Below are 56665 nucleotides of genomic sequence, written 5' to 3'. Positions count from 1 at the left end.
GCAGCGACGACATCCGCGGCAGGCTCGTGCTGCTGCACGGCGAGCCTGGCACCGGGAAGACCACCGCCCTGCGGGCGCTCGCGCGGGCATGGGCGCCGTGGTGCCAGGTCGACTGCGTGGTCGACCCGGAGGAACTGTTCAGCAATCCCGGCTATCTGATGGAGGTGGCCGCGGGTGCCGACGGTGACGACGAGGACGGCCGCTGGCGCTTGCTGGTGCTTGAGGACTGCGACGAGCTGATTCGCGGCGAAGCCAAAGAAGCGGCGGGACAGAAGCTTTCGCGGCTGCTGAACCTCACCGACGGCATGCTCGGTTCGGGACGCAAGGTGCTCTTCGCGATCACGACCAACGAGGACCTGTCCCGCTTGCACCCGGCCGTCGTGCGGCCCGGGCGGTGTCTCGCGCAGCTCGAGGTGGGCAGGCTCTCGCCCGAGGAGGCGACGCGGTGGCTCGTCCGCCAGGACCATGCCGCCACCCACTTCCCCGACGGCGCCACGCTCGCGGAACTGGTGGCCCATCGTGACGGTGGAATTCAGATCCGCTCGACGGTCGAGCGAACGACCGAGGTCGGTATGTACCTGTAGGGCTCGCCCTCAGCGATGGACGACGGAGGCGGCCGCCGCGCAGGCGAGGGTGAGGACGAGGGGGACGATCAGCGCTACGGTGAGCGGGATGATCGCGGTGAGCCAGCCGATCACCGCCGGGCCCGCGAGCAAGCCGAGGTAGCCGATGGTGAAGACACGCGACATCTCGGTGGCCGCCTTCGGCCCGCCCAGATTTCCGGCCGCCGTGAAGATCTGAGGTACGCCACCCGCGAGCCCGAGACCGCACATCGCCCAGCCGACCAGCGACAACGGCAGCCAGGGTGAGACGATCACGACCGCGAAACCGGCAGCGCACAACAAGCTTCCGTAGCGCAGCAGCGCCACCGGCCCGATCGCCCCGCTCACCCGGTCGGCCAGGAAACGGCCGATCGTCATGGTCGCGGAGAACGCGCCGAACGCCAGCGCCGCGTCGCCCTCGGACACGTCGAGGTGTTCGCGGACCTGCAGTGCGCTCCAATCGGCGGCCACACCTTCGGCCAGCAGCAGTACGAATGCGATCAGCCCGAGCCACAACACTTTCCGGTTCCGGTGCGATTGCCGCTCTGCGTCGTCCTCGTCTCGGGCCCGCTGCTCCCGGACTTCCGGGTTGATGCGCGATCCGGGAGCGCCGGTGAGATGCTCGGACGATGACGGTGGGAGGTCTTCGGCGGGAAGTGTCTCGTAGTGCTCGGGGTGGGAAGCGGGCTCGAGGTTGTGGGAGATGAGATGGGGGACAAGGGCCGCGGTGGTGACCAAGCCGAGAAGGCTCGCGGCGGTGAGCGTTACCTCGGGGGCGATGCCCGCGCGTTGGGTGGCGGCGCCGATGAGGGAGCCGACGAAACCGCCCGCCGAGAACATGGCGTGGAAGGCCGACATGATCGGGCGGCCGTACGCCCGTTCGACCAGCACCGCCTGCGCGTTCATCGACACATCGAGCGCTCCGTTGCCGAAACCGAAGCAGGCCAACGCGATCGCCAAGGTAACCGGCCCGGTCGCCAGACCCGGCCCGACGATCGTCACCGAGATCGCCGACGCGGCCAGCGCCACCAGCGTCCGGCTGCCGAGCCGGTCGGCGGCGGGGCCCGCCAGCCGCATCCCGATCAGCGCCGTCCCGGCGAGCAACAACACGAACATCCCGAGCGTCGAGGCCGACACCTCGGTCCGGTCGGTGATCGCCGGAATATGCACCACCCACATCGCGAGCAGCGCCCCGTTCAGCGTGAAAGCGCCGAACACCGCCCCCCTGGCCGACCGCAGCCGACGATCAATCGCTGGCGTCACCCCATCGACGCTACCGGCCACCCGTCGGACCCTTCCCGGATTCAAGATCACCACGCTCTGGTTGCGGCGTTTCGCGGGAGGGACGCGCCACCAGAGCGTGGTGATCAATCGTCCAGGATTTACCGCGGGGTCCAGACCCCGGTGGCGGCGGCCTCCTCGGCGTATTCGGTGAAGTCGCGGGGTGCGCGGCCGAGGGCGCGCTGGACTCCGTCGGCGGTGGCGGAGTTGCGGCCGTCGAGGATGGTCCCGAACAGGTAGTCGAGCAGCGCGACCTCGGGTTCGGGGAGGCCGAGTTCACCGAGGGCGGTGACGAATTCGGGCCGGGTGAGCGGCACGAAGGCGATCTCACGGCCGGTCGCCTCGGCCACCTCGGCGACGCCTTCGGCGAAGGTGAGCGCCCGGGGCCCGGTGAGTTCGTAGACCTCGCCCGCGTGGCGAGCATCGGTGAGGGCGGCGACGGCCGCCTCGGCGATGTCGTCGGCGTGCACGAACGGCTCGGGCACATCGCCGTTGGGCAGTGCGACCACACCGGCGAGGACATCGCCGACGAAGGCGCTCTCACTGAAGTTCTGGGCGAAGAAACTGCAGCGCACCACGGTCCAGGCGAGCCCGGACTCACGCACTGCCGCTTCGCATTCCAGGGCTTCGGGCTCGCCGCGGCCGGACAGCAACACCACCGAGCCGACGCCGGCCGCGCGCGCGGCGGCGGTGAACGCGCGAATGGTGTCCGGTGCGCCGGGGACGGCGAGGTCGGGCTGGAAGGCGAGGTAGATCGCGGTGACTCCGGCCAGGGCGGGGCCCCAGGTGTCGCGGTCGGTCCAGTCGAAGGGGATCTCGGCGGTGCGCGAACCGCGTCGCACCGAATGACCCGCCGCGTCCAGGAGGGCGGCGACGCGGCCGCCGGTCTTGCCGTTGGCGCCAGTGACGAGGAAAAGAGGCTGGTGAGCAGCGGTTTTTGTCATGAGATAAGTACACCGTCCACAGCTGTGCGTCACCATCGTCGGAACGCTCGCCGACATGCGCCGTCGTCTACTGTGAAAGATGTGGATGCGTTAGCCGGTCTGCTCGAGGGCCCACGTGCACGCGGTGCGTTTCTGATGTGCTCGCTGCTCGACCCGCCGTGGTCGCTGCGGGTCCAGGATCAGGCACCGTTGACGGTGCTCGCCATGATTCGCGGAAAGGGCTGGGTGAGTACGGAATCCGGTTCGCCGCAGCAGGTCGGCGCCGGTGATGTGGTGATCTTCCGTGGGCCGCAACCGTATACGGTGTCCGACGATCCGGCGACCGAGCCGCAGATCATCGTCCAGCCGAAGCAGGTGACGACTACGCCAGACGGTGAAATCCTCTGCGAGACACTGACTCTCGGTGTCCGGCAGTGGGGGACCGACCCCGACGGCGAGACGCTGATGGTCACCGGGACCTACGAGTCCGCCGGTGCCGTGAGCACCCGGTTGCTGCGCGCCCTGCCGCAGGTCGCGGTCCTACCGCGTGGCGACCTGGATTCCCGGCTGCTCGACCTGCTCGTCGACGAGGCGACCAGGGACCGCCCCGCCCAGGGCGCCGTCCTCGACCGCCTCCTCGACCTGCTGCTCATCGCCGCCCTGCGGGCCTGGTTCGCCCGCGACGACGCGCCCGCCTGGTACCACGCCTACAGCGACCCGCTGGTCGGCAAGGCGCTGCGGCTGCTGCAACACAACCCGGCGCACCCGTGGACCGTGGTCGCGCTGGCCGACGCGGTCGGCATGTCGCGGGCCGCGCTCGCGCGCCGGTTCACCGAACTGGTCGGCGAACCGCCCATGACCTTCCTGACCGAATGGCGGTTGTCGCTGGCCGCCGACCTGCTCGCCGAAACCGATTCGACCGTGGAATCCATCGCCCGCCAGGTCGGCTACGGCAGTGCGTTCGCCCTGAGTACCGCCTTCAAGCGGCACTTCGGGGTGAGTCCGCGTGACCACCGGCAGGGTGGGGGAGCGGCTTTGTCGTCGTCGGCCTGAACCGGGCTGGCATCATGACGGCATGGATTACCCCGTGCTGTGGCCGATGCCGACCCGCTGGGCCGACAACGACCAGTACGGTCACGTCAACAACGTGACCTACTACTCCTACTTCGACACCGCGGTCAATGCCTGGCTCATGCGGGCCACCGGCACCGACATCACGGCGCTGCCCGCGCTCGGTGTGGTCGCCCAGACCTCGTGCCGGTTCCACGGCTCGGTCAGCTTCCCCGACCAGCTCCAGGTGGGGTTGCGCATCTCCCGGCTCGGCAAGTCGAGCATCACCTACGACCTGGCGATCTTCCGGGAAACCGACGGTGGTCTCGAGCTGGCGGCCACCGGCGATTTCGTGCACGTCTACGTCGACACCGAGACACGCAAGCCGGTGCCGATCCCCGAAGTGGTGCGGGCGGCCGCCGCGGAACTCGTGACCGAGTAAGAGTCCTACCCGCGCAATGCTTCCTGGAAGCGGCGCATGCCCGCGATCCATCGGTCGTAGTCGGCGCCCTTGTTGCGATACATCTGCAGTACCTCGGGGTGCGGCAGGATCAGGAAGTGTTCGGCGGCCATCGCCTCGATGACGGTGTCGGCGACCTCCTCGGCCGACAGCACCGCGCCCGCGGTCTTCACCGCCTTGATCGCGAAGGCCGCCGCGTCGGGGTTCTCCGGGATGAGGTCGCCGCTGAGCAGCCGCGTGTCCACGCCCATCGGGCACAGGCAGCTCACGCGAACGCCCTTGTCGCCGTAGGTGATCGACAGCCACTCGGCGAACGCGACCGCCGCGTGCTTGGTCACCGAGTACGGTGCCGAACCCAGCTGGGTGAGCAGGCCCGCCGCCGACGCGGTGGAGACGAAGTACCCTTCGCCACGTTCGACCCAGCCCGGCACGAGCAGCTTCGCGGCCCGCACATGCGCCATCACATTCACATCGATCGCGGCGGCCCACTGGTCCTCGGTGCTGTCGAGGCCGGGTCCACCGCCGATTCCGGCATTCGCGAAATACAGGTCCACCGGGCCGAATTCGCGTTCGGCGGTGGCGATGAGCTGCGCGACCACCTGTTCGTCGGCCACGTCGCCACCGACTGCTGTCGCCTTGTCGCCGAGATCGGCGGCCACCTTCGCCGCGCTGTCACCGTCGAGATCGGCGACGACGACCCGTGCGTCACCGGCGACCAGACGGGCGGCGAGCGCGGCACCGATGCCCGCACCCGCGCCGGTGACGATCGCGACCTTGCCTGCTGTCTCCATGCTCGCACCCTAACGGCGGTGCCGCCGGTCCCGCATCGGATCGCGGACGGTTCAGGTGGCGGCCACCGGCTCGCGGACCGGTTCGACGGGTGCCTTCGCGCTGCGGGCGAGGGTGCCGAGGACGGTGTGGTTGAAGGCCAGGTTCAGCAGGAAGGCGGTGGCCGCGCCGAGGGTGACACCGCTGTCCAGCAGGATCTGCGCCGAGGTGGGGAACTTGTCGAACATGTCCTTGGTGAAGACCGGCAGCAGACCGATGCCGATGGCGGTGGCCGCGATGGTCGCGTTCACCCGGTCGGTGAGGTCGGCTTGCAGCAACGTCCGCACACCGACCACGGCGACCGTCGCGAACAGGACCAGCCCCACGCCGCCGACCACCGGTTTCGGGATCACCGCCACCACTTCACCGATGCGGGGGACGAGGCCGAGCAGCACCAGGATCGCCCCGCTCACCGCGGTCACGTACCGGCTGTAGATCCTTGTCGTCGATACCGCGCCGACGTTCTGGTTGAAGATGGTGTCGATGAATGCGGTGAAGATGCCGCCGAGTACACCGGAGAGGCCGTCGCCGACCAGGCCGCGTGCGAGATCGCCTCTGCCGAGCGGTTTTCCGGTGATCTCGCTGATCGCCAGCATGCTCGCGGTCGACTCGGCGAACACCACCGCCATCACGATGCTCATCGCCACCACGGCGGTCACCGGGAACTGCGGTGACCCGAAGTGGAACGGTTGCGGAATGCCGATCCAGTCGGCGGCACCGACGCCCGTCGTCGAAATCAGCCCCATCGGCAGCGCGATCACGATGCCCGCGACCAGCGCGATGAGCACGCCCAGCTGCGACCACACGCCACGACCGAGGCACACGAACCCGACCGCGATCAGCACCACCGCCGCCGCCAACCCGATCGTGGACGGGGCCGCGAAGCTCGGCGCCTTCGGATCGCTGCCGATGATCAGGCCACCGGCCACCCCGATCAGTGACACACCGACCACCGTCAGCACGGTCCCGGTGACCAGCGGCGGAAAGAACCGCACCACCCGCGCGAACGGCCACGCCAGCGCCACACCGACCACGCCACCGATCAGCATCGACCCGTACACCGCGTCGAGCCCGTACTCCTTCGCGATCAGAATCATCGGATTGAGCCCGACGAACGTGGCCCCACACACGATCGGCAGTCTCGCCCCGGCCAGCTTCCCGACCCCGAGACTCTGCACCAGCGTGATGATGCCCGCCACCAGCAGATCAGCACTGATCAACAACCCGATCGTCGCTCTGTCCAGCCCCGCCGCCGCCCCGAAGACCAGGGGCACGGTGATACATCCGGTGTACATGATCAGGACGTGCTGCAGGCCGAAGGCCAGTTGCCGACCCAACGGCAACCGGGCGTCGACAGGATGTGCCTCGCTCATACACAGGTTGTAACCCCCGATTTTTACAGCGGGAGCGCACCGTGTTTCGCCTGCGTTGCGGGACTCGTATATTCCCCGATCCGGTCAGGACGGGGCGGTCTGGCCAGGTCAGACGCGGCTGAGGAGGGTGAGGGGGTCCTCGAGGAAGGTTGCGGTGGTGGCGAGGAAGCGGGCGCCCAGTTCGCCGTCGATCATGCGGTGGTCGAAGCTGAGGCCGAGGGTGGTTGTCCAGCGGACGGCTAGTTCGTCGCGGAATACCCAGGGGCGCTTGCGGATCGAGCCGAGGCAGAGGATGGCGGCTTCGCCGGGGTTGACCAGGGGGACGCCGGTGTCGACGCCGAAGACGCCGACGTTGGTGATGGTGAAGGTGCCGCCGAGGAGGTCGGCGGGGGTGGCGTTGCCGGAGCGGGCGGTGTCGGCGGCCCAGCTGATCTCGCGGCACAGTTCGCGCAGGCTCAGGGTTTGCGCGTCTTTGAGGTTCGGGACGAGCAGCCCACGGTCGGAGGCGACCGCGATGCCCAGGTTCACGTAGTGCTTGGTGACGATCTGCTGATTCTGCTCGTCCCAGGCGGCATTGACGCCGGGGTGTTCGGCGATGGCGGCCAGGGCGGCGCGCGCCACCAGGGCCAACGGGGTGAGCGTGAGTCCTTCGAACGACTTCGTGGTGCGCAGGTGGTCGAGCAGTTCCATCGAGGCCGTGCAGTCGACGGTGACGAAGGTGCTCGCCTGCGGAATGGTGCGGGCGCTGGCCAGCATCGCGGCGGCGGTGCGCTTGCGGATTCCGGTGACGGGCGTGCGTTCCTCGCGGGCCCTCGACTCGATGAGACCCGCGTCGTGACCGTTCTGCTGGGCGACAGCGGCGAGCTCGGCCCCGGGCTTGGCCCGCGGCCCGGTGACCGGCACGGCCGAGCGCACGTCCTCGACGGTTACCGCACCCTCGGGTCCCGAACCCGCGACGTACCACAGGTCTATCCCGAGCTCCTTGGCCAGCTTCCGGGCCGCGGGCGTGGCAGCGGCCCGGTGCGTGCTCGGCGTGGTGGATGCCATCGACGGTGTCGGCTTGCGCCGTCGTGAAGTGGCTTCGGCCTCGGGCCCGTACCCGACCAGCACGTCCCTTCGGTCCTCGGCGGTAGGCGGGTCGGTGACCTCGAGATCGTTGCGTACCCGGATCAGCGGGGCGCCCACCGGCACCGTATCGCCGGGCGAGGCAAGCAATTCGACGACCGTCCCGGAGAACGGCGACGGCAGCGCGACCACCGCCTTGGCGGTCTCCACCTCGGCGATGGTCTGGTTCAGTTCCACCGTGTCGCCCACGTCGACGGCCCACGACACCAGATCGCCGTCGGCGAGGCCCTCACCCAGGTCGGGGAGACGGAATTCGAGCACGTGTCCGTCGTCGCCAGCTGGTTGCGGCACGGGCGCACCTTTCGTCGTCATGCGGCTAGGCATCGGTCGACCGCGGCGAGGATGCGATCGGAATCAGGCAGATGGTGCTTTTCGAGCTTAGCCGGGGGATAGGGGATGTCGTAGCCGCCTACACGCAGCACGGGCGCCTCGAGGTGATAGAAGCAGCGCTCGGTGATCCGCGCCGCGATCTCGGCGCCGAGCCCGGCGAACACCGGCGCCTCGTGCACGATCACCAGCCGTCCCGTCTTGTCGACGGATTCGGCGATGGTGTCGACATCCAGCGGGGACAGGCTGCGCAGATCGATCACCTCGATCGAGTTGCCTTCCTCACCAGCGATTTTCGCGGCTGTCAGTGCGGTGGCGACGGTGCCGCCGTAGGCGAGGACGGTGGCATCGGTGCCCTCGGTGAGCACACGCGCCTTGTGCAGTGGCAGGTCGGGTTCGCTGTGGAAGTCCACGTCCGCCTTGTCCCAGTACCGCCGCTTCGGCTCGAAGAAGACCACCGGATCGTCGAGCGAAATAGCCTGTCGGATCATGTGATACGCGTCGGCAGGCGTACTCGGCGACACCACACGCAGACCGGCGGTATGCGCGAAATACACCTCCGGTGACTCCGAATGGTGTTCGACGGCACCGATACCGCCGCCGAACGGAATGCGGATCGTCAACGGCGCCTTCACCTTTCCACCCGTCCGGTAGTGGATCTTGGCGACCTGCGACACGATCTGGTCGAACGCGGGGTAGACGAAACCGTCGAACTGGATCTCCACCACCGGCCGGTAACCGCGCAACGCCATACCGAAAGCCGTTCCAACGATGCCGGATTCGGCCAGGGGCGTATCGATGACGCGATTGTCGCCGAAATCCTTCTGGAGCGTGTCGGTCACCCGGAACACACCACCCAGCTTGCCGATGTCCTCGCCGAGCAACACCACCTTCGGCTCGTCTTCCATGGCGCGGCGCAGACCGGTGTTGAGAGCGGCGGCGAAGGTGGTGATCATGACTGCGCTCCTTCGGCGAGGTAGGCCGAGAACTGGTGTGCCTCTTCGGTGATCAGTGGGTGCTCGGTCGCGTAGACGTGGTCGAACATGTGGAGGGGGTCGGGGTCGGGCATCTGGAGTGTCGCGGTGCGCACCCGGTCGGCGACCTCGTCGGCCGCGCGCGCGACCGAGCGGGCGAATTCGTCGTCGAGCAGGCCCTCGCGTTCGAGCAGCAGCCGCACCCGCTCGATCGGATCGCGCCGTTCCCAGTACTCGATATCGGCGGCCGTGCGGTACCTGCTCGGATCGTCGGCGGTGGTGTGCGGGCCCATCCGGTAGGTGATCGCCTCGATGAAGGTGGGGCCGCCGCCGCTGCGGGCACGTTCGACCGCCTGGCGGGTGACGGCGAGCACGGCCAGCACATCGTTGCCGTCCACCTGCACACCGGGAATGCCGTACCCGTCGGCCCGGCGCACCAGCGGCACGTGACTCTGCACGGTGACCGGTTCGCTGATCGCCCACTGGTTGTTCTGGCAGAAGAACACCACCGGTGCGCTCCAGGTGGCGGCGAACCCGAGCGCCTCGGCGATATCGCCCTGACTGGTCGCGCCGTCGCCGAAGTAGGTGATGGTGGCGATATCGGCGCCGTCGAGGTGGGCGGCGTAGGCGTAACCGGTGGCGTGCAGGCCCTGTGAGCCGACGACGATATTGGCGTTGGTCATGTTCACCGCGTCGGGATCCCAGCAGTGGTGGGCCGCTCCGCGCCACAGCCGCGTCAGCTGCTCGGGCGGTACGCCACGGCAGTACGCCACCGCGGTCTCGCGGTACGAGCAGAAGATGTAGTCGTCGGGGTGCAGTGCGTGCACCGAACCGACCTGCGCCGCTTCTTGGCCGAGCATGGGTGGCCACAGGCCGAGCTGACCCTGGCGTTGCAGTGCGGTCGCCTCGAGATCGATCCGGCGGGTCACGACGAGGTCCCGGTAGAGGCCCCGCAATCGTTCGGCATCGATATCGGCGACCAGCGCGCCGTGTTCACGATCGAATACGCGACGTCCGTCCGGCTGGATCAACTGGACCGGGTAGGTCTGCTTCTCCGGCATCGAGATCGCCTCCTCTCCACCGCGCCTTGTGGGCCGATGCGGGTACGACTGATCGCTGAGTGCGATGTGTATCACACAGCATCCACGATACCGCCGCCTGCGCAAGTGAACGACACGTGACTGAGCAGAATGCACGTTGTACTGGGGTGACGCGCTGTCATACTGCGTTGTATGACCAGTCGCGAACCCGCCGTGACCCTCGACGCGACCGACGCGCGATTGCTGCGCGAACTGATCGTCAGCCCCCGGGCCACCGGGGTGGAACTGGCCGCCCGCCTCGGGCTGTCACGCAATACGGTGCAGGCGCGACTCGCGCGCTGGGACAGCGGTGGGGTGCTCGGCAGTTTCGAGCGCCGCGTGGAACCGCGGGCGCTCGGCTATCCGCTGGCAGCCTTCGTCGCGGTGGTCGTCGATCAGCACCAGCTGGATGCGGTGGTCGACGAGCTCGCCGACGTTCCGGAGGTCACCGAGGTCTGCGGCATGACCGGCGAAACCGACCTCACCGTCCGCATCGTGGCCCGCGACGCCGACGACCTGTACCGCATCGCGGGCGCCATCCTGAAGATCCCCGGCGTCGAACGCACGAACATGGCCCTCGTCATGCGCGAACTCGTCGGACCACGCACCGCACCCCTCCTCGACCGCCTCGCCGACCCGGACTGAGATCGACGGAACCTGCGGGGCAGGCTGTGGGCCCGGATTCACCTGACCCGGACTGAAGGCTCGGCGAAGCGCGCGGGTCCGGCGGTGAGGTCCGGATCGACCTCAGCGCACCTACTTCTGAGCTGGGAGTATGCGGCGGACGATGAGGCCGGCGAGCAGCGCCCAGAAGGCGCCGCCGATGCCGAGCAGGGTGGTGCCGGAGGCGGCCACCAGGAAAGTGACCAGGGCGGAGAGGCGGTCGCCCGGGTCGGTGAGGGCGGCGGCGAGGGAAGCGGCGAGGGTGGCCAGCAGGGCCAGGCCCGCGACGGTTTCGAGGGTGCCCGCCGGGGCGGCGGCGATGAGGGTGACCAGGGCGGCGGACGCCAGGCCGAGGACGAGGTAGGAGGCGCCCGCGGTGGCCGCAGCGATCCAGCGACGCTTCGGATCCGGGCTCGCGCTCGGGGCGGCCGCGAGAGCGGCGCTGATGGCGGCGAGGTTGATGGCATGACCGCCCGCCGGGGCGCCGAGGACGGTGCCGATCCCGGTGACGAGCATGGCAGGCGGCCACGGCACCTGGTAGTCGAAAGAACGCATCACGGCGACGCCGGGGATGTTCTGCGAGGCCATCGTGACGATGTAGAGCGGAACGGCGATGCCGATGATCGCTTGCCAATGCCATTGTGGGGCAGTCAGTTCCACGCTGGGGATCATGGCGGACAGGTCGAGGTGCCGGTCGGCGACCGCGATGTCGATGCCGGTGCCGACGGCCGCCGTCGCGAAGGCCACGAGCACCGCCCACTTCGGTGCGTATCGTTGCAGAACCAGCCACACCACGATCACCGGAACCACCACGGCGGGCGAGGTACGCAATGCCTGTACCGGAGCCAGGCACAGCGGAACGAGCACGCCGGCGAGCATGGCCTGCGCGATCGGCACCGGAATCGCCGCGACCAGGGAACCGAGACGCTGCCACAGGCCGGTGACGACGATCAGCACGCCCGTCACAGCGAACGCCGCGACCGCACCGGGCCATCCACCGGCCACCAGACCGGTACTCACCAGCAGCGCCGCGCCGGGTGTCGACCAGGCAAGGGTGATCGGAATCCGGTACCGGAAACTCAGCAGCAGGATGCCGATGCCCTGCGTGAAACACAGCACGAGCAGTCCCGACGCCGCCTGTGCCGGACTGGCCCCCACCGCCCGCAACCCGCTCAGCACCACCGCGAAGGAACTGGTGAACCCGACCAGCGCGGTCACCGCGCCCGCACCGAGCGGCTGACCTATCCCGGCCGGTTCCTCGGTGACATCGGACGACGAACTGGTGGAGACCTGCGACATTCGGCAAATCCTGCCCGACGGGTCTGGGAGCGTCACCGGCCAGTAGCGCGAAACTGGCCTGATCCGGCCCGCGGTGCCGGCCGCTCGATCACCACGCTCTGGCGGCGTGCGGCTCTCGGCCGTTGTCGCCACCGGAACGTGGTGATCATCTGTCCAGCCTCCGTCCGATGCACGGGGTGCCGTTTCGGGTGTGGGTGGGCGGGGAGTGCGTAGGGTGGCGGCGGGGGACGGACCGGGAGTGAGGAGTTGGCGTGGGTGCGGTGCTGATTTCGGCGGCCGAGCTTCGGGAGGAGCTGGCGGCGAACAAGATTCACCTGTTGGACGTGCGGTGGGCGCTCGGTGATCCGGACGGTCCACAGCACTATCTCGACGGGCACATTCCGGGCGCGGTGTTCGTCGACCTGGAGACCGAACTGGCCGCCGCACCGTCACCGGCTCGCGGCAGGCACCCATTGCCCGACCCCGGAACCTTCGAGAAGTGCGCCCGCAGCTGGGGGCTCGGCGCCGATGAGCCCGTGGTCGTCTACGACGCGACCGGTGGCATGGCGGCGGCCCGCGCGTGGTGGCTGTTGCGCTGGGCCGGTGTCGACAACGTGCGCATTCTCGACGGTGGGCTGCCCGCCTGGACCGCGTCCGGCGGGGAACTCGCGACCGGCGCCGAACCCGACCCGACCCCCGGTGACCTGGTTGTTCGCCCCGGCGCGCTGCCCGTGATCGATGCGGACGCCGCCGCGAAATGGTCGGGTGTCTTGCTCGATGCCCGCGCGGGCGAACGTTTCCGAGGCGAGGTGGAACCGGTCGATCCGCAGGCCGGTCACATTCCCGGCGCTGTCAGCGCACCGACCGCTGAAAACCTGTACCCCACAGGACATTTCCGCACCGCCGAGGAATTGTGCGAGCGCTTCGCCGAGTTCGGTGATGGACCGGTCGCGGTCTACTGCGGCTCCGGCGTCACCGCTGCACACGAAATCGCGGCCCTGGCCATCGCCGGGATCGACGCGGCCCTCTACCCGGGGTCGTGGTCGCAGTGGTCCAACGACCCGAAGCGCCCGGTGGCGACGGGCGCCTGACAGCGTCGGCATCCATCAAGGACACATGCGGGCGATGTCGTGGAGGGCGGCGTTGTCGGCGGCGGTGATCGGTAAGTCGTAGGCGACGGCGACGGTGAGGTACTTGGCGGCGTAGAAGCAGTGGTTGGGCCGGGCGGGTGGCAGCCATTCGCCCGGCGTGTCGTCGCCTTTGGACTGATTGGTCGCCTTGCTGGTGGCCAGCAGGTTGACGGCGACGTCGTTGGCGAAGCGCAGACGGCGTTCCGGTGGCCAGGCGTGGGCGCCCATGTCCCAGGCGGCGGCGAGCGGATAGACGTGGTCGATCTGGATGTCGCCGCCGTCGGACTTGCGGAAAGCGATGTCGGTGCCGGTGTAGGGGTCGGTGAGCACGCCCTCCACGACCACGCAGCGACCCCGGCGAACCACATCGCGTAGCTGGGCGGCCAGCACGTTGTTGCGGGTGTCGCAGCCGTCGTGACCGCCGGGTGCGTCGGTGTCGTCGGACCAGGCCGGACCGAACACACAACCCTGCCCGGCCTTGCAGCCGCGTTCGTACCCGCCGGGGTGCGGTCGTGCATCGATCACGTGCACCTGATCGAGCAGCGCGCTCACCTCTGCCCGCGTCGGACTACCCGGCGCGGGCGCGATCGGTTCGGGCGCCAGCACCCCGCAACCCGCGCACGCGAGCACCAGCAGGACCAGCCACGCGAGTCTCCCCATGCACAGGTTGTAGCCGACCCCACCGACAACTTCGCCGTACTACAACCAGGCGCGGGCCAGGATGTCGTCGGCCGCGAGCTCGGCGGCATGTGGTGGGAACCGGGTGGCCGCGATCGAGGAGATGTGGGTGCCGTCGTGGCCGATCAACCACGAACCACCCCGGTCCTCGCACTCGGCGATCTTGGCGAACACGGTGAGCAGGAAGGTGATGGAATCGCGCGGGTCGGCCGTGTGGGCCAGCCGCTGGGATTCACCGGGCCGGGACAGATCGATCCATACGCCGGACTGACCGTCCAGGCGCATGCCGACGATCTTCCCGGCATCGACGAACGTGAACTTGCGCCGCTCCCACGGGGTGGTGGGGGTGTAGCTCTGCTCGAGAACCTGGAGCAGAATCGTCATCGCTGCCCTCCGCACGCATTCAGGGGGTTCATCGGCCGAGCCGGTTCGTGGCCGGTTCGCCTGGGTGAGTATGCAGTTGTCGCCGGTGATCTTCCGGCCGTGACCAGGGAATATCCAAGTATGTTCCGTGGGAGCCCAGAAATCCAGAGCGATGGCCGAGCGCGGGGTGTCGGTGGCTCCTGCTTGGATGGCAACCATGCTGCACGGTCTGTGGTCCCCCGGTTCGGGCCTGCTGCTGTGGCACGACGGGCAGCCCGTTGCGGTGGGTTCGGTGCTCGGCGACATTCTCGAGCGCGCGCGGTTCCGGCACCGCGCCGAGGTGCTCGTCGTCGACGAGGCGGGCGCACCGGGTCGGGCCGAGGTCCGCGCGCACGCGCTCGCGCCGCCGACGGCCGCCGTCGTGCTGCGCAGCAGGCTGCCCCGCGAGCACATCTCCGGCGACCTGCGTTTCCTCGCGCACGTCGCCCGTGGCATCGAGCGCTGGGTGCGGGCCGGTCGGGTGGTGCCGCAGGTGGATCGCGCCGACGGGCAGTGGTGGGTGCGGTGGCGGCTGGTCGGCGGGCAACGGCAGCGGGCGTGGCTCGCCGAGCTGGCCACGGCCATGCCCGCCGCGCTGCGGGTGGCCGGGTCGCCCGCCGGGGTGCTCGAGGACCTGGTCACCGAACTCACCGACCCGATCGCCCGCGAATACCTGAGCCACCGTTCGATGACGCACCCGCTGCTGGCGGCGCTGATGAGCGACACCCCGCTCGACGAGGGCTCCTACCGGCTGGCCGAAACACTGTCGCAGTGGCGCGAGGGGTACGCCGCCGACGAACCCGAGCTGGTCCTTCGCCTGTGCGAACCCGACGGCGAATTCACCACCGACGACGACTCGGTGGCGCTGTGGCGACTGCAGGTGTGTCTGCGTCCGGTCGACGACGCACCGAAACCTGTTGTGCTCGACGATGATCCGGTCCTGGTACGCACCGCCGCCGAGAAGCTGGGCCAAGCCCGCAAAGCCTACCCGCGCCTGCGTGACCTGCCGACCGACCCGCGCGGCCTCGACCTCCTGCTCCCGACCCAGGTGGTCGCCGACCTGGTCGCCCACGGCGCGCATGCGCTACAGGAGGCCGGGATTCGCCTGCTGCTGCCGCGCGCCTGGAACATCGCCGAGCCGAGCATGCGCCTGCGGGTGAGCAGCCCGGCCGCCGCCGAATCCACCGTCGGCCTGAGCGGATTGCTCTCCTACCGTTGGGAATTGGCGCTCGGGGACATGGTGCTCACCCCGGCCGAGATGGAACGGCTGGTGCGCAGCAAATCCGATCTCGTCCAGCTGCGCGGCGAATGGGTGCAGGCCGACCACCGCGCGCTGGCGGCCGCCGCCCGGTACGTGGCGCTGCACGCCGACGACACCCCGATCACCCTGGCCGACATGATCGGCGAACTCGCCGCCGAACGGGTCGACAATGTGCCGGTCACCGAGGTCACCGCCGACGGCTGGGCGGCCGAACTGTTCACCGGACACGGCAATCCCGAGCCCGTTCCGGTGCCGATCGGTCTGAAAGCCCAGCTCCGCCCCTATCAGGAGCGCGGCCTGAGCTGGCTGGCCACCATGAGCCGGCTCGATTGCGGCGCGATCCTGGCCGACGACATGGGTCTCGGCAAGACCGTGCAGGTACTCGCGCTGCTCGTGCACGAACGCGAGGCCGTCGGTCCGGTAGGGCCGACGCTGCTGGTGTGCCCCATGTCGGTGGTCGGCAACTGGCAGCGCGAAACCGAACGTTTCGCACCCGACCTGCGCGTCCTCGTGCACCACGGGACCGATCGGCGCAAGGGCGCGGATTTCGCCGCCGCGGTCGCGGATGCGGACCTGGTCGTCACCACCTATGCCCTGCTCGCGCGCGATGCGGCGTTGCTGAGTGAACAGCACTGGGAACGGGTGGTTCTCGACGAGGCCCAGCACATCAAGAACGCGACCACCAGGCAGTCACGGGCCGCCCGCGCCTTGCGGGCCCGGCATCGGCTGGCGCTCACCGGAACGCCGGTGGAGAACCGGCTGGAAGAACTGCGTGCCCTGTTCGATTTCGCCATGCCCAAGCTGCTCGGCAGCCCGCAGTCCTTCCGTGCCCGCTTCGCGGTGCCCATCGAACGCGAACGCGACCAGCACGCCATCGACCGGTTGCGGCTCATCACCGAACCGTTCGTGCTGCGCAGGCTCAAAACCGATCCGGCGGTCATCAGCGATCTGCCAGAGAAACTCGAGATGACGGTGCGCGCCAACCTCACCGTCGAGCAGGCCGCGCTGTATCAGGCCGTGGTCGACGACATGCTGGAGAAGCTCGAAGACGCCAAGGGCATGGCACGCAAGGGTGCGGTGCTCGGCGCGCTGACCAGGCTCAAGCAGGTCTGCAACCATCCCGCGCACTTCCTCGGCGACGCCTCGCCCATCATGCGCCGCGGCGGGCATCGCTCGGGCAAGCTCGCTCTGGTGGAGGACATCCTCGACGCCGTCCTCGCCGACGGCGAGAAGGCCCTGCTGTTCACCCAATTCCGTGAGTTCGGCGACCTGATCCTGCCGTTCCTCACCGAACGGTTCGGCACCCCCATCCCGTTCCTGCACGGCGGGGTGACCAAGCAGCGTCGCGACGACATGGTCACCGGATTCCAAGCCGAGGGCGGCCCACCGTTGATGCTGCTCTCGCTCAAAGCGGGCGGGACAGGGCTGAACCTGACCGCCGCCAATCACGTGATCCACCTGGACCGCTGGTGGAACCCAGCCGTGGAGAACCAGGCCACCGACCGCGCGTTCCGCATCGGCCAGCAGCGCACGGTGCAGGTGCGCAAACTCGTCTGCGTCGACACCATCGAGGAGCGCATCGACGAAATGATCAGCGGCAAGAAGGCATTGGCCGATCTGGCCGTCGGGGCGGGGGAGAACTGGATCACCGAACTCGGCACCGACGAGTTGCGTGAACTGTTCACCCTCGGGGCCGAGGCGGTGGGTGACTGATGGCCGATTTCAGTCAGTTCGGTCCGCGCAAGCCGGTGCGCGGCGGTGCGCAGGCGCGCGGTGGTTTCGGTCGCACGTGGTGGGGAAAGTCGCTGCTCGAGGCGGTGGAGAAGGTGGCCGACGCGGGCAGGCTCTCGCGCGGCCGTACCTACGCGCGGGTCGGGCAGGTGGTGAACTATCGCGTGGAGCGCGGTGCGGTCACCGCCGAGGTGCAGGGCAGCCAGCCGAGCCCGTTCACCTCCGTGTTGTCGGTGCGGCCGCTGCGCGAGGAGGAGATCGAGCTGCTGCTGGCCGAGATCCGCGAAGCGCCCGGGATGCTCGCCGAAATCGCTTCGGGCGCGCTGCCACCGGCGCTCGGACCACACCTGCTGCCGACCACCGCCGCCGAACTGGACTTCTCCTGCACCTGCCCGGACATGGGCTGGCCGTGTAAGCATGTGGCCGCCGTCTGCTACCTGCTCGCCGAACGCCTCGACGAGCAGCCGGGTGAAATCCTCACCCTGCGCGGACTCGACCTCGACACCCTCATCGGTGGGGTCGAAAGGTCCACTCGCAGCGCTGATTCCGACGACCCCTACGGCGACCACCTCGCCCTCCCCGACCTGCCACGCATCGAATTCCACCCCGTCATCGAGGACCTCGACGCCATGGCCTTGCGCCGTGCCCTGCGCATGTCGGCCGAAGACGAGCAGACCGCCGCCACCGGCCTCCGCGAACTACGTTCCCTCTACGCCGAATTCGACGGCTGAGTTCAGCGGGTGCCACGGCGAGAGACGCGACCGGAATTACCGTCCTCAGGGCAGGTCGTACTCGAACCAGATGTGGTGGCCGCCGGTGGTGTCGACGTAGAGGGCGCCGGTGCCGGTGATGCCGGTGAGTTCGCCGGTGCCGCTACCGGGGACGATGTGGAAGAACTCGTCGGTCCGATCGGTGCCGCCGGTGGTAGCGGAATGGACGAAGTTGAACGCACCCGACCTGCCAGCCAGGCTGCCTTCGAAGGACTCCATGGCGATGTAGGTGCCCGCACCCGTCGACATGTCGAACGCCGAGGTGAACAGCGTCGCCGAGGTGCCCGTGATGTCGCCCGCGTAGACCTTGGTCATGTGGGCGATGCCGACCGGTAGGCCGGTGCTGATCGGCGGTTGCGGCTGCAGATCGGTCGGGTCGAAGGCGGTGAGTTCGAACGTGCCGGTCGTCTTCATTCCGTGATGCTAAACCGGGGCACCGACAAAACCCGTCACCCCAGGTCGATGCGGTAAACGCGAACAGCATTACCGCCGAATATCTTCCGCAGGTCATCGGTCGACGCACCGGCCTTGGTGAGTGCGGTCGCGACGGCGTCGACGGCCACGGGGAGGCTGGTGATCGGCTTGTCGACGGGAAAGTTCGAGCCCCAGATCAGCCGGTCGGGGCCGAACACCGACAGGGCGTGCGCGAGCATCGGACCCAGCCGGTCGGCGAGCACCGACACCTGGGTCGACAACCCGCGCGGCGGGACCGGGTGGCCGAGTACCGGCATCATCAGCCCGCTCACCTTGGCGACCACATTGGGCTGGGCGGCCAGATCGGTGATGTCGTCGCGCCAGCGGTCGAAGATGTCGCGACGCTCGCCCGCCGTCCTGCCGGTGTGTTTGCCGACCGGCCCGAAGACGCCCGCGGGGGTGGCGAGGTGGTCGAGGACGATCGTCACCTCGGGAAAGCGTTCGGCCAGCGCCGTCACCTCCGGCAGCTGACCCGAGTACAGCCACGCGTCGAAATTGAGCCCGCGCTCGGCGAGCTGACCGAAACCGTCGAGGAAGGCGGGCGCGGTGAGCAGTCCGTCGTGCGCGGCGAACGATTTCACCCCCGCATCGGGATGGTGGGCCACGTTGGCCCGGATCCCGCGCAGCAGCGGCGAGGCCGACTGATGCGCGTCGAGCGTGGGGCCGAGATCCGTGGCGGCGGGGTCGGCCGCGCCGACGATCGCGGCGAGCGCGGGTGTATCGACCCCGAACGGCAGGCTGGCCACCCAGCGCGTCTCGTCGGGCGCCGAGCCGGTCCACTCGGCCTCCACGTGCACGAGGCCGCGCACCGCGACCCCGCCCTGGTCGGTGCGGTAGTCGGCGGGCAGATATGGGCCGAGGTAGGCCGTGGGATCGCCGACGAACTGGAGGTCGCGGCGCGGGGTCAATTTCGCGGCCAGGTCGACCGGCAGCGGCACATACCGCAGCAGCTTGGCGTGCTTGCTGAACAGCCGAGGTGTCGTATGCGGATCCCACTGGTGGATATGCGCATCGATGATGTCGAGCCCGGTCAGATCCATGTACGTCCCATCGCCGCGCCGGCATTGCTCCGGGAATTGTCACACGTCGGCCGCGGCGATGGTCGCATTCGGTCGCCTCAGACGGTCCGCCGATACTGTCCGCCGACGGCGAAAAAGGTATCGGTGACCTGCTGCAAAGTGCATACCCGTGCCGCGTCCATCAGTACCTCGAAAATATTGCCGTCGGTGTGGGCGACCTCGGCCAGTCGGGCGAGCGCGCGATGGGATTCCTCGGCGTGCTCGGCGCGGAACTGTTGCACCCGCTCGAGCTGGGACCGTTTCTCGTCCTCGGTGGCGCGGGCCAATTCCACCGTCGGCGCGGCGGCCTCGCTTTCGGGGCCGCGGAAGGTGTTCACCCCGATGATCGGCAGCGTTCCGTCGTGTTTGCGCTGCTCGTAGCGCATCGACTCGTCCTGGATGCGGCCGCGCTGGTAACCGGTCTCCATGGCGCCGAGCACGCCGCCGCGTTCACTGATCCGCTCGAATTCCAGCAGCACCGCCTCTTCGACCAGGTCGGTGAGCTCGTCGATGATGAAACTGCCCTGCAGCGGATTCTCGTTCACCGCCAGCCCCCATTCCTTGGCGATGATGAGCTGAATCGCCAGCGCCCGGCGCACCGATTCCTCGGTGGGTGTGGTGACGGCTTCGTCGAAAGCGTTGGTGTGCAGGCTGTTGCAATTGTCGTAGACCGCGATCAGCGCCTGCAGGGTGGTGCGGATGTCGTTGAACTGCATTTCCTGGGCGTGCAGCGAACGACCGGAGGTCTGGATGTGGTACTTCAGTTTCTGCGCGCGTTCACCCGCGCCGTACCGGTCGCGCATGGCGACGGCCCAGATGCGCCGTGCCACCCGTCCGATGACCGAATACTCCGGGTCCATCCCGTTGGAGAAGAAGAACGACAGGTTCGGGGCGAATTCGTCGATCGCCAGTCCGCGCGCCAAATAGGTTTCCACGTAGGTGAATCCGTTGGCCAGGGTGAAGGCGAGCTGGCTGATCGGATTGGCACCGGCCTCGGCGATGTGATAGCCGGAGATGGACACCGAGTAGAAATTGCGCACATTGTTGCGGACGAACCACTCCTGCACATCGGCCATCATCCGCAGACTGAACTCGGTGGAGAACAGGCAGGTGTTCTGTCCCTGGTCCTCCTTGAGGATGTCGGCCTGCACGGTGCCGCGCACGGTGGACAGCGTGCGCGCCCTGATCTCGGCGGCCTCCTGCTCCGTCGGTTCCCGGCCTTCGGATTCGGTGAAGCGTCGCACCGCCTGGTCGATCGCCGCGTTGAGGAAGAACGCCAGAATCGTCGGAGCCGGGCCGTTGATGGTCATCGACACCGACGTCGTTGGTTCACACAGGTCGAAACCGTCGAACAGGGTGCGCATGTCGTCGATCGTCGCCACCGAGACACCCGAGGTGCCGACCTTGCCATAGATATCGGGCCGTTGCGCAGGTTCGTGGCCGTAAAGGGTCACCGAGTCGAAGGCCGTCGAGAGGCGAGTGGCCTCGGTGTGGGCACTGAGTGCCTTGAAGCGCCGGTTCGTGCGCGCCGGATCGCCCTCGCCCGCGAACATGCGGGTGGGGTCCTCGTTGTCGCGCTTGAACGGGAAAACGCCTGCGGTGAAGGGGAATCGGCCCGGCAGGTTCTCCTCGCGCAGGAAACGCAACAGTTCGCCCGCGTCGGTGTAGCGGGGCAGTGCTACCCGGGGAACGCTTGTGCCGGAGAGCGATTCGCGCCGCAACGGGGTGCGGATCTCACGGTCGCGTACCCGCACCACCTGCTCCTCGCCCCGATAACTTTCGGCCAGCGCGGGCCATTCGCCCAGCAGGGCCGCCGAGGCGGGCGACAGATCACCGGTGGCCGCCGCCAGCAGGTCGCCGACGGCGGTGTCGTCGGGCAGTTCCTCGTGTACCGCACGCAACCGCTGAACACGTTGTGCCGCAGCAACTTCCCGTGCCGTGTCCTGGTGGTAGGCGCGCACGGTCTCGGCGATCTCGGCCAGGTAGCGCACCCGTGACGGCGGGATGAGCTGGGCGAACCTGGTCGACACCTTCGTCTCCACCCGGGGCAGCGCGCCCGGCTCCACCGTGAGACCGTGCTCGGTCAGCCGGGTGAGCAGATGCTGGTAGAGCGCGGTGACACCGTCGTCGTCGAAAGTCGCCGCGCTGGTGCCGAAGACGGGCATGTCGGACGGGTCGGAACCGAATTCCGCACGGTTGCGGATCAATTGGCGCGCCACATCGCGCACCGCGTCGGCCGCGCCGCGGCGCTCGTACTTGTTCACCGCTACCACATCGGCGTAGTCGAGCATGTCGATCTTCTCGAGCTGGGAGGCGGCACCGAACTCCGGCGTCATCACATACAGCGCCACATCCACGTGGTCGACGATGCCGGCGTCACCCTGGCCGATGCCCGGCGTCTCGAGGATCACCAGGTCGAAGCCCGCTGCCCGGCACGCGGCGATCATGGTGTCGATGTCGTCGGGCAGTTCGTGATTGCCGCGCGTGGCCAGCGACCGGAAGTACACGTGTTCGCCGTCGAGTGCGTTCATGCGGATACGGTCACCGAGCAGGGCGCCACCGGCGCGGCGCCGGGTCGGGTCGACGGCGAGCACCGCGACACGCAGCTTGTCCTGCTGGTCGGTGCGCAACCGGCGCACCAATTCGTCGGTGAGCGAGGACTTTCCGGAGCCACCGGTGCCGGTGATCCCGAGAACCGGTACTTCGCGCGCGTCCGCCGCGGCAAGGATCGCGGCGCGATCGGTTTCGGGCAGAGCGCCCTGCTGCAGACAAGTGATGGTGCGGGCCAAGGCGATTCGATCGCCGGTGTAGAGGGCGTTCAGATCGGGGGCGACGGAGGCTCGGTCCACATCGCACAGCCGGATGAGCTCGTTGATCATGCCGGGCAGGCCGAGGCGCTGGCCGTCCTCGGGGGAGAAGATGCGCACGCCGCAGCGGGCGAGGCGTTCGATCTCCTCGGGGACGATCACACCGCCACCACCACCGAAGATGCGCACGTCGCCCGCCCCGGCCTCGCGCAGCGCCTCGGCCAGGTACTCGAAGAACTCGATGTGCCCGCCCTGATACGAGCTCACCGCCACACCCTGCACGTCCTCCTCGACCACCGCGTCGACGATCTCGCGCACCGACCGGTTGTGTCCGAGATGGATCACTTCCGCGCCTTGGGCCTGCAGGATGCGCCGCATGATGTTGATCGCCGCGTCGTGCCCGTCGAACAGGGCGGCCGAAGTCACGAACCGCACCGGATGGACAGGAACGTGCAATGAGGTGCTCATGACTTCCTCCGCCATTTTGTAGAACGCCCGATACTAGGACATCAAACTAATCCTACTGTGAACGGCGTCACGGCGAAAGGGGCCGGTTCGGGCACTCGGCCGACATACTCGACGGATGGTTCGCGAACACGGGGTGGGCGTGGCGTTGGAGCGGCTGGTCGCGGGCGGGGTCATCAGTGGTGACCAGCGCGACGCGGTGCTGCGAGCTGTCGAAGAACAGGAGCGGGCGGGTCGCGCGCCGACCGGGCGGGTGCTCGCCGAGATCGTCGCCTACCTCGGTGCCGGGCTCGTCGCGGCGGGCCTCGGGTTGTTCCTCGACCGGGCGTGGGCCGATGTCGCCGACACCGGGCGAGTGGTGTTGCTCGCCGTCGTCACCGGGTGTTCGCTCGGTGGCGCCGTGGTGCTGGCCGGTGGACGGCCCGGCTTGTTCCGCCGTGTGCCTATCGCCACGGCCGTACGAACCAGGCTCGCGTCGGCGCTGCTGGTACTGGCGGCGATGGCGACCAGCGGCACGGTGGCGATCGCGTTCGGTGAGCGCGGTGGCGATGCCGAGATCGCGGCGCTGTGCGCGGGGCTGCTGGTGGCGGCGCTCGGCTACCTGATGGTGCCGAGCCTGCTCGGGATGATCGCGATCGCCGGTTTCGGCGTCGCCACGATCGTCGAACTCACCGACGGGACGCACCGCTGGTTGTGGCAGGGCATCGCGCTCATGATCTTCGGGGCCGTCTGGTTCGGGCTCGCCTGGGCGCGGCTGCTCGTCCTCGACTGGGCCGGATTCCTGCTCGGTGGGCTTATCGCGACAACAGGCGCGCAATCGGTGACCATCGGCGAATCTCTTTGGCGTCCCATGCTCACCGGCTTCGTCGGCGTGATCTTTCTCGGCGCGTACCTGCTCCGGCGCGAACCGGTCCTCGTCCTCGGCGGTTCCGCGTGCATCGCGATCGGCGTCGGTCAGGTGGTCGCCGACAACACGTCAGGCGGCCCAGCCGTCGCCAGCGTCGTCCTGGCCGTCGGCGCGATCGTCCTGACCGGCGGCCTGATCGCCACCGTCGTCGGGCCGAAACATCCGCGCTGATTTACACATCGCTCAAGGGTTCGGTCAGCAAGCCCGGCGGGATTCGCTGTCGAGGCGGTGGATCCCGAGGCCGGACCCGCCCGGGTGCTCGGCCGGGCGCAGGTTCCAGTCGCCGTCGTAGTCGCCGCTGTCCTGGTGGCGGTAGGGGATGGGCGGTGTCGTCGGCAGGGCTAGCAGCCGGGCGCGCAGGTCGGCGGTGATGGCGGCGAAGCGTTCGTGGTTCACCCGGTTGGTGCCGGGGATGATCACCGGCTCGATCACCTCCATGCCGGTGTAGAAGAAAGTGCCGTGGAGCAGGGGGAAGAGGACTTCCGTGAGATCGCCGTGGATGCCGCGCGGTCCCAGCCCGGCATGGGCGCCGACCGATACCACCGCCGTGGCGCGCTTGCCTGCCAGGCCGCCGTCACCGTAGCGGCGGGTGCGACCGGATTCGGGACCACGCACCCCGTACGCGTAACCCTGTACCAGCACGCGGTCCAACCAGCCCTTCATGATCGCGGGCATCCCGTACCACCACAGCGGGAAATGCAGCACCACGGTGTCGGCCCAGGCCAGCTTCGCGTGCTCGGCGCGGATGTCGGCGGCCAGCCGCCCGGTGCGCAGGGCCGCTTCGGATTCGTCGGCCACGTCCAGCCGCTCGACGCCGTCATGCGCGAAGTCCTCGGCCGTCACCACGGGGTTCCAGTTCATGGCGTAGAGATCGGATTCGATCACCTCGTGCCCGGCCTCGCGCAGTGCGGCGATCCCGGCGGTGCGCAGCTGCGCGGTCAGCGATCGCGGTTCCGGATGGGCGAACACCCACAGCACTCGCATCGGTCGCAGTCCTTTCGGTAGCTCGTTCGTCCTTCTCAGGCTGCCGAGTCCGGCACACGCGCACCAGTGGCTGGAAAGCCGATATGTGAAAGGATCGGGCCATGGCTGTCCATCGGGTCGCGGTCCTGGCTCGCACCGGGGTGATGCCGATGGAGCTCGGCATCGTGCACCAGATCTTCGGCTCGGCCCGCTCCGCCGACGGCGAGCGCCTCTACGAGGTGCTGACCTGTGCGATCGAACCGGGCCTCGTGCGCACGGACGCCGATTTCGCCGTCGCCGTCGAGCACGGCAACGCGACGCTCGCCACCGCCGACACCATCGTCGTGCCGGCCTCGCACGAACTCGACGAGGTCAGCGACCCCACACCGGACGAGATCGCCGAGCAGCTGCGCCTGGCCCGCGCGGCGGGGCGCCGGATCGCGTCGATCTGCACGGGCGCCTTCGTGCTCGCCCGCGCAGGCCTGCTCGACGGGCGTCGCGCGACGACCCACTGGCTGTCCGCCGACCGGTTCCGCGCGGCCTTCCCAGCAGTGCGTGTCGACGCCGCCGTGCTGTTCACCGAGGACGACGGCATCTTCACCGCGGCGGGCGAAGCGGCGGGCATCGACCTGTGCCTGCATCTGATCCGCACCGACCACGGCGCGGCCGTCGCCGGTGACGTCGCCAGGCGCACGGTTGTGCCGCCCTATCGTGAAGGCGGCCAAGCCCAGTTCATCGACCTACCGCTCCCGGCCGAGGACGAGTCGACGACGAGCCGCGCCCGCGCGTGGGCCCTGAACCACTTGGATCGACCGCTCACCCTGCGCGTCCTCGCCGAGCGCGCCGCCATGAGTCCGCGGACTTTCACCCGCCGATTCCGGCGCGAGACCGGGATGTCGCCGGGAGCCTGGCTCGCCGGACAGCGGCTGATCAGGGCGAGGCAGTTGCTCGAGCAGACCACACTCACCGTCGACCAGATCGCCGAGCGGGCCGGGTTCGGCACGGGCGCCTCCCTGCGCCAGCACTTCGCGCGAGCACTTGGCACCAGCCCCTCGGCGTACCGGGCCACCTTCCACGGCGGCGGGTAGATCAGCGGATGAGGGTTGTCTGCTGGGCGCGGATGGTGCGGAAGAAGCGTGGGCCCACGTCGGGGCCGTAGTGGTTGTAGGCGTCGATGATCTCGGCCAGTTCGTCGGCGAGGGCGCGCAGGTCGCGGGTGGCGACGATGCGGTCGAACTCGTCGGATTCCCAGCCCCACTGCGGCGGGATGTCGTCGATCGTGACGACGATCTGGTCGGCGAAGGGAGTGGTCACCGCGACGGTGAGTTCGGCCGGCGCCGCGGCCAGTGGGCTGTGCACGATCACCTCACCGGGCGCACCGGGGGCGAAGGTGCGCGCGAAGGAGATGTCCTCGCGCACCGACTCCACGATGGCGGCCGTTGTCGCATGCCTGCCCGGCCGGTGGTGCCGCTCACCGTAGACCCGGTCGGAAGGCCGAGAAGCGTTGCCGCCGCCGGTTTTTCGCAACAGCCGGTCGAGCATGCGCTGGGCGGTCGCGCGTTCGCCCGCACCGGTGTTCGCATGGTCGATCAGCGCGCGCAGCCGGGATATCCGTGCGAAGTTGTCGGTGCCCATGCGCCGATTCTGCCCCACGCACCGCCGTGGAATGGGTCACAACTCGCACCTCGCGGCTGCGGGTACTCGGACATCCGACTTTATGGTGACGGACATGGGTGAAGCCGAAGTGTTGTTCGAGGTCCGCGACCGGCTCGGTCTGATCACGCTGAACCGGCCGAGGGCCATCAACGCGCTCAACCACGCGATGAGCCTGGCCGTCACCGACGCCCTGCGTGCCTGGGCGACCGACCCGGCCGTCGACACCGTCGCCATCGTCGGTGCGGGTGAACGTGGCCTGTGCGCGGGCGGCGATATCGTCGCCATCCATCGCGACGCCAAGGCGGTCAACGACGGCGGCCCCGGCGCGCCCGCCCCGCTCGACACCGCGGCGGCCGCGTTCTGGCGCGACGAATACCTGCTCAACGAGCTGATCGACAGCTACCCCAAGCCGTATGTGGCGATCATGGACGGCATCGTGATGGGCGGTGGCGTCGGCGTCTCGGCCCACGGCAGCCATCGCATCGTCACCGAACGCTCGCAGATCGGCATGCCGGAAGCGGGCATCGGTTTCGTGCCCGATGTCGGCGGCACCTACCTGCTCTCGCACACGCCCGGCGAGCTGGGCACCCACGTCGCCCTCACCACCGCGCGAATGGGCGCGGGTGACGCGATAGTCGCCGGTTTCGCCGACACCTTCGTGCCCTCGGCCGACCTGCCCGCGCTGCTCGACGCCCTGCGTACCACCCCCGCCGACGAGGCCATCGCCAGATTCGCCACTGCCGCACCGGAATCCGAACTGGCCGCCCACGCCGACTGGATCGATCGCTGCTACCGCGCCGACACGGTCGAAGAGATCATCGCGGCCCTGCGCGCGGCCGACCTCCCCGAGGCGACCAAGGCCGCCGAAGACATCCTCGCCAAGTCACCGGTGGCGGTGAAGGCGACGCTGCGCGCCCTGCGCAACGCCCGCCGACTCAGCCTGGCCGCCGCTCTCAATGTCGAATTCCGGATCACCGTGGCCGCGCTGAGCACCCACGACCTGGCCGAGGGCATCCGCGCCCAGGTGATCGACAAGGACCGCACGCCACGCTGGTCGCCCGCGACCCTCGCCGAGGTCACCGACGCCCACGTCGACGCCTACTTCGCCCCGCTCGGCGAGCGCGAACTCGGTTTGCCCGTGTAGTCCGGTGGTGGCGCCGCTCGGTATCGTCTGCAGACCATGAGCGAGTTCGAGACGATTCTGTTGGAACGCAAGGGCGGCAGCGACGGCAAGGGCGGGGTCGGCTGGATCACGCTGAACCGTCCCAAGGCCCTCAATGCCCTCAACGCGCAGGTGCTCGCGGACATCACCGCCGCGCTCGACGAGCTCGAGCGCGACGATTCGATCGGCGCCGTCGTCCTCACCGGTTCGGAGAAGGCGTTCGCCGCCGGTGCCGACATCAAGGAGATGGCGACCAAGTCCTACATGGACATGTTCCTGGCCGACACCTTCGCCGGCTGGGACCGCCTGGCCAACTTCCGCAAGCCGACCATCGCCGCCGTCGCGGGCTACGCGCTCGGCGGTGGCTGTGAGGTGGCGATGATGTGCGACATCCTGATCGCGGCCGACACCGCCAAGTTCGGTCAGCCCGAGATCAAGCTCGGCGTCATCCCGGGTATGGGCGGTTCGCAGCGGCTCACCCGCGCGGTCGGCAAGGCCAAGGCGATGGACCTCATCCTCACCGGCCGCAACATGGGCGTCGAGGAGGCCGAGCGGGCCGGTGTCGTATCGCGCATCGTGCCCGCCGACCAGCTGCTCGATACCGCGCTCGAGGCGGCCCAGACCATCGCGAGCATGTCGCTGCCCGCGGCCATGCTGGCCAAGGCCGCGGTGAACCGGTCCTTCGAGACCAGCCTGGCCGAAGGCCTGCTGTTCGAGCGCCGGGCGTTCCACTCGCTGTTCGCGACCGACGACCAGAAGGAAGGCATGGCCGCCTTCACCGAGAAGCGGGCGCCGAACTTCACCAACAGCTAGTCATTTCGCGGGGAGCGAGCCGTCGATGAACTGGGCGGGCGTCGGCGGGTTCTTCTCGTCCGCCCGGTCGTCGGTGCCGAGCAGCCCGGCGACCGCACCGCCCAGGGTCGCGGTCACCGCGACGGCGGCGAGGAATTTGCGCCGACCTGGCCCGGACGGTGCGACCGGGTCGGTCGTCGCGCCCGCCCGCAACCGTGGCATGCGCAGGCGCGAGGGTTTCCGTGCGGCGAGCAGCACCGCGCCGCGTGCCGAAACATATTCCGGCTCAGGGTCGTACACGATCGGCAGATCCACCAGCTGACCCACGGCGTGCCGCAGCGCCGGGTTGCGCACGCATCCACCCAGCAGGACGAGCGCACCGGGTCGTACGCCGGTGTCCTCGATCATCTTCCGCACGAACGATGCCGAATGATGCAGTCCCGCTTCGCACAAGGCGGCCAGATCGCTGCGGGTGACCACGGCGCGTTCGCCGGTGTCGGCGTCGGTTGCGGTGACAACCCTTGCGCGGCTGAGCATTTCGCGATGTGTGCGGGTGGTGCGGCGGTCGGTCGCGACGCCGCCTCTGGCCAGTTGCCAGCGCAGCAGCGCGTCGTAGCCGTCGCCGCTGAGGACGGTGCTGCGCTGACTGGCGAGGATGGTGTCGGTGCGGCAGTCGGCGTGGGTGACGGTGAGGCCGGAACTGCCGAGGTCGTAGAGCATCACCGAATCGGTGTCGGGCAGCAGGCCCGTGAAACGCAGGTAGCGCAGCTGGGCGAGTGGTTCGTCGACGATGGTCACCGAGGGGCCCGCCGCCGCGCGGATGGCGTCGCCGTGCAGGTCGCTGCGGCAGGTGACGACGGTGGCGGTGACACACTCGTCGCGGGCGATGGCCGCCACCCGCATCCGGCGGATCGCCGCGAGTACCGATTCCTCCACCGAGGCGCCCGCGCGGCGCGGGATGCGCACCCGATCGAGCGGCGGTAGATGCGGTTGGTCGGTGTGGTTGAGCACGGCACGGGCACCACCCGCACCTGCCGACACCCCGAGGACCAGCACCATGCGCTACATGGTGGACCTTTTCGCGCTACCTGCCAAGCGAGTCGACCCGCGATTCGCGGCTCTGTCCCTCAGGTCGCGTGGAATGCGAGGTTTGCCGTGTCGTCGAAATCCCCGGCGGCATGGCGGAACCGGGCGAGCAGCTCGAGCAGTTGTTTGCTCTCGCCCGGAGCCAGGCCCGGCTCGGCGAAAACTTGCGCGTTCAACGCCTCGGTCGCCTCGGCGACGGATTTCCTTCCGGCGGAGGTGATTTCGATGAGGGTGGCGCGGCGGTCGCTCGGATGTGGCACGCGCTCGACCAGTCCGGCCGCTTCCAGCCGGTCGACCGTATTGGTGACGCTGGTCGGGTGCACCTGCAGGCGCGCGCTGGCTTTGGCCATCGGCAGTGCGCCCGTGCGGCTGAAACTGAGCAGTTGCAGCAGTTCGTAGCGGGAGAAGGTGAGTCCCGAGGGTTTGAGGGCCTCGTCGACGCGGGCCATCACGATCTGCTGGGCCCGGACCAGGGAGGTGACGAGGGCCATGCCGTCGGCGACCGATCCCCAGCCGTGCTCGATCCATTGCCGGTGTGCCTCGGCGATCGGGTCTCGGGGTAGCGGTCCGGTTCGTGACATGTTTTCGATCATGTCACGAACCGGGCCGCGTTCCGCATAGAGCGAGCGGCGGGAATCGAACCCACGTGAACGGCTTTGCAGACCGTCGCCTAAACCTCTCAGCCACGCCCGCCTCGCCGATGATGATGCCGGTGCGCGGCGGGTGTGCCCAGGGTTGCGATCACGGTGATCGCAATGTCAGTGCTTGTTGGCGGGGGCCGAGCAGATCTTCCAGGTGCCGTCTTCTTTGGTGAGGTGTTCCTCGGTGCTGTCCTCGGTGTCGGGCTCCTCGCCTTCGACCGAGAGGGTCAGCTGACCGACAACGGTGGCTTCCGCGTCGTCGCCGGTGATGACGATGTCGCGCACGTCATCGATGCGCACCGACACCGTCGCGGTGTCGAACTGTCTGCGCTGCTCCGGGGTGAGGTTCTCGATCTCGGCGCGGTCGGCCGCGCACGCGAGTTCGGACGCCGCGATGAACCCGTCGGAGTCGAGGGTGTCGTAGAAGTCGCGAATGGCCACCTCGATCTTCTTGTCGTCCGAGGCCAGCGGCGTGCGTCCCTGCACGGTGAGCACCACCCCCGCCGCCAGAAGCCCCAGCACGACCAATGCCAGCACCCCCAGCCCGATGAACAACCCCGTGCGCTTCTTCTTCGGTGGCGGTCCCGCCTGCGCCCCGAACCCGCCGGGCGGACCACCTGGCCCTGGATACCCCGCCTGCGGCTGCCCGGCTTGCGGCTGCCCGCCCTGTGGCTGCCCGGCCTGCGGTTGCCCCGGCTGGGGCTGTTGTCCGAACCCGTCTGATGGATCAGTCATGCCCGCTCCTGCTGTCACCGGGGACAGGCCCCGAAACCTGTGGAACCGTGCGTACAACCAGATGAACAACTGCGACGAACGAACAAGGCCCCGACCGAACGGACGGGGCCTTGAACGCGATGTGCCCTCGGCAGGATTCGAACCTGCGGCCTTCTGCTCCGGAGGCAGACGCTCTATCCCCTGAGCTACGAGGGCGGGACAGATGCCGGTCGCCGGTGGGGCGATCGGGCAGCGACAGCGTATCGCATCGGGTGCGGTGCGCCAAAAACGGTGCCGGACCGGGTGGTTGATCCCGGCCGGCACCGGGGTCAGCCGAGGGGCAGGGGGGTGGCGCCTCGGGTGGTGAGCATGGTGGTCATCAGGGTCGATTCGCCGGATTGGGTTTTCGACATGGTGGCCGCGAGGGAGCGGACGGCGGTGGTCGAGGCCTGTTCGGCGGCGTAGTCGAGCATGGGGACGCCGCCCTGGTGGTGGCGCAGCATCAGTTGCAGGAACAGCGTGTCCAGGGCGGGGCCGGTGGCCTGGCGCAGAGCCGTCATTTCCTCCTGGCTCGCCATGCCGGGCATCGCGGACACAGGGCCGTGGTGTGCGGTCGTCGGGCTCGCGCCGTGACCGTGTCCGCCGGTGTCGCTCATCCAGCCCATGAAACCCTCGACGCTCTGGCTCGGGGCGTCCCACAGCTGCAACCAGCCCTGCATGCGGCCGATCTGGTTCGACTGGGTGGTCATGATGTCGTAGGCCAGGCGGCGCACGTCGTTGTCGGTCGAACCGATCAACGCGATGCCGGCCATGTCGACGGCCTGGGCGTGGTGCACCGACATGTCCTGGTTGAACCCGATGTCGACCGGCCCGGGCGCGGCCGACTCGGCCTTCTCCAGCGGCATCCGCAGCAGCACGCCCGCTACGGCACCGAGCAGGAGCAGGCCGATCGCGCCGAGCACGAGGACCGCACCGGCAGGGCGCCTGCCGGTGGGTTCGTCGGTGGTCTCACTCATCACTGACCGGCCGGGGCGCCCGGCATCGGGATGCCCGGCAGGCCGGGGACACCCGAACCGAGCCCGCCGAGTTCGCTCGCGTCCTGGTTGGCGCCGGTGCCGTCCATCGGGATGGCGTCGGGGCCGTAGGGCGAGGAGTCGAACGGCGGCGGGTTGTTGGCGTCGAAGATCGGGTTCGAGCAGCTGGCGCCGACCTCGGGGTGCGCGTACGGGTTGGTGCGCAGCGCGGAGATGAACTGCTTGATGCGCGCGTCCTCGGCCGAGTCCAGCTTCAGCTGGTGGCCCCACGACTGCAGCGCGATGGGGGTGTCGAGGGCCGGGTACGGCGACATCATCGTGTACGGCCGGTCCTTGACGAAGTTCGACAGCTTCTCCACCCCGGCCGCGTCGACCTTGTCGGGGTTGTAGGTGATCCACACCGCACCGTGCTCGAGCGAGTGCACCGCGTTCTCCATGCGGATCGGCTTGGCGTACACGGTGCCGGTGCAGTTGGCCCAGGCCACGTCGTGCGGGCCACCGTAGGCGGGCGACTTGTCGTAGGCGACGCGCTGGGTCTCGGTGACGTGCAGTGCCGCCGGGTACTCCTGCTTCACGACGCCCTCGATCTTGGCCGCCGGGTCCTGGTTCTGCTCGCTCGGCGCCCACTCGGACAGGTCGGTCTGCGCTTCGCGGATCGCGGCCTGGTCCATGTACTTGGGCACGATGCTGTAGGCCAGCAGGCCGATCAGCGCGACGATGACCACGCCGCCGCCGAGCAGGCCCCAGGGCACTTCACGCTTCTTGTGCGGGAGTTTGCCCTTGCCCGGCTTGCGGGACGGAGACGACTTCCCCGCGGCCCGGACGGCCTTGGCTGATGTTGCGCTTGTCCTGCTCGGCATCGCTCGGTTAGCTCTTTCGACGTATGGATCGGTGCGTTCGTGGCGGGCGGTCGTGGTTGCGAGGCGCCCAGCCAATAGGATAGAGACTCGTGACTCCAGCTGACCTTGCAGATCTCCTTCGCACCACCGCGGCGAAGGTGCTTGTCGAACGTGGACTGGACTCGTCGGTCCTGCCCGAGCAGGTCACAGTGGAGCGTCCGCGCAACCCCGAACACGGCGACTATGCCACGAATGTGGCGATGCAGGTGGCCAAGCGGGTGGGAACGAATCCCCGTGAGCTGGCCGGCTGGCTGGCCGAGGCGTTGTCGGCCACCGAGGGCATCGATGTGGCCGAGGTCGCTGGTCCCGGCTTCCTGAACATCCGCCTGGCCGCGTCGGCGCAGGGCGCGATCGTCACCCAGATCCTGACCGCGGCGGACAAGTACGGCACCGGGTCGGCGCTGACCGGCACCAAGATCAACCTCGAATTCGTCTCCGCCAACCCGACCGGTCCCGTCCACCTCGGTGGCACCCGCTGGGCCGCGGTCGGTGACGCGCTCGGCCGCATCCTGGCGGCCGAGGGCGCCGACGTGACGCGCGAGTACTACTTCAACGACAACGGCGCCCAGATCGACCGGTTCGCGAAGTCGCTGGTCGCGGCCGCGCTCGGCGAGCCGACCCCCGAGGACGGATACGCGGGCGAGTACATCCAGGAGATCGCCGCGAGCATCGTCGCCGCGCATCCCGATGCGCTCACCCTGCCCGCCGATCAGCGTCACGAGCTGTTCCGGCGCGAGGGCGTGCAGCAGATGTTCGCCCAGATCAAGCAGGACCTGCACGATTTCGGCACCGACTTCGACGTGTACTTCAACGAGAGCGAACTGTTCGCCTCGGGCGCCGTCGAGCGTGCGGTCGAGCAGCTCAAGAACTCGGGCAACCTGTACGAGAAGGACGGCGCGTGGTGGATCGCTTCCACCGAGTTCGGTGACGACAAGGACCGGGTGGTCCTCAAGAGCGACGGCACTGCCGCCTACATCGCCGGCGACATCGCCTACTTCCAGAACAAGCGCTCGCGCGGCTTCGACCTGGCCATCTACATGCTCGGCGCCGACCACCACGGCTACATCGGCCGGTTGAAGGCCGCCGCGGCCGCCTTCGGCGACGATCCCGACACCGTCGAGGTGCTGATCGGGCAGATGGTGAACCTGGTCCGCGACGGCCAGGCCGTGAAGATGAGCAAGCGCGCGGGCACCGTGGTGACGCTCAACGACCTGGTCGAGCAGATCGGTGTCGACGCGGCCCGCTACTCGCTGGTGCGGTCCTCGGTGAACTCGAGCATCGACATCGACCTGGACCTGTGGACCAAGGCCAGCAGCGAGAACCCGGTGTACTACGTGCAGTACGCGCACTCGCGCACCAACAGCATCATCGGCAATGCCGCCAAGTACCCCGAATTCGCCACTGTGACACCGGATTTCGCGCTGATGACGTCCGGTCGCGAAGGTGACCTGATCCGGACCCTCGGTGATTTCCCGCGCGTGGTCGCCACCGCCGCCGAGACCCGCGAACCGCACCGGATCGCCCGCTACCTCGAAGAACTGGCCGGGGTGTACCACCCGTTCCAGTCCGACGACGACATGCGCGTGCTGCCCAAGGGCGACGACGCCGTGAGCCCGCTCAACGCCGCTCGCCTGGAACTGGTGAAGGCGACCCGTCAGGTGCTGGCCAACGGCCTGGCCCTGCTCGGCGTGAGCGCACCGGAGCGCATGTGAGCTCCGCAGACTTTTTCAGGAAGGACGCTCGATGAGTGCACACCCCGCCGGGCCTCGGCACGCCGAGATCCCGCATGCCCCGACGCTCGGCGAGCGGCCGACCGATCCGCGCGAGATGATCGACCTGCCCGAACACGTGTGGCCGCGCAACGCCTCGCGTGGTGACGACGGCGTGGTCCGGTTGGCGGGCATCCCCGTCACCGAGCTGGCCGCGCAGTACGGCACCCCGCTGTTCGTGATCGACGAAGACGACTTCCGCTCGCGCTGCCGCGACATGGTCGCCGCGTTCGGCACCGCCGCGCGCGTGCACTACGCGTCGAAGGCGTTCCTGTGCGGCGAGATCGCCCGCTGGATCCGCGACGAGGGCCTGTCTCTCGACGTGTGCTCCGGTGGCGAGCTGGCCATCGCGCTCAACGCGGGCTTCCCCGCGGAGCGAATCGCGTTGCACGGCAACAACAAGTCCGTCCCCGAGCTGGAAGCCGCCGTCGCGGCGGGCGTCGGACACGTGGTCGTGGACTCGCTCTACGAGATCGAGCGCCTGGAAGCCGTCGCCGGTGCGGCGGGCGTGGTGCAGGACGTGCTGGTCCGCGTGACCGTCGGCGTCGAAGCGCACACCCACGAGTACATCTCCACCGCCCACGAGGACCAGAAGTTCGGTTTCTCGATCGCCGGTGGCGACGCGATGGAAGCCCTGGCGCGCGTCTTCGAGGCCGACAACCTGCGCCTGGTCGGCCTGCACAGCCACATCGGCTCGCAGATCTTCGAGCTCGACGGCTTCGAGATCGCCGCCCGCCGCATGCTCGGACTGCTGCGCGAGGCGATCGACAAGTTCGGCGTGGAACGCACCGCCCAGATCTCCACCCTCGACTTGGGCGGCGGTCTCGGCATCGCCTACCTGCCCAGCGACAACCCGCCCGAGCTCGACGAGTTCGCCGCCAAGCTGCGCGACCTGGTCGCCGCCGAGGCCACCCGCGCCGGGCTGCCCGAGCCGATCATCGCGGTCGAGCCCGGCCGCGCCATCGCCGGACCGGGCACTGTCACCCTCTACGAGGTGGGCACCATCAAGGACGTCGAGCTCGACGGTGGCGCGCGGCGCCGGTACGTGAGCGTCGACGGCGGGATGAGCGACAATATCCGCCCCGCGCTCTACCAGGCCGATTACGATTGCCGTCTGGTCTCGCGGAGCTCCGACGCGCACGCCGTGGTCGCGCGCGTGGTCGGAAAGCACTGCGAGAGCGGCGATATCGTCATCCGCGACACGTGGATGCCCGCCGACGCCGGGCCGGGCGACCTGGTCGCGGTCGCGGCGACGGGGGCGTACTGCTATTCGATGTCGAGTCGCTACAACCTGCTCACCCGGCCCGCTGTGGTCGCGGTGCGCGAGGGGGAGTCGCGACTGATTCTGCGCCGGGAAACGGTGGCGGACCTGCTCAGCCTGGAGGTAGAAGGATGAACGGCACCAACGACGCGGGGCGCCCGCTCGGCGTAGCCGTGCTCGGCATGGGCACCGTCGGCACCGAGGTGGTGCGCGTACTGCGCGACCACGCCGACGACCTGCGCTCGCGCGTCGGCGCGCCGCTGGTGCTGCGCGGTGTCGCCGTGCGCGACCTGTCCAAGGACCGCGGGCTGCCCGCCGAGCTGCTCACCACCGACGCCGAGGCGCTGCTGGCCCGCGGCGATGTGGACCTGGTGGTCGAGGTCATGGGCGGTATCGACCCGGCCCGCAAGCTCATCGGCGACGCCCTCGCCGCGGGCAAGTCCGTGGTCACCGCCAACAAGGCGCTGCTGGCCGACTACACCGGCGAACTGGCCGCCGCTGCCGAGAGCAGCCGCGCCGACCTGTACTTCGAGGCCGCGGTCGCCGGTGCGATCCCGGTGGTGCGTCCGCTGATCCAGTCGCTCTCGGGTGACCGGGTGAACAAGGTCGTCGGCATCGTGAACGGCACGACCAACTTCATCCTCTCCGCGATGGACGAGACCGGCGCCGCCTACGACGACGTGCTCGCCGAGGCCACCGACCTGGGTTACGCCGAGGCCGACCCCACCGCCGACGTGGAGGGCTACGACGCCGCCGCCAAGGCCGCGATCCTGGCCTCGCTGGCATTCCACACCCGCGTCACCGCCGCCGATGTGTACCGCGAGGGCATCTCCAAGATCACCGCCGAAGACCTCGAGACCGCCTCGGCCGTCGGCTGCACGGTGAAGCTGCTCGCCATCTGCGAGCGCGTCCCCGGCGAGCCGAGCGCGGCCGAAGGCGGCAAGGACCGCGTCTCCGTGCGCGTGTACCCGGCGCTCATCCCGCGCAAGCACCCGCTCGCCTCGGTCAACGGCGCGTTCAACGCCGTGGTCGTGGAGGCCGACAACGCCGGTCGCCTGATGTTCTACGGGCAGGGCGCGGGCGGCGCGCCGACCGCGTCGGCGGTGCTGGGCGACCTGGTGATGGCGGCCCGCAACAAGTTCTACGGTGGTCGCGCACCCGGCGAATCGGTTTATGCTGAGCTGCCGATCGCGCCGATCGGTGACACCCCCACCCGCTACCACGTGAACCTGCAGGTGGCGGACCGTCCCGGCGTGCTCGCCGCGGTCGCCGACACCTTCGCCCAGCACGGGGTGAGCATCTCCACCGTGCGTCAGCAGGGTCACGGCGACGGCGCCCGGCTCGTGGTCGTCACCCACCATGCGGTGGAGTCGTCGCTGGCCGATACTGTCGCGGTACTGGCGGAAATGGATTCCGTCACCGCTGTGACCAGCGTTCTCAGACTGGAAGGCACCGAAGAATCATGAGCTCCACTGGCATCGCCCCCCAGACCGGCGTGCATTCGCGCTGGCCCGGTCTGATCGCTGCCTACCGCGACCGCCTCGCCGGTGCCGCCGATTGGGAGCCGGTGACCCTGTTCGAGGGCGGTACTCCGCTGGTCCCCGCCACGCACCTGTCCGAACTCACCGGGTGCGAGGTGTACCTGAAGGTCGAGGGCGCCAACCCGACCGGTTCGTTCAAGGACCGTGGCATGACCATGGCCATGACCGACGCCAAGTACCGCGGTCAGAAGGCCGTGCTGTGCGCGTCGACCGGCAACACCTCGGCCTCGGCCGCCGCCTACGCCACCCGCGCGGGCATGGAATGCGCCGTGCTGATCCCGCAGGGCAAGATCGCGATGGGCAAGCTGGCCCAGGCCGTGATGCTCGGCGCCAAGATCATCCAGGTCGAGGGCAACTTCGACGACTGCCTCGAGCTGGCCCGCAAGGTGACCGCCGAATTCCCGCAGGTCGGACTGGTCAACTCGGTGAACCCGGCCCGCATCGAGGGACAGAAGACCGCCTCCTTCGAAATCTGCGATGTGCTCGGCAAGGCGCCCGACGTGCACGTGCTGCCCGTCGGCAACGCGGGCAACATCACCGCCTACTGGCGCGGATACCGCGAATACCACGCCGACGGCCTCACCTCGGTGCTGCCGCGCATGCTCGGTGTGCAGGCCGCCGGTGCCGCGCCGCTGGTCAACGGTGCTCCGGTGAAGGACCCCGAGACCGTCGCCACCGCGATCCGCATCGGCGCACCCGCCTCGTGGAACGGTGCGATGGAGGCCAAGGAGCAGTCCGGTGGCGCCTTCCGGGCAGCCACCGACGAGGAGATCCTCGCCGCCTATCGTCTCGTCGCCGCGACCGAGGGCGTGTTCGTCGAGCCCGCGTCGGCCGCGAGCGTGGCCGGGCTGCTCGCCGCGCGCAAGGAGGGCTGGCTGGATTCGGGCCTTACCGTCGTGTGCACCGTCACCGGCAACGGCCTCAAGGACCCCGACAACGCGCTGGCCGGAATGCCCGAGGTCAAGCCGATCGCCGTGGATCCGGTCGCCATCGCCCGCGAACTCGAGCTGGCCTGAGTTGACCGCACGTGAGCCGACGCTGATGACAGCGACCCTGCCCGCCGGTCTCGAGGTGACCGTGCGCGTTCCGGCCTCCACCGCCAATCTCGGACCCGGATTCGATTGTCTCGGAATGGCATTGGGCATCTACGACGAAATCGTCGTGCGAACCACCGAATCCGGTCTCGCGATCCGGGTCGAGGGTGAGGGCGCCGACGACGTGCCGTGGGGACCGACCCATCTGGTCGTCCGCGCCATCGAGCGCGGCCTGGAATCGCTCGGCGTCTGGGCCGACGGCCTCGATGTCGTGTGCCGCAACGCGATTCCGCATTCACGCGGACTCGGTTCCAGCGCGTCGGCCGTGGTCGGTGGCCTGGCCGCCGGTGCCGGACTGGCCGCGAAGTTCGATCCGGCGCTTCGCCTCGACGGTGACCGGCTGGTTCAGCTGGCCTCGGAGTTCGAGGGCCATCCCGACAACGCCGCCGCCAGCGTGCTCGGCGGTGTCGTCGTCTCGTGGACCGAGACCGACGCCGAGGCCCGCGCCTACCGGGCTGTGCGCCTGGATCCCGCGCGGGCGCTGCGTCCGGTGGTGCTGATTCCGCAGGAGCGTTCGTCCACGGCACACACGCGCGGGCTGCTGCCCGAGCAGGTGCCCCACGGCGACGCGGCGTTCAACGTGAGCCGGGCGGCTTTGGCCGTCGTCGCGCTGACCGAGCGTCCCGACCTGCTGATGCCCGCCACCGCCGACCGGTTGCACCAGACCCAGCGTGCACCCGCGCTACCGCTCACCACCGCCTGGATCGAGCGGCTACGTGATGCCGGAATCGCCGCGACGGTCTCGGGCGCGGGCCCGACCATCCTCGCGCTTACGACGACGGAATTTCCCGCTGACCTGCGCGAACTGGCCGAGAAAGACGGTTTGCGCGTGGTCGAGCCAGGTATCGCCGACGGGGTGTCGATCGACTGACGGCGTGCCTGCCTTGCCGTTGTTCGTGATAGGCGGCTATTCTGGGGTGGTCCGTACATCGTGCGCATCAGACGCCGGTGCTTCATCAGGGCAATCGCTCCCCTTACCACTTTCTTCTGGTGGCGAAGCCTCCGGTCCGGCGGGGCGGGTAGTACGGCACACGCGTCCTGTGGGACGCATAATCCGAGCTCGGCATATGTTGCCGGGTCTGCGGAACGAACCCTCGACTCAGCACACGGCATTCGAGGGAAGGAAAGGATTTCCGTGACAGAAACGGACCTGCTCGCGACACCCGGGGTGGATACCGACCCGACGAATTCGGGCGGCCGCGAAAGTGAATCCGGACAGATTTCGAAAATGAGCGAACACACCGACGTCGCACGATCGGGGCTGACTGGAATGCTGTTGCCGCAGTTGCGTGCGCTCGCTGGGGAACTCGGTATCCGAGGCACCTCCGGTATGCGCAAGGGCGATCTCATCGCCGCAATCAAAGAAAACCAGGCCGGAGCGCCTGCCAAGGGTGCCAAGCCTGCCGAAGCCGCCGCCGTGACGGCCGACGCGCCTGCCGCCGCCGAGGCCCCCGCCAAGCGGGAGCGCCCGGCGAAGGCCGAGAAGCCCGCCGCCGAATCCAAGGCGGCAGAGGCGAAGACGGCCGAGGTGAAGCCGGTCGAGACGAAGGCCGCCGAGACCAAGCAGGCCGAGACCGAGACCGCCGCGACCAAGCCGGTCGAGGCCAAGACCGAAGCCCCCGCCGAGGCGGGCGAGGAGTCCGGTCGCGAGAGCGGTCAGCGTGGCCGTGGCCGGCAGCGTCGCGGTCGTGACCAGGCCCGTTCCGGTGGCGGCGAGAACGCCCCCGCCGAGAATCGCACCGAGACTCGCACCGAGGAGCCCAAGCAGGCCGAGGGTGGCGAGCAGGGCGAGCGTCGTCGCGAGCGCAACGACCGCAATTCCGGCGGTGAGCGCAATGCCGGTGGCGAGCGCAATGCCGGTGGCGAGCGTAATCAGAACGACCGCAACCAGAACGAGCGCGGCGAGCGCAACCAGAACCAGAACGGCAACGCGGGCGGCAATCGTGGCCCGCGCGACGACCGTGATCGTGGGGGCGACGACGAGGAAGGCGGCCGCGGTCGCCGGGGCCGTCGCTTCCGTGAGCGTCGCCGTGGGCGTGACCGCGACGGTGGCACGGGTTCCGGTGGCGGCGAGGCCCGCGACTTCGAGATCCGCGAGGACGACGTCCTGCAGCCCGTCGCGGGCATCCTCGACGTGCTCGACAACTACGCCTTCGTGCGGACCTCCGGCTACCTGGCCGGACCCAACGACGTGTACGTGTCGATGAACCTGGTCCGCAAGAACGGTCTGCGCCGCGGTGACGCCATCACCGGTGCGGTCCGCGCGCCGCGCGACGGCGAGCAGAGCAACCAGCGCCAGAAGTTCGACCCGCTGGTGCGCCTGGACACCGTCAACGGTGGCGAGGTTGAGGCGGCCAAGCGTCGTCCCGACTTCCAGAAGCTCACCCCGCTGTACCCGAATCAGCGACTGCGCCTCGAGACCACGCCCAACAAGCTGAGCACCCGCGTGATCGACCTGATCATGCCGATCGGCAAGGGCCAGCGCGCGCTGATCGTCTCCCCGCCCAAGGCCGGTAAGACGACCGTGGTGCAGGACATCGCCAACGCGATCGCGACCAACAACCCAGAGTGCTACCTCATGGTCGTGCTGGTCGACGAGCGTCCCGAAGAGGTCACCGACATGCAGCGTTCGGTGAAGGGTGAGGTCATCGCCTCCACCTTCGACCGTCCGCCGGCCGACCACACCTCGGTCGCCGAGCTCGCCATCGAGCGGGCCAAGCGACTGGTGGAGATGGGCAAAGACGTTGTGGTGCTGCTCGACTCGATCACCCGATTGGGCCGCGCGTACAACAACTCCTCGCCCGCCTCGGGTCGCATCCTCTCCGGTGGTGTCGACTCGACCGCGCTGTACCCGCCCAAGCGGTTCCTCGGCGCGGCGCGCAACATCGAGAACGGCGGCTCGCTCACGATCATCGCCACGGCGCTGGTCGAGACCGGTTCCACCGGCGACACGGTGATCTTCGAGGAGTTCAAGGGCACGGGTAACGCCGAGCTCAAGCTCGACCGCAAGATCGCCGAGCGCCGCGTGTTCCCGGCGGTCGACGTGAACCTGTCGAGTACCCGCAAGGACGAACTGCTGATGTCCCCGGACGAGGCCGCGGTGCTGCACAAGCTGCGCCGGGTGCTCTCGGGCCTGGATTCGCATCAGGCGATCGACCTGCTCATCGACCGGTTGAAGAAGTCGAAGAACAACCTCGAGTTCCTGATGTCGGTCTCCAAGACCGCACCGGGCGCACTCGACGAGTGACAGAACGAAAGGGCTCCGCTTCGGCGGGGCCCTTTCGGTTTGCCGGGAACATCCGGGGGGTAGGGGGTGTTATCGGTAGTGCGGCCGGGTCTGGCATACTGGACCGCTGTGTGTCTGCGAGTTCGCAGACATCCCGCCTAGTCGGTTCCGGTTCACGTACTCCACTCCATGGGGCTACGACCCGGCGACCATTATCGAGAGGACGCCCATGAAGGCAGGAATCCACCCCACGTATGTCGACACCACCGTCGTGTGTGGTTGCGGCAACACCTTCCAGACTCGCTCCACCAAGGAGTCCGGCCAGATCACGGTCGAGGTCTGCTCGCAGTGCCACCCGTTCTACACGGGCAAGCAGAAGATCCTCGACACCGGCGGCCGCGTGGCTCGCTTCGAGGCTCGCTACGGCAAGCGCGCAGGCAAGAAGGCCGACGCCGAAAGCTAGTTGCCTCCCCCGACGCCCGGTTCTGCATTCGCAGGCCGGGCGTCGGTGGTTTCTCTACCCGAGCCGTCGCCCCGCATACCGAAGGAATCCTCCCGTGACGCAACCGTCCGCCATCGACGACATCCTGGCCGAGTACCAGGGCCTGGAGACGCAGCTGGCCGATCCGTCGCTGCACAACGACGCGGGCGCGGCACGCCGGGTGGGTAAGCGGTTCGCCGAGCTGGCGCCGGTGATGAGTACCTACCGCAAGCTCGAAGCGGTGCGTGACGACCTCGAGGCCGCCCGTGAGCTGGCCGCCGACGACGCCACCTTCGCCGCCGAGGTGCCGGGGCTGGAAGCCCAGCTGGCCGAACTCGAGCAGGCCCTCGCCGATCTGCTCGCCCCGCGCGACCCGCACGACGGCGACGACGTGGTGCTCGAGGTGAAGTCCGGCGAGGGTGGCGAGGAGTCGGCGCTGTTCGCCGCCGACCTGGCGCGCATGTACATCCGCTACGCCGAACGGCACGGCTGGAAGGTGGAGACGCTCGACGTCACCTACTCCGACCTGGGCGGATACAAGGACGCGACGCTGTCGATCAAGAGCAAGGACGCGGCACGCGACGGTGTGTGGTCGCGCTTCAAGTTCGAGGGCGGCGTGCACCGCGTGCAGCGCGTGCCGGTGACCGAGTCGCAGGGCCGCATCCACACCTCGGCCGCGGGCGTGCTGATCTACCCGGAGCCCGACGAGGTCGAGCAGGTGCAGATCGACGAGACCGACCTGCGCATCGACGTGTACCGCTCCTCCGGCAAGGGCGGTCAGGGCGTGAACACCACCGACTCCGCCGTCCGCATCACCCACCTGCCCTCGGGCATCGTGGTGACCTGCCAGAACGAACGCTCCCAGCTGCAGAACAAGGCCCGTGCCATGCAGGTCCTCGCCGCCCGGTTGCAGGCGCTGGCCGAGGAGCAGGCCGAGCAGGAGGCGGCGGCCGGTCGCGCCAGCCAGATCCGCACCGTCGACCGCTCCGAGCGCATCCGCACCTACAACTTCCCCGAGAACCGGATCGCCGATCACCGCATCGGGTTCAAGGCGCACAACCTCGACGCCGTCCTCGACGGTGACATGGACGCGCTGCTCGACGCGCTCGGCAAAGCCGACCGCGAAGCCCGGATGGCTGCCGAGTAAGGCATGGACCGCCACGGGCCGGTCGGTGCGATCACGCCGGACGCCGGAGTACGAATGAACGACTCGCGCTCGGCGTGCGGAGCAGTAGTTCGGACACTGTGGGCCGTTCGCGTCCGCAGCCGATTGCGGAGGTTGCTGTGAACGTGTCCGAGACCGCGGCTGAGCGAGTCCCGTTGCGTCCCTTGATCGTTGCCGCAGCCGGTCGTTTGGCCGAGGCGGGCGTCGGCTCGCCGATGTTCGACGCCGAGATGCTCGCCGCCCATGCGCTCGGTGTGGATCGCATGCGGTTGGCGCTGATCCCGATGATCGACGCCGAGACCGCGGCGCGCATCGATCATTCGGTCGAGCAGCGTGCGGCGCGAATCCCGTTGCAGCACTTGACCGGAACCGCGCCGCTCGGTGCCGTCGATCTCGCTGTCGGACCCGGCGTGTTCGTGCCGCGCCCGGAAACCGAGTTGCTGCTCGCCTGGGCGCTGGGCTTCCTCGAGACCCAACCGCTCGCGCACGCGCCGATCGTCGTCGATCTGTGCACCGGCTCCGGCGCGCTGGCGCTGGCCATCGCGCACGCCCGCCCGGACGCCGACGTGCACGCGGTCGAACTCGATCCCGACGCGCTGCGCTGGGCTCGCCGTAACGCCGACTCGCGCATCGCCGCAGGCGACACCCCGATCACCCTGTATTCCGGTGACGTCACCGGCCCGTTCGTGGTCGAACACCTCACCGCCCGCGCCGACCTGGTCGTCGCCAACCCGCCCTACATCCCCGAGGACGCGGTCCTCGACCCCGAGGTCGCCGACCACGACCCCCATCGCGCCCTCTTCGGCGGCCCGGACGGTCTCGACATCATCCGGGGCATGGTCCCCACGATCGCCCGCCTCTTGCGCCCCGGCGGCGCCACCGCCATCGAACACGACGACACCAACGGCGGGGGAGTAGCGGCGCTGCTGTCATCCGCCGACCTCACCGACGTCGCCGAACACACCGACCTGTCCGAAAAGCCGCGCTTCGTCACTGCCCACCGGCCCTCGAACGGCTGAACCGCCGGAGACGCGAGCGCGGCGATTCCGTCGCCGCTCCACCGGGCAATCATGTGGCTAACCGCCTGATGTGCGCCCAAAAGTCCCTCGGGTCAGGCCCCTCGCACCGGGGGCTACACTCTTGCCCGCAGCTAAAGACCGGGAAAGTACGCGGAGGAGGCGGACAGCTTTGAGTACTGTCTACGACTGTGCCGATGAGGCGTCTCGAGACGCGGGGATCACCGCGGCCACCAGTGCGCTGAAGTCGGGTCGCCTCGTCGTGATGCCCACCGACACCCTCTACGGCATCGCCGCCGACGCGTTCGATTCGTCCGCCGTCGCCGACCTGCTCGCCGCCAAGCGGCGCGGTCGCGATATGCCGGTCCCGGTGCTCGTCGGCTCGTGGCACACCATCGACGGACTCGTGTTCTCCGTGCGCCCGCAGGCCCGTGACCTGATCCGTGCGTTCTGGCCCGGTGCGCTGAGTCTCGTTGTGCAGGCCGCACCTTCGCTGGCGTGGGATCTCGGTGACACGCGCGGCACGGTGATGCTGCGGATGCCGCTGCACCCGGTGGCGCTGGAACTGCTGCGCGCGGTCGGCCCGCTCGCGGTGTCGAGCGCCAATGTGTCGGGTCAGCCGCCCGCCACCACCGTCGAACAGGCTCGGGAACAACTCGGTTCGCTGGCGAGTGTGTACCTCGACGGCGGCCCGGCCGAGCACGCCGTCGCCTCCACGATCGTCGACCTCACCGCGGATCAGCCGCGGGTGTTGCGGGAGGGTGCGGTGCCGGTGGCCGATATCGCCGAGGTGCTCGGGATGGCGCCCCAGGCCCTGACCAGCTCCACCAACCGGTGATCGCCCGCCTGCGATGAGCTCAGTCGTTCCCCTGCGTGAGCTCCTGCTCGTGCTGCTCGTCTCGGCGACGGTGACCTTCCTGGCCACCGGCGGTGTCCGGGTGCTCGCCATCGGTTTCGGCGCCGTGGCGATTCCGCGTGAACGCGATGTGCACGTCAAACCGATTCCGCGGATGGGCGGCGTCGGTATGTATGTCGGCGTCGTGGCCGCGATCTTGTTCGCACATCAATTGCCCGCGCTGCGCCGTGGCTTCGATTACGCGCCCGATATTCCCGCGGTGCTCGTCGCCGCGACGATCATCGTGCTCGTCGGCATAGTCGACGACCGCTGGGGACTGGACGCGCTGACCAAATTCGCCGGACAGGTCACCGCGGCGGGTGTGATGGCCGTGATGGGCCTGAGCTGGTACGTGATCTACGACCCGTTCAACGACACCACCGTGGTGCTCGACGCGCTGCAGGGCGGCCTGGTGACGGTCGGCATCACCGTCACGCTCGTCAACGCGATGAACTTCGTCGACGGATTGGACGGCCTGGCCGCCGGCCTCGGTTTGATCTGCGCGGTGGCTGTTTTCGCGTTCTCCGTGGGTTTGCTCTACGACCAGGGCGGCTCGGTCGACACCTATCCGCCCGCTTTGCTGGCCGCCGCGCTGGCCGGTGCGTGCCTCGGATTTCTGCCGCACAATTTCTCCCCGGCCCGAATCTTCATGGGCGATACCGGGTCGATGATGATCGGTTTGATGCTGGCAGCTGTTTCCACCGGTGCCTCGGGCCGAATTCCGCTGCAGGGCTATGGCCCGCGCGACATTGTGGGTTTGCTCTCGCCGCTGTTGCTGGTTGGCGCGGTGATGTTCATTCCGGTGCTCGATCTGATGCTGGCGATCGTGCGCCGTGTGCGCGCGGGCGTGAGTTTTTCCACACCGGACAAAATGCATCTGCATCACCGATTGCTGCAGATCGGGCATTCCCAGCGCCGCGTGGTGTTGCTCATCTATTTGTGGGTCGGCGTGCTCGCCTTCGGCGCGGTGGGAACTTCGCTGATGGACCGGCGGCTCGTGGTGTTGCTGGTGGCGGGCGGATTGGTGTTCGCGCTGGTGGTGACGGTGATCCCCTCGATGCGCCGCACGGAGTCGGCCCAGCATTGACTTCGGCCCGCAAGGTAAAGTGCGGGCCGTGAGCTTTACACCCGAAACCGTGCCAGGCCCCGACGCCCCGCTGCGTGCCGCGCTGCGCTACGGCCTGATCGGCCTCGGCGTGCTCGTGGTCGCCTCGGTGGTGATCGCTTCCCTCCTCGCCGGGATGCCCGGTCTGTGGGGTGCGTTGCTCGGCGCCGCGATCGGTGGCGGATTCATCCTCACCACCGTGGTGTCGGTGCTGCTGGGTGCCAAGCTGCCGCCCACGATGGCGGGCATGGTCATGCTGGTCAGCTGGGTCGCCAAGTTGCTGGTGGTGCTGATCGTCGTCGGTGTGCTCAACCAGTTCGACTTCTACAGCAGGCCCGCGCTGTTCTTCACCGTGGTAGGAGCCCTGCTGATCGTGCTCGGTGCCGAAACCTATGGCGTTGTGCGACACAAGGTCCCGTACGTCACGACACGCGCGGGAGACAGCGAAACGGCTTCCGAGCAGGAATAATCCCACCCAGCTACGCACTGTCGTAGATAGCTTGGTAAAGTGTTGGTAAGCAAGCACCCAAGCTAGGGGCGCGGTCCGGGGATTCGGGCTATGCCTCGGGTTACCAAGGGGGGATCACCGAGATCCCACCCGGGGCCGCTATGCTTACTGCCGATCCGGGTGGAATGTGCCCGGTTGAAGCATGTCGACGATGTCGCCGACGCCCGTACAGAAGCTAATACGGTTTCGCCGTAACAGCGACTGTCGAATTTCGAGCCGACCATAGTCGACCCCCATTGATCGTCAATGTCCGATCGAACCGCGGGAATGACAGTCGTACCCGCGGCCCGAACACGGGAGAGAACGCTGAGCGTCATCACTTTGGCGGCGGGCGAGTTCCACGCGCCATCGCTGTCCGACTTCTTCCCTCCAGCGGTGCTGTTCGAGGGTACGCCGTTCGAACTCGATCGCCTGATGCTGGTCCGGCTGTTGATGACCGCCGTTCTGGTGGCCGTCTTCGTGCTGGCTTTCCGCTCGCCGAAGATCGTGCCGCGCGGCCTGCAGAATGTGATGGAAGCCGGTGTGGTTTTCGTCAAGGAGCAGATCGCCGACGAGGTACTCGGCAAAGAATCCGGCAAGAAGTTCCTCCCGCTGCTCGCGACGATCTTCTTCACGGTTCTCTTTCTGAACTTCTCCGGTGTGATTCCCGGGTTGAACATCTCGTCGAACGCGCGCATCGGCATGCCGCTGGTCCTCGCCGCGATCGTCTACATCGTCTACAACTACGTGGGCATCAGGAAGTACGGGTTCTTCTCCTACATCCGCCACAGCATCGTCGTCCCCGACGTGCCGATCGCGCTGCACGTGCTGCTGATTCCGATCGAGTTCATCTCGACCTTCATCCTGCGCCCGTTCACGCTGACCGTCCGTCTCATGGCCAACATGCTGGCCGGCCACATCATGCTGGTGCTGTTCTTCAGCGCCACCTGGTTCTTCCTGTTCGACGCGACCGCGTGGATGAAGGTCTTCTCGCCCTTCTCGCTGCTGGCTGCCATCGGCTTCACTCTGTTCGAGCTGCTGGTCATCTTCCTGCAGGCCTACGTCTTCGCGCTGCTGGCCGCCGTGTACATCGGGCAGTCGCAGCACGCCGCCGACCACTAGACCCGACCGAACCACCTACATACCGCCAAACCTGCTGCACACGCCGACCGGCGGGTGAGCAACAGAAAGGGAAAGAAGACTCATGAGCCTCGCTTACCTGGCCCAGGAAGCCGCGAACACCGAAAGCTCCTTCAAGGGCTTCGGAGCCATCGGCTACGGCCTCGCTGCGATCGGCCCCGGCATCGGCGTCGGCATCGTCGTCGGTAAGGCCATCGAGGGCATCGCGCGTCAGCCCGAGCTGTCCGGCCAGATCCGCACCACCATGTTCCTCGGTATCGCGTTCACCGAAGCCCTGGCGCTGATCGGCCTCGTCGCCGGCTTCATCTTCTGATTCCGATGCGCGAAATCATGATGCTCGCCGCCGAAGGGGGAGAGGATGTGAATCCTCTCGTCCCCGCAACGTACGACATCGTCTGGTCGATCGTCTGTGTCATCGTCATCGGTCTGTTGTTCTGGAAGTACGTGATCCCACGTGTGACCAAGACCCTCGAAGAGCGCACCGACAAGATCGAAGGCGGTATCGCCAGGGCCGAAGCAGCCCAGGCGGAGGCACAGCAGACGCTGCAGCAGTACCAGCAGCAGCTTGCCGACGCCCGGCTCGAGGCCGCACGTATCCGTGAGGATGCGCGCACTCAGGGGCAGCAGATCCTCGCGCAGATGCGCCAGGACGCCCAGGCCGAAAGCGACCGCATCGTCGCCGCCGGTCACTCCCAGCTGGAAGCCCAGCGCCAGCAGATCCTGACGGAGCTGCGTTCCGAGGTCGGCCGTACGGCCGTCGAACTGGCCGAGAAGATCATCGGTCAGTCGGTTTCGGACGAAGCCAAGCAGGCGGCGTCGATCGACAAGTTCCTCAAGGAGCTCGACGACACCGACGCCATCGGGGTCGGAAGGTAGCGACGCGAAAGTGAGAAGCATGTACGCAGCGAGCCGCGAGGCCAGTGCCCGGTCTCGCGAGGCGCTTCGGGCCGCGTTGACCGGAAGCGAAACTGTTGCGGCCACAACGGGGTCGGAACTGTTCGCCGTTGTCGCCGTGCTGGACGACCAGCGTTCGCTGCGTGTGGCGCTCGCGGACGCCTCGGTGCCGGGTTCGGCGCGCGCTGAACTCAGCGAGCGGATCTTCGGCGGCAAGGTCAGCGCTGCCACGCAGGCAGTGCTGACCACCGCCGTGGCGCAGAACTGGTCCCGCACCCGCGACCTGGTCGACACCCTGGAGCTGCTCGGGCAGGAGGCTCTGCTCGAGTCCGCCGCCGACGGCGGCCGGCTCGACGCGGTGGAAGACGAGCTGTTCCGGCTCGGCCGGATCATCGCCGACAACCCGCAGCTGGAGCAGGCGCTGTCCGATCACGGCAAGCCCGCCTCGGCGCGGCGTGAGCTGATCGAGCGGCTGCTCAACGGTAAGGCCGAGCCGGTCACCGTCGCGCTGGCCGAGCAGGCCGTCGTCCGGCTGCGGACCAACAACATCGGCGTCGCCTTCGACGCCCTGTCCGATCTGGCGGCGGCCCGTCGTGACCAGATCGTCGCCCATGTGCACGCCGCGGTCACGCTGACCGATCAGCAGAAGGAGAAGCTGGCGGCTTCCCTGCAGCGGATCTACGGCAAGGCGGTCACCGTGCACGTGCAGGTCGACCCGACGCTGCTGAGCGGCGTCGTCGTGCGCGTCGGAGACGACGTCATCGACGGCAGCGCCACCGGCCGACTGGAGAAGCTGCGTCGCGCGATGTCCTGACCAGGACGCCACCTTCGCGGTTCTTCTTCAACCCCCGACATTCGAGACCACAGCGAGAGCAGGAACAACATGGCGGAGCTGACGATCTCCTCCGACGAGATCCGTAGCGCGATCGAGAGCTACACCCAGAGCTACACCCCGGAAACCTCCATCGAAGAAGTCGGCCTCGTGACCGACACCGGCGACGGCATCGCGCACGTCAGCGGTCTGCCGTCGGCGATGGCCAACGAGCTGCTCGAGTTCCCGGGCGGCGTCCTCGGCGTCGCGCTGAACCTCGAGGACACCGAGATCGGTGCCGTCATCCTCGGCGAGTACGCCTCGCTCGAGGAGGGCCAGCAGGTCCGCCGCACCGGCGACGTGCTGTCGGTTCCCGTCGGTGACAAGTTCCTCGGTCGCGTCGTCAACCCCCTCGGCCAGGCCATCGACGGCCTGGGCGAGATCGAAGCCGACGACCGCCGCGTGCTCGAGCTGCAGGCCGCGACCGTGCTGGAGCGCCAGCCGGTCGAGGAGCCGCTGGCCACCGGTATCACCGCGATCGACGCGCTGACCGCCATCGGCCGCGGCCAGCGTCAGCTGATCATCGGCGACCGTAAGACCGGTAAGACCGCCGTCGCCGTCGACGCGATCCTGAACCAGAAGGCGAACTGGGAGTCGGGCGACCCGAGCAAGCAGGTCCGCTGCATCTACGTCGCGATCGGCCAGAAGGGCTCCACCATCGCGGGCGTCAAGACCGCGCTCGAGGAGCACGGCGCGATGGAGTACACCACCATCGTCGCCGCCCCCGCGTCGGACTCCGCCGGCTTCAAGTGGCTGGCCCCCTACACCGGTTCGGCCATCGGCCAGCACTGGATGTACCAGGGCAAGCACGTCCTCATCGTGTTCGACGACCTGACCAAGCAGGCCGAGGCCTACCGCGCCATCTCGCTGCTGCTGCGTCGTCCGCCGGGCCGCGAGGCGTACCCCGGTGACGTGTTCTACCTGCACTCCCGTCTGCTGGAGCGTTGCGCGAAGCTGTCCGACGAGATGGGTGGCGGCTCGATGACCGGTCTGCCGATCATCGAGACCAAGGCCAACGACGTCTCGGCGTTCATCCCGACCAACGTCATCTCCATCACCGACGGCCAGGTCTTCCTCGAGTCCGACCTGTTCAACAAGGGTGTCCGCCCGGCGATCAACGTCGGTACCTCGGTCTCCCGTGTCGGTGGCGCCGCCCAGACCAAGGCCATGAAGAAGGTCGCCGGTTCGCTGCGTCTGGAAATGGCCCAGTACCGCGAGCTGGAGGCGTTCTCCGCCTTCGCCTCCGACCTGGACGCCGCTTCGCTGGCCCAGCTCGAGCGTGGTGCCCGCTGGGTTGAGCTGCTCAAGCAGAACCAGTACTCCCCGGTCGCCGTCGAGGATCAGGTCGTCTCGATCTACCTGGTCGACGCCGGCTACTACGACTCGGTTCCGGTCGCCGACGTGCGCCGCTTCACCGCCGAGCTGCTCGAGCACCTGCACAGCGCGACCCAGTCGTCCTTCGACGCGCTCGAGGGTGGCCGCAAGCCGCTCGACGGCGAGGCCGCCGAGGCGATCAAGTCCGAGACCGACAAGTTCAAGCAGGGCTTCCTTGCTTCGGACGGCAGCCGCGTCGTGAACGAGGCCGCCGCGGGCGACCTGGACCACGAAGAGGTCGAGTCGCTGTCGGTCACCCGCAAGCACGTCGACAAGTAAGCCGGGTCAGCACTGATGTCGGCAACTATCGATACGGCGAATGAAGGGAGTGAATCGTAGTGGCAAGTTTGCGCGAATTGCGCTCCCGCATTCGTGGTGTGAATTCGATCAAGAAGATCACCAAGGCTCAGGAACTCATCGCGACCTCGCGAATTTCCAAGGCCCAGGCCAGGGTCGCGGCCGCCAAGCCGTACGCCGAGGAGATCACGAAGGTTCTCGGTGAGCTGGCCAGCGCCTCGAAGAACCTGTCGCACCCGCTGCTGACCGAGCGTCCCAACGCCCGGCGGGCCGCTGTCCTGGTGATCACCAGCGACAGCGGTATGTGTGGTGGCTACAACTCCAACGTGCTCAAGCGCGCCGAGGAGCTCATGACCACCCTGCGTGGCGAGGGCAAGGAACCCGTGCTGTACGTGATGGGCAACAAGGGCCTCACGTACTACAAGTTCCGCAACCGCCCGTTCCAGGCGTCGTGGACCGGTTTCTCGCAGCAGCCGAAGTACACCGATGCGTCGGCCGCCTGCCAGCACCTGGTCGAGGCCTTCATGGCCGGCTCCGACGGTGAGGTTCCGGCGCTGAGCGGCGGGACCATGGCGGGTGTCGACGAGCTGCACATCGTGTACACCAAGTTCGTCTCGATGCTGACCCAGACCCCGGAGGTGCGCCGCCTGGCGCCGATCCAGGTCAGCTTCGTCGACGAGAACTACGAGCTCGGCGACGACATCATGTCGGACTCGCCGAACGTGGTTGTCTCGGCGCAGTACGAGTTCGAGCCGGACGCCGACGTGCTGCTGGGTGCTCTGCTGCCCAAGTACGTCAACACGCGAATCTACGCATCGTTGCTCGAGGCAGCGGCATCCGAGTCCGCGGCTCGGCGCACCGCAATGAAGGCGGCGACCGACAACGCCAACGAGCTGGCCAGTGTGCTCCAGCGCGAGGCGAACTCGGTGCGTCAGGCCCAGATCACGCAGGAAATCAGCGAAATCGTCGGCGGCGTGAACGCGCTGGCGTCGAGCTCGGACCGCGACTAGAAGCGCAGGAAGAGAACCAATCTAATGACCGCAGCTGTCACTCAGGACAACGCGAAGAAGGCGGGCGAAACCGCCGGCCGCGTCGTCCGTGTCATCGGCCCCGTCGTGGACGTCGAGTTCCCGCGTGGCGCCATTCCCGAGCTGTTCAACGCTCTGAACACCGACATCAAGCTCGCGTCGGTGGCCAAGACCCTGACCCTCGAGGTCGCCCAGCACCTCGGCGACAACATCGTGCGCACCATCTCGATGCAGCCGACCGACGGCCTGGTCCGTGGCGCGAGCGTCACCGACTCGGGCAAGCCGATCTCGGTGCCCGTCGGCGACATCGTCAAGGGCCACGTGTTCAACGCCCTCGGCGACTGCCTCGACTCGCCCGGCCTCGGCCGCGACGGCGAGCAGTGGGGCATCCACCGCAAGCCCCCGAGCTTCGATCAGCTCGAAGGTAAGACCGAGATGCTCGAGACCGGTGTGAAGGTCATCGACCTGCTCACCCCGTACGTCAAGGGCGGCAAGATCGGTCTGTTCGGTGGTGCCGGTGTCGGCAAGACCGTTCTGATCCAGGAGATGATCACCCGTATCGCTCGCGAGTTCTCCGGCACCTCGGTGTTCGCGGGCGTCGGTGAGCGTACCCGTGAGGGCACCGACCTCCACCTGGAAATGGAAGAGATGGGCGTCCTCCAGGACACCGCCCTCGTCTTCGGCCAGATGGACGAGCCGCCGGGCACGCGTATGCGCGTGGCCCTGTCCGCGCTGACCATGGCGGAGTACTTCCGCGATGTCCAGCACCAGGACGTGCTGCTCTTCATCGACAACATCTTCCGTTTCACCCAGGCCGGTTCCGAGGTCTCGACCCTGCTGGGTCGTATGCCTTCGGCCGTGGGTTACCAGCCGACGCTGGCGGACGAGATGGGTGAGCTCCAGGAGCGCATCACCTCGACCCGTGGTCGCTCGATCACCTCGCTGCAGGCGATCTACGTCCCCGCCGACGACTACACCGACCCGGCGCCGGCGACCACCTTCGCCCACCTGGATGCGACGACCGAGCTTTCGCGCCCGATCTCGCAGAAGGGCATCTACCCGGCCGTCGACCCGCTGACCTCGACCTCTCGTATCCTCGAGGCTTCGATCGTCGGCGAGCGCCACTTCCGGGTCGCCAACGAGGTCAAGCGGATCCTGCAGAAGTACAAGGAGCTGCAGGACATCATCGCCATCCTCGGTATGGACGAGCTCTCCGAAGAGGACAAGGTCCTCGTCGGCCGCGCCCGTCGTCTGGAGAAGTTCCTTGGCCAGAACTTCATCGTGGCCGAGAAGTTCACCGGTCAGCCGGGTTCGGTCGTGCCGCTGGAGCAGACCATCGACGACTTCGACCGGGTCTGCAAGGGCGAGTTCGACCACTTCCCGGAGCAGGCGTTCAACTCCTGCGGTGGACTCGACGACGTCGAGGCCGCTGCGAAGAAGATCGCCGGAAAGTAGTCCACGATGGCAGAGTCCACTTCCAGGACGATGACGGTCGATCTCGTGGCTGTCGAACGTAAGCTCTGGTCCGGCCAGGCTTCGTTCGTCAGCGCGCAGACCACCGAGGGACAGATCGGCATCATGGCGGGCCATGAGCCGCTGCTCGGTCAGCTCGTCGAGGGCGGCACGGTGACCATCGTGCCGACCGAGGGCGAGCGGATCGTCGCCGCGGTGCACGGCGGCTTCTTCTCGGTGACCGCCGATACCGTTCGCGTGCTGGCCGAGTCGGCCGATCTCGCGGGCGAGGTCGATGTCGACGCGGCACGCAAGGTGCTCGCCGACGCGGATGCCGACGAGGCGCAGCTGCGCGCGGCGCAGGGTCAGGTCCGGGCCGTCGAGGCGACCACGGCGTCCTGATCGCTTCACAACACGAACACTGCCGGCGGTGAACTCCCAGAGTTCACCGCCGGCAGTGTTATATCCGGGGGATGACGGATCCGGGCGGAACCGTTTCGGGCGGCCGTGATTGAATATGACAGGGGTGTCCACGGCACCCGAGTGGAGCGAAAGGGCGTACGGCATTGCAAACCGGGATGGTTCTCCTGATCATTCTGGTGCTGACGCTCGTGTTCATCGCAGGCGCTTCCACCTATCGGCTGGTCATGCTGCGTCGCGGTGGGACGGCCGCGCTGCTGCGGGTACTGCCCGCGCGCGGCGGCCAGGGCTGGCGGCACGGCCTCATCCGCTACGACGAGGACCGGCTCGTCTTCTTCAAACTCACCAGCCTCAAGTTCGGCCCGGACAGCACGATTCACCGTCAGGGCCTCGAAATCGTCGAACGCAGGCATCCCCAGGGCGACGAGTTCGACATCATGACCGACGACATCGTCGTGGTAGCCGTCACCGACCCGCACGCCAGTTTCGAATTGGCACTCGACCGCGGATCGATGGCGGCTTTTCTGTCGTGGATGGAGTCGCGGCCGTCGGACCGTGCCAAGCGAAAGGGCCCGATCTGAGATGCCGGACGACTCCCAGCCACGATCTTCGGTCCACCTCACCCGGATCTACACCCGAACCGGTGACGACGGAACAACGGGCCTGAGCGATTTCTCTCGGGTCGCCAAGACGGACGCGCGCCTGGTGGCCTACGCCGATTGCGACGAGGCCAATGCGGCGCTCGGTGTCGCGGTTGCCCTCGGTACGCCGGCGCCCGAGATCCTGTCGGTGCTGCGCCAGATCCAGAACGACCTCTTCGACGCGGGCGCGGATCTGTCGACCCCGATCGTGGCCGACCCGAAGTACCCGCCGCTGCGCATCACCCAGCCCTATATCGACCGGCTCGAGGCGTGGTGCGACGAGTTCAACGCGTCTCTCGCGCCACTGAATTCGTTCATCCTGCCCGGCGGCACGCCGTTGGCCGCGCTGTTGCACACCGCACGTACGGTTGCCCGCCGCGCCGAACGATCGGCCTGGGCCGCGGTCGCCGCGTACCCCGACGACACGAGCGTGTTGCCCGCGAAATACCTCAATCGCCTGTCGGACCTGCTGTTCATCCTCAGCCGCTACACCAATCCCGAGGGTGACGTGCTGTGGCAACCGGGCGGCGGACGCTAGCGCGAAAGCGGCTCGGCGGTCACGAGTTCCGGCCCGATCGAGCCGGTTTGGTGACAGGGGGGCGTGTCGTGGCGCATCGGTCGATAAGCTGGCGGGGTGAGCGAACGGTTTCTGGTCTCCGGCGGTAATCAGCTCGTCGGCGAGGTCGCGGTCGGCGGCGCGAAGAACAGCGTGCTGAAGCTGATGGCCGCGTCGTTGCTGGCCGAAGGCACAACCACCATCACCAACTGCCCCGACATCCTCGATGTCCCGCTGATGGCGGAGGTGCTGCGCGGCCTCGGCTGTGATGTGACGATCTCCGACGACGAGAGCGGTGACCGATCGGTCGTGACGATCGTGACCCCGGCGGAGCCCAAGTACCACGCGGACTTCCCGGCGGTCACGCAGTTCCGCGCCTCGGTGTGTGTGCTCGGTCCGTTGATGGCTCGTTGTAAGCGCGCGGTCGTTGCCCTGCCCGGTGGTGACGCGATCGGTTCGCGTCCGCTCGATATGCATCAGGCGGGTCTGCGTCTGCTGGGCGCGACCAGCGAGATCGAGCACGGATGCGTGGTCGCCAAGGCCGAGGAGTTGCAGGGCGCGCGGATCCGGCTCGACTTCCCGTCGGTGGGCGCCACTGAGAACATTCTGATGGCGGCGGTGCTCGCCGAGGGCGAGACGGTCATCGACAACGCCGCACGCGAGCCCGACATCGTCGACCTGTGCACCATGCTCACACAGATGGGTGCGCGGATCGACGGTGCCGGTTCCTCGGTGCTCACCGTGCAGGGCGTCAAGAGCCTCCGTCCCACCACGCACCGGGTGATCGGTGACCGCATCGTCGCCGCCACCTGGGGGATCGCGGCCGCGATGACCACCGGTGATGTGCGCGTCACCGGGGTGAACCCGAAGCACCTGGCCCTGGTGCTGGACAAGCTGCGTTCCGCCGGTGCGCGAATCTCCTACGAGCCCAACGGTTTCCGTGTGGTGCAGCCGGAACGTCCGCGTGCGGTGAACTTCGCGACGCTCCCGTTCCCGGGTTTCCCCACCGATCTGCAGCCGATGGCCATCGGCCTGGCCGCCATCGCCGACGGCACATCGATGATCACCGAGAACGTCTTCGAGGCTCGTTTCCGTTTCGTGGAGGAGATGATCCGCCTCGGCGCCGACGCCCGCACCGACGGTCACCACGCCGTGGTCCGCGGCATCCCGCGCCTGTCCAGCGCCCCGGTGTGGTCTTCCGACATCCGTGCCGGCGCCGGCCTGGTGCTGGCCGGTCTGGTCGCCGACGGCGTCACCGAAGTGCACGACGTGTTCCACATCGACCGCGGCTACCCCAAGTTCGTCGAGCAGATGCAAGCCCTCGGTGGACAGGTCGAGCGCGTCGGTACGCCGAAATAG

The 56665-nt window shown here is 68.3% G+C and carries 54 protein-coding genes and 2 tRNA genes (1 of these 56 cut by a window edge); 34 read left to right on the top strand and 22 right to left on the bottom strand.

Features of this window, described 5'->3' with window-relative positions:
• Positions 1–584: the 3' portion of a DUF5925 domain-containing protein gene (locus NI2_RS13400; protein WP_243749865.1), read on the top strand. The gene continues 544 nt to the left of window position 1, outside the view; 584 of the gene's 1128 nt are visible here — the last part of the coding sequence; its start codon lies off the left edge, out of view; its stop codon occupies positions 582–584.
• Between the two features lie 9 nt (positions 585–593).
• Here the strand turns inward: NI2_RS13400 and NI2_RS13395 are convergent, their stop codons facing one another.
• Together NI2_RS13395 and NI2_RS13390 are read right to left on the bottom strand one after the other, a co-directional pair.
• On the bottom strand, positions 594–1865 hold the full coding sequence (locus tag NI2_RS13395) for an MFS transporter (RefSeq protein WP_243749866.1): 1272 nt from the start codon (positions 1863–1865) through the stop codon (positions 594–596).
• Between the two features lie 119 nt (positions 1866–1984).
• On the bottom strand, positions 1985–2827 hold the full coding sequence (locus NI2_RS13390) for an NAD(P)H-binding protein (RefSeq protein WP_067490560.1): 843 nt from the start codon (positions 2825–2827) through the stop codon (positions 1985–1987).
• A gap of 81 nt (positions 2828–2908) precedes the next feature.
• On the opposite strand from NI2_RS13390, the gene NI2_RS13385 reads away from it, so the two are divergent.
• Positions 2909–3859, top strand: coding sequence for an AraC family transcriptional regulator (locus NI2_RS13385; protein ID WP_067490661.1), 951 nt, complete (start codon positions 2909–2911; stop codon positions 3857–3859).
• 22 nt (positions 3860–3881) lie between these two features.
• Complete coding sequence (locus NI2_RS13380; RefSeq protein ID WP_067490558.1) at positions 3882–4298, top strand: acyl-CoA thioesterase; 417 nt, start codon at positions 3882–3884, stop codon at positions 4296–4298.
• A gap of 5 nt (positions 4299–4303) precedes the next feature.
• On the opposite strand, the gene NI2_RS13375 is transcribed toward NI2_RS13380, so the two are convergent.
• The 5 genes from NI2_RS13375 to pdhA all read right to left on the bottom strand — a co-directional run bounded on the left by NI2_RS13375 (position 4304) and on the right by pdhA (position 10004).
• Positions 4304–5107, bottom strand: coding sequence for an SDR family oxidoreductase (locus tag NI2_RS13375; RefSeq protein ID WP_067490556.1), 804 nt, complete (start codon positions 5105–5107; stop codon positions 4304–4306).
• A 51-nt stretch (positions 5108–5158) separates the two neighbouring features.
• Entirely contained in the window at positions 5159–6517 is a 1359-nt protein-coding gene (locus tag NI2_RS13370; RefSeq protein WP_067490553.1) for a uracil-xanthine permease family protein, read from the bottom strand.
• A 108-nt stretch (positions 6518–6625) separates the two neighbouring features.
• Entirely contained in the window at positions 6626–7954 is a 1329-nt protein-coding gene (locus tag NI2_RS13365; protein ID WP_067490550.1) for a dihydrolipoamide acetyltransferase family protein, read from the bottom strand.
• On the bottom strand, positions 7951–8925 hold the full coding sequence (locus tag NI2_RS13360) for an alpha-ketoacid dehydrogenase subunit beta (RefSeq protein WP_067490548.1): 975 nt from the start codon (positions 8923–8925) through the stop codon (positions 7951–7953). The genes NI2_RS13365 and NI2_RS13360 overlap by 4 nt, the downstream gene beginning before the upstream one ends.
• Complete coding sequence (gene pdhA, locus NI2_RS13355) at positions 8922–10004, bottom strand: pyruvate dehydrogenase (acetyl-transferring) E1 component subunit alpha (RefSeq protein ID WP_067490547.1); 1083 nt, start codon at positions 10002–10004, stop codon at positions 8922–8924. Before pdhA ends, NI2_RS13360 begins: the two co-directional genes overlap by 4 nt.
• Before the next feature lie 171 nt (positions 10005–10175).
• Here pdhA and NI2_RS13350 point away from each other — a divergent pair, with 171 nt between their 5' ends.
• Positions 10176–10667, top strand: coding sequence for an Lrp/AsnC family transcriptional regulator (locus NI2_RS13350; RefSeq protein WP_067490543.1), 492 nt, complete (start codon positions 10176–10178; stop codon positions 10665–10667).
• Positions 10668–10778: 111 nt separating this feature from the next.
• Here the strand turns inward: NI2_RS13350 and NI2_RS13345 are convergent, their stop codons facing one another.
• Complete coding sequence (locus NI2_RS13345; RefSeq protein ID WP_067490537.1) at positions 10779–11984, bottom strand: benzoate/H(+) symporter BenE family transporter; 1206 nt, start codon at positions 11982–11984, stop codon at positions 10779–10781.
• Between the two features lie 251 nt (positions 11985–12235).
• Between NI2_RS13345 and NI2_RS13340 the strand changes: the two genes are divergently transcribed.
• Positions 12236–13054, top strand: a complete 819-nt coding sequence (locus NI2_RS13340) for a sulfurtransferase (RefSeq protein WP_067490534.1) — start codon at positions 12236–12238, stop codon at positions 13052–13054.
• A gap of 15 nt (positions 13055–13069) precedes the next feature.
• Here the strand turns inward: NI2_RS13340 and NI2_RS13335 are convergent, their stop codons facing one another.
• Both NI2_RS13335 and NI2_RS13330 read right to left on the bottom strand, forming a co-directional pair.
• A complete protein-coding gene (locus NI2_RS13335; RefSeq protein WP_067490530.1) occupies positions 13070–13753 on the bottom strand; it encodes an HNH endonuclease family protein in 684 nt (227 codons plus the stop codon).
• 39 nt (positions 13754–13792) lie between these two features.
• A complete protein-coding gene (locus tag NI2_RS13330) occupies positions 13793–14155 on the bottom strand; it encodes a hypothetical protein (protein ID WP_067490527.1) in 363 nt (120 codons plus the stop codon).
• A gap of 196 nt (positions 14156–14351) precedes the next feature.
• On the opposite strand from NI2_RS13330, the gene NI2_RS13325 reads away from it, so the two are divergent.
• Positions 14352–17147 (top strand): DEAD/DEAH box helicase, encoded by a 2796-nt coding sequence (locus tag NI2_RS13325; RefSeq protein WP_443093640.1) that lies wholly within the window; start codon positions 14352–14354, stop codon positions 17145–17147.
• Positions 17147–17896 (top strand): SWIM zinc finger family protein, encoded by a 750-nt coding sequence (locus tag NI2_RS13320; RefSeq protein WP_067490516.1) that lies wholly within the window; start codon positions 17147–17149, stop codon positions 17894–17896. Before NI2_RS13325 ends, NI2_RS13320 begins: the two co-directional genes overlap by 1 nt.
• Before the next feature lie 45 nt (positions 17897–17941).
• Here the strand turns inward: NI2_RS13320 and NI2_RS13315 are convergent, their stop codons facing one another.
• The 3 genes from NI2_RS13315 to icmF form a co-directional block, all read right to left on the bottom strand.
• A complete protein-coding gene (locus NI2_RS13315) occupies positions 17942–18349 on the bottom strand; it encodes a DUF3224 domain-containing protein (RefSeq protein ID WP_067490513.1) in 408 nt (135 codons plus the stop codon).
• A 35-nt stretch (positions 18350–18384) separates the two neighbouring features.
• Entirely contained in the window at positions 18385–19449 is a 1065-nt protein-coding gene (locus NI2_RS13310) for an amidohydrolase family protein (protein WP_067490510.1), read from the bottom strand.
• Between the two features lie 77 nt (positions 19450–19526).
• A complete protein-coding gene (icmF, locus tag NI2_RS13305) occupies positions 19527–22742 on the bottom strand; it encodes a fused isobutyryl-CoA mutase/GTPase IcmF (protein WP_243749868.1) in 3216 nt (1071 codons plus the stop codon).
• A 115-nt stretch (positions 22743–22857) separates the two neighbouring features.
• Here icmF and NI2_RS13300 point away from each other — a divergent pair, with 115 nt between their 5' ends.
• Entirely contained in the window at positions 22858–23817 is a 960-nt protein-coding gene (locus NI2_RS13300; protein ID WP_067490500.1) for a DUF2157 domain-containing protein, read from the top strand.
• Positions 23818–23841: 24 nt separating this feature from the next.
• On the opposite strand, the gene NI2_RS13295 is transcribed toward NI2_RS13300, so the two are convergent.
• The gene (locus NI2_RS13295) at positions 23842–24630 is read right to left on the bottom strand and encodes an NAD(P)H-dependent oxidoreductase (RefSeq protein WP_067490497.1); all 789 of its coding nucleotides are present in this window, start codon (positions 24628–24630) and stop codon (positions 23842–23844) included.
• A gap of 101 nt (positions 24631–24731) precedes the next feature.
• Between NI2_RS13295 and NI2_RS13290 the strand changes: the two genes are divergently transcribed.
• Positions 24732–25697, top strand: a complete 966-nt coding sequence (locus NI2_RS13290; RefSeq protein ID WP_067490494.1) for a GlxA family transcriptional regulator — start codon at positions 24732–24734, stop codon at positions 25695–25697.
• 1 nt (position 25698) lies between these two features.
• On the opposite strand, the gene NI2_RS13285 is transcribed toward NI2_RS13290, so the two are convergent.
• Entirely contained in the window at positions 25699–26244 is a 546-nt protein-coding gene (locus tag NI2_RS13285) for a hypothetical protein (RefSeq protein WP_067490492.1), read from the bottom strand.
• Between the two features lie 94 nt (positions 26245–26338).
• Here NI2_RS13285 and NI2_RS13280 point away from each other — a divergent pair, with 94 nt between their 5' ends.
• Both NI2_RS13280 and NI2_RS13275 read left to right on the top strand, forming a co-directional pair.
• Positions 26339–27409 carry an enoyl-CoA hydratase/isomerase family protein gene (locus NI2_RS13280; RefSeq protein ID WP_174552207.1) on the top strand — a complete coding sequence of 357 codons (1071 nt, stop codon included), beginning with the start codon at positions 26339–26341 and terminating at the stop codon, positions 27407–27409.
• 36 nt (positions 27410–27445) lie between these two features.
• Positions 27446–28240, top strand: coding sequence for an enoyl-CoA hydratase (locus NI2_RS13275; RefSeq protein WP_067490487.1), 795 nt, complete (start codon positions 27446–27448; stop codon positions 28238–28240).
• On the opposite strand, the gene NI2_RS13270 is transcribed toward NI2_RS13275, so the two are convergent.
• The 7 genes from NI2_RS13270 to NI2_RS13240 all read right to left on the bottom strand — a co-directional run bounded on the left by NI2_RS13270 (position 28241) and on the right by NI2_RS13240 (position 32554).
• A complete protein-coding gene (locus tag NI2_RS13270) occupies positions 28241–29278 on the bottom strand; it encodes an acetate and sugar kinases/Hsc70/actin family protein (RefSeq protein ID WP_067490484.1) in 1038 nt (345 codons plus the stop codon). It abuts the gene before it with no gap.
• 68 nt (positions 29279–29346) lie between these two features.
• A complete protein-coding gene (locus tag NI2_RS13265) occupies positions 29347–29886 on the bottom strand; it encodes a MarR family winged helix-turn-helix transcriptional regulator (RefSeq protein WP_067490658.1) in 540 nt (179 codons plus the stop codon).
• 40 nt (positions 29887–29926) lie between these two features.
• Positions 29927–29998: transfer RNA gene (locus NI2_RS13260), tRNA-Cys, on the bottom strand.
• Between the two features lie 65 nt (positions 29999–30063).
• A complete protein-coding gene (locus NI2_RS13255) occupies positions 30064–30681 on the bottom strand; it encodes an Rv0361 family membrane protein (RefSeq protein WP_133733986.1) in 618 nt (205 codons plus the stop codon).
• A gap of 122 nt (positions 30682–30803) precedes the next feature.
• Positions 30804–30876, bottom strand: a tRNA-Arg gene (locus NI2_RS13250).
• Positions 30877–30989: 113 nt separating this feature from the next.
• Complete coding sequence (locus NI2_RS13245) at positions 30990–31676, bottom strand: DUF305 domain-containing protein (RefSeq protein ID WP_067490478.1); 687 nt, start codon at positions 31674–31676, stop codon at positions 30990–30992.
• The gene (locus tag NI2_RS13240) at positions 31676–32554 is read right to left on the bottom strand and encodes a thioredoxin-like domain-containing protein (RefSeq protein ID WP_067490475.1); all 879 of its coding nucleotides are present in this window, start codon (positions 32552–32554) and stop codon (positions 31676–31678) included. Before NI2_RS13240 ends, NI2_RS13245 begins: the two co-directional genes overlap by 1 nt.
• 89 nt (positions 32555–32643) lie before the next feature.
• Here NI2_RS13240 and argS point away from each other — a divergent pair, with 89 nt between their 5' ends.
• The 23 genes from argS to murA all read left to right on the top strand — a co-directional run bounded on the left by argS (position 32644) and on the right by murA (position 56665).
• Positions 32644–34305 (top strand): arginine--tRNA ligase, encoded by a 1662-nt coding sequence (argS, locus tag NI2_RS13235; RefSeq protein WP_067490474.1) that lies wholly within the window; start codon positions 32644–32646, stop codon positions 34303–34305.
• A 31-nt stretch (positions 34306–34336) separates the two neighbouring features.
• Positions 34337–35758, top strand: coding sequence for a diaminopimelate decarboxylase (gene lysA, locus NI2_RS13230; RefSeq protein WP_067490473.1), 1422 nt, complete (start codon positions 34337–34339; stop codon positions 35756–35758).
• The gene (locus NI2_RS13225; protein ID WP_067490472.1) at positions 35755–37089 is read left to right on the top strand and encodes a homoserine dehydrogenase; all 1335 of its coding nucleotides are present in this window, start codon (positions 35755–35757) and stop codon (positions 37087–37089) included. The genes lysA and NI2_RS13225 overlap by 4 nt, the downstream gene beginning before the upstream one ends.
• Positions 37086–38180, top strand: coding sequence for a threonine synthase (gene thrC / locus NI2_RS13220; protein WP_067490470.1), 1095 nt, complete (start codon positions 37086–37088; stop codon positions 38178–38180). The genes NI2_RS13225 and thrC overlap by 4 nt, the downstream gene beginning before the upstream one ends.
• A gap of 25 nt (positions 38181–38205) precedes the next feature.
• Complete coding sequence (gene thrB / locus NI2_RS13215; protein ID WP_067490657.1) at positions 38206–39129, top strand: homoserine kinase; 924 nt, start codon at positions 38206–38208, stop codon at positions 39127–39129.
• A 264-nt stretch (positions 39130–39393) separates the two neighbouring features.
• Positions 39394–41505, top strand: a complete 2112-nt coding sequence (gene rho / locus NI2_RS13210; protein WP_067490468.1) for a transcription termination factor Rho — start codon at positions 39394–39396, stop codon at positions 41503–41505.
• A 208-nt stretch (positions 41506–41713) separates the two neighbouring features.
• Complete coding sequence (rpmE, locus tag NI2_RS13205) at positions 41714–41947, top strand: 50S ribosomal protein L31 (protein ID WP_067490466.1); 234 nt, start codon at positions 41714–41716, stop codon at positions 41945–41947.
• 94 nt (positions 41948–42041) lie between these two features.
• Positions 42042–43112, top strand: a complete 1071-nt coding sequence (gene prfA / locus NI2_RS13200) for a peptide chain release factor 1 (protein ID WP_067490463.1) — start codon at positions 42042–42044, stop codon at positions 43110–43112.
• 137 nt (positions 43113–43249) lie between these two features.
• The gene (gene prmC / locus NI2_RS13195; protein ID WP_243749869.1) at positions 43250–44149 is read left to right on the top strand and encodes a peptide chain release factor N(5)-glutamine methyltransferase; all 900 of its coding nucleotides are present in this window, start codon (positions 43250–43252) and stop codon (positions 44147–44149) included.
• A 169-nt stretch (positions 44150–44318) separates the two neighbouring features.
• Complete coding sequence (locus NI2_RS13190) at positions 44319–44984, top strand: L-threonylcarbamoyladenylate synthase (RefSeq protein ID WP_067490462.1); 666 nt, start codon at positions 44319–44321, stop codon at positions 44982–44984.
• 13 nt (positions 44985–44997) lie between these two features.
• Complete coding sequence (locus tag NI2_RS13185) at positions 44998–46128, top strand: MraY family glycosyltransferase (RefSeq protein WP_067490458.1); 1131 nt, start codon at positions 44998–45000, stop codon at positions 46126–46128.
• A 28-nt stretch (positions 46129–46156) separates the two neighbouring features.
• Entirely contained in the window at positions 46157–46615 is a 459-nt protein-coding gene (locus NI2_RS13180) for a Cg1360 family ATP-synthase-associated protein (protein WP_067490655.1), read from the top strand.
• 306 nt (positions 46616–46921) lie between these two features.
• Entirely contained in the window at positions 46922–47755 is an 834-nt protein-coding gene (gene atpB / locus NI2_RS13175; protein ID WP_225282119.1) for a F0F1 ATP synthase subunit A, read from the top strand.
• A gap of 82 nt (positions 47756–47837) precedes the next feature.
• Positions 47838–48086 carry an ATP synthase F0 subunit C gene (locus NI2_RS13170; protein ID WP_067490449.1) on the top strand — a complete coding sequence of 83 codons (249 nt, stop codon included), beginning with the start codon at positions 47838–47840 and terminating at the stop codon, positions 48084–48086.
• Positions 48087–48091: 5 nt separating this feature from the next.
• The gene (locus tag NI2_RS13165; protein ID WP_067490448.1) at positions 48092–48649 is read left to right on the top strand and encodes a F0F1 ATP synthase subunit B; all 558 of its coding nucleotides are present in this window, start codon (positions 48092–48094) and stop codon (positions 48647–48649) included.
• A 19-nt stretch (positions 48650–48668) separates the two neighbouring features.
• Entirely contained in the window at positions 48669–49481 is an 813-nt protein-coding gene (locus NI2_RS13160) for a F0F1 ATP synthase subunit delta (RefSeq protein WP_067490446.1), read from the top strand.
• 69 nt (positions 49482–49550) lie between these two features.
• Positions 49551–51191, top strand: a complete 1641-nt coding sequence (atpA, locus tag NI2_RS13155; RefSeq protein ID WP_067490443.1) for a F0F1 ATP synthase subunit alpha — start codon at positions 49551–49553, stop codon at positions 51189–51191.
• A gap of 59 nt (positions 51192–51250) precedes the next feature.
• On the top strand, positions 51251–52219 hold the full coding sequence (locus NI2_RS13150; RefSeq protein WP_067490441.1) for a F0F1 ATP synthase subunit gamma: 969 nt from the start codon (positions 51251–51253) through the stop codon (positions 52217–52219).
• Between the two features lie 24 nt (positions 52220–52243).
• Positions 52244–53692: a F0F1 ATP synthase subunit beta gene (gene atpD / locus NI2_RS13145; RefSeq protein ID WP_067490436.1), complete on the top strand. Its 1449-nt coding sequence runs from the start codon at positions 52244–52246 to the stop codon at positions 53690–53692.
• Between the two features lie 30 nt (positions 53693–53722).
• Positions 53723–54091, top strand: coding sequence for a F0F1 ATP synthase subunit epsilon (locus NI2_RS13140; RefSeq protein ID WP_370465737.1), 369 nt, complete (start codon positions 53723–53725; stop codon positions 54089–54091).
• 176 nt (positions 54092–54267) lie between these two features.
• Positions 54268–54690, top strand: a complete 423-nt coding sequence (locus tag NI2_RS13135) for a DUF2550 domain-containing protein (RefSeq protein ID WP_067490432.1) — start codon at positions 54268–54270, stop codon at positions 54688–54690.
• Position 54691: 1 nt separating this feature from the next.
• The gene (locus tag NI2_RS13130; RefSeq protein ID WP_067490429.1) at positions 54692–55288 is read left to right on the top strand and encodes a cob(I)yrinic acid a,c-diamide adenosyltransferase; all 597 of its coding nucleotides are present in this window, start codon (positions 54692–54694) and stop codon (positions 55286–55288) included.
• A 96-nt stretch (positions 55289–55384) separates the two neighbouring features.
• The gene (gene murA, locus NI2_RS13125; RefSeq protein WP_067490426.1) at positions 55385–56665 is read left to right on the top strand and encodes a UDP-N-acetylglucosamine 1-carboxyvinyltransferase; all 1281 of its coding nucleotides are present in this window, start codon (positions 55385–55387) and stop codon (positions 56663–56665) included.

This window comes from Nocardia ignorata NBRC 108230 (genome assembly GCF_001612905.1).
Lineage (GTDB): Bacteria > Actinomycetota > Actinomycetes > Mycobacteriales > Mycobacteriaceae > Nocardia > Nocardia ignorata.
Note: the sequence above shows the minus strand (reverse complement) of the source record. Positions and strands in the feature narration are given on the sequence as shown.

Bases quoted from the DNA above. Each gene is read 5' to 3' on its own strand.
- atpA (WP_067490443.1), top strand. From the start codon at position 49,551: ATGGCGGAGCTGACGATCTCCTCCGACGAGATCCGTAGCGCGATCGAG.
- NI2_RS13135 (WP_067490432.1), top strand. From the start codon at position 54,268: ATGGTTCTCCTGATCATTCTGGTGCTGACGCTCGTGTTCATCGCAGGC.
- lysA (WP_067490473.1), top strand. From the start codon at position 34,337: ATGAGTGCACACCCCGCCGGGCCTCGGCACGCCGAGATCCCGCATGCC.
- NI2_RS13375 (WP_067490556.1), bottom strand. From the start codon at position 5,107: ATGGAGACAGCAGGCAAGGTCGCGATCGTCACCGGCGCGGGTGCGGGC.
- NI2_RS13345 (WP_067490537.1), bottom strand. From the start codon at position 11,984: ATGTCGCAGGTCTCCACCAGTTCGTCGTCCGATGTCACCGAGGAACCG.
- icmF (WP_243749868.1), bottom strand. From the start codon at position 22,742: ATGAGCACCTCATTGCACGTTCCTGTCCATCCGGTGCGGTTCGTGACT.
- NI2_RS13165 (WP_067490448.1), top strand. From the start codon at position 48,092: ATGCGCGAAATCATGATGCTCGCCGCCGAAGGGGGAGAGGATGTGAAT.
- atpD (WP_067490436.1), top strand. From the start codon at position 52,244: ATGACCGCAGCTGTCACTCAGGACAACGCGAAGAAGGCGGGCGAAACC.
- NI2_RS13325 (WP_443093640.1), top strand. From the start codon at position 14,352: ATGCTGCACGGTCTGTGGTCCCCCGGTTCGGGCCTGCTGCTGTGGCAC.
- NI2_RS13370 (WP_067490553.1), bottom strand. From the start codon at position 6,517: ATGAGCGAGGCACATCCTGTCGACGCCCGGTTGCCGTTGGGTCGGCAA.
- NI2_RS13240 (WP_067490475.1), bottom strand. From the start codon at position 32,554: ATGCCGAGCAGGACAAGCGCAACATCAGCCAAGGCCGTCCGGGCCGCG.
- NI2_RS13285 (WP_067490492.1), bottom strand. From the start codon at position 26,244: ATGGGCACCGACAACTTCGCACGGATATCCCGGCTGCGCGCGCTGATC.
- atpB (WP_225282119.1), top strand. From the start codon at position 46,922: ATGACAGTCGTACCCGCGGCCCGAACACGGGAGAGAACGCTGAGCGTC.
- NI2_RS13290 (WP_067490494.1), top strand. From the start codon at position 24,732: ATGGCTGTCCATCGGGTCGCGGTCCTGGCTCGCACCGGGGTGATGCCG.
- NI2_RS13295 (WP_067490497.1), bottom strand. From the start codon at position 24,630: ATGCGAGTGCTGTGGGTGTTCGCCCATCCGGAACCGCGATCGCTGACC.
- NI2_RS13365 (WP_067490550.1), bottom strand. From the start codon at position 7,954: ATGACGACGAAAGGTGCGCCCGTGCCGCAACCAGCTGGCGACGACGGA.
- NI2_RS13360 (WP_067490548.1), bottom strand. From the start codon at position 8,925: ATGATCACCACCTTCGCCGCCGCTCTCAACACCGGTCTGCGCCGCGCC.
- NI2_RS13315 (WP_067490513.1), bottom strand. From the start codon at position 18,349: ATGAAGACGACCGGCACGTTCGAACTCACCGCCTTCGACCCGACCGAT.
- NI2_RS13390 (WP_067490560.1), bottom strand. From the start codon at position 2,827: ATGACAAAAACCGCTGCTCACCAGCCTCTTTTCCTCGTCACTGGCGCC.
- NI2_RS13335 (WP_067490530.1), bottom strand. From the start codon at position 13,753: ATGGGGAGACTCGCGTGGCTGGTCCTGCTGGTGCTCGCGTGCGCGGGT.
- NI2_RS13265 (WP_067490658.1), bottom strand. From the start codon at position 29,886: ATGTCACGAACCGGACCGCTACCCCGAGACCCGATCGCCGAGGCACAC.
- NI2_RS13270 (WP_067490484.1), bottom strand. From the start codon at position 29,278: ATGGTGCTGGTCCTCGGGGTGTCGGCAGGTGCGGGTGGTGCCCGTGCC.
- NI2_RS13225 (WP_067490472.1), top strand. From the start codon at position 35,755: ATGAACGGCACCAACGACGCGGGGCGCCCGCTCGGCGTAGCCGTGCTC.
- pdhA (WP_067490547.1), bottom strand. From the start codon at position 10,004: ATGCCGGAGAAGCAGACCTACCCGGTCCAGTTGATCCAGCCGGACGGA.
- NI2_RS13140 (WP_370465737.1), top strand. From the start codon at position 53,723: ATGACGGTCGATCTCGTGGCTGTCGAACGTAAGCTCTGGTCCGGCCAG.
- NI2_RS13280 (WP_174552207.1), top strand. From the start codon at position 26,339: ATGGGTGAAGCCGAAGTGTTGTTCGAGGTCCGCGACCGGCTCGGTCTG.
- thrB (WP_067490657.1), top strand. From the start codon at position 38,206: ATGACAGCGACCCTGCCCGCCGGTCTCGAGGTGACCGTGCGCGTTCCG.
- rpmE (WP_067490466.1), top strand. From the start codon at position 41,714: ATGAAGGCAGGAATCCACCCCACGTATGTCGACACCACCGTCGTGTGT.
- NI2_RS13310 (WP_067490510.1), bottom strand. From the start codon at position 19,449: ATGGATCTGACCGGGCTCGACATCATCGATGCGCATATCCACCAGTGG.
- thrC (WP_067490470.1), top strand. From the start codon at position 37,086: ATGAGCTCCACTGGCATCGCCCCCCAGACCGGCGTGCATTCGCGCTGG.
- NI2_RS13185 (WP_067490458.1), top strand. From the start codon at position 44,998: ATGAGCTCAGTCGTTCCCCTGCGTGAGCTCCTGCTCGTGCTGCTCGTC.
- NI2_RS13130 (WP_067490429.1), top strand. From the start codon at position 54,692: ATGCCGGACGACTCCCAGCCACGATCTTCGGTCCACCTCACCCGGATC.
- NI2_RS13300 (WP_067490500.1), top strand. From the start codon at position 22,858: ATGGTTCGCGAACACGGGGTGGGCGTGGCGTTGGAGCGGCTGGTCGCG.
- NI2_RS13350 (WP_067490543.1), top strand. From the start codon at position 10,176: ATGACCAGTCGCGAACCCGCCGTGACCCTCGACGCGACCGACGCGCGA.
- NI2_RS13160 (WP_067490446.1), top strand. From the start codon at position 48,669: ATGTACGCAGCGAGCCGCGAGGCCAGTGCCCGGTCTCGCGAGGCGCTT.
- NI2_RS13255 (WP_133733986.1), bottom strand. From the start codon at position 30,681: ATGACTGATCCATCAGACGGGTTCGGACAACAGCCCCAGCCGGGGCAA.
- NI2_RS13380 (WP_067490558.1), top strand. From the start codon at position 3,882: ATGGATTACCCCGTGCTGTGGCCGATGCCGACCCGCTGGGCCGACAAC.
- NI2_RS13275 (WP_067490487.1), top strand. From the start codon at position 27,446: ATGAGCGAGTTCGAGACGATTCTGTTGGAACGCAAGGGCGGCAGCGAC.
- NI2_RS13320 (WP_067490516.1), top strand. From the start codon at position 17,147: ATGGCCGATTTCAGTCAGTTCGGTCCGCGCAAGCCGGTGCGCGGCGGT.
- NI2_RS13330 (WP_067490527.1), bottom strand. From the start codon at position 14,155: ATGACGATTCTGCTCCAGGTTCTCGAGCAGAGCTACACCCCCACCACC.
- NI2_RS13170 (WP_067490449.1), top strand. From the start codon at position 47,838: ATGAGCCTCGCTTACCTGGCCCAGGAAGCCGCGAACACCGAAAGCTCC.
- NI2_RS13245 (WP_067490478.1), bottom strand. From the start codon at position 31,676: ATGAGTGAGACCACCGACGAACCCACCGGCAGGCGCCCTGCCGGTGCG.